This is a genomic window from Streptomyces sp. LS1784 (genome assembly GCF_020103755.1).
In the GTDB taxonomy this organism is placed as follows: Bacteria; Actinomycetota; Actinomycetes; order Streptomycetales; family Streptomycetaceae; genus Kitasatospora.
This window is the reverse complement of record NZ_JAHSQD010000005.1, coordinates 1-55,527: the sequence shown is the minus strand read 5'-3', so window position 1 is coordinate 55,527 and position 55,527 is coordinate 1. Positions and strand designations below refer to the sequence as shown.

The window sequence follows — 55,527 nt, the reverse complement described above, 5'->3', positions numbered from 1 at the left end:
CCACCAGCAGCCCGGGCTTGTAGGTGCCGAAGCAGACCGTGACGTCCGCGCGCAGGGCCGCACCCGGCACCTCGCCGGTGTCGGCGTCCACCCCGCTCGGCAGGTCCACCGCCACCACGATCCCGGACCGCCGGGCCTGCGCGTACGGCCGGGCCTCCGGGCGCAGCCCGCCCCGGCCGCCGATGCCGACGATGCCGTCCAGCACCAGGTCCGCACGCGAGAAGTCGGCCAGGCCGACTTCCTGCTCCACCGCCACCCGCCCACGGGCGGCCCGCAGCGCGGCCAGCCCGCCCGGGTGCGCCTTCTCCGGCGTCAGCAGCACCGCCGTCACCCGCGCCCCGCGCCGGGCCAGCGCGGCCCCGGCGTACAGGGCGTCACCCCCGTTGTCCCCGCTGCCCGCGAGCACCGTCACCCGGCTGCCGTACACCCTCCCCCGGCGCCGGGTCAGCAGCCGGGCGCAGGTCGCCGCCAGTCCGGCGGCCGCCCGCTGCATCAACGTTCCCTCCGGCAGCCGTGCCATCAGCTCGCCCTCGGCGGCCCGGACGGCTTCCACCCGGTGTGCATGACGCATGGCAGGGGCTCCTTCAGCAGTCGACGTACCGCCGACGCTAACCCGCGCCCCCGCCCCACGGGAGCCGGGCCTGCGGCACACTTTCGAGTGACAACCACTTCGATCCCCCACCGGCTTGAGTCCGTGCACCTACCTTGTGGCTCGGTACGAACCAGCAGGAGGGAGAAGGGCCATGGTCGCCATGCCGGCAGTCGAGCACCCGCTGGGCGAGGACAGCCTCCTCCAGGCGTTTCTGGAGCTGGACACCCCGCTGGGAAGCAAGGCCGAATTCATCGAAGGGGAGATCGTCGTGACACCGCCACCGGATGGACAACACGAGGGCGCGGTCTCGAAACTCGCCAAGCAGTTCTTTCGGAACGCCGCGATCGATTTGGACATCGCAGGGGTCAAGGGCCTGATCACCCCCAGAGGCCGGTTCATCCCCGACGGCACCGTCGTTCCGGCCGACCACTTCGACCATCTGGATTCCTGGGCCCCGGCGGACGACGTCCTCCTCGTCTTCGAGGTCACCTCGACCAATCCACACAAGGACCGCGAGCCCAAGCGAAGGGGATACGCCGCCGCCGGCATCCCGTGCTACCTACTGATCGACCGCAGCGACGGCACGGTCACGCTGTTCACCAACCCTGAGGACGGGGACTACATCACCCAGAGCAAGGTCGAGTTCGGCAAGACGATCGACCTGCCCACTCCGTTCTCCTTCACGCTCGACACGGCGCCCCTGCGGTAGGACGCAGCCACCGCAGGGGCGCCGTTGCCGACGAGCGCGGACTACTCGACGGTGACCGACTTCGCCAGGTTGCGCGGCTGGTCGACCTCGTGGCCCTTGGCCGTGGCCAGCTCGCAGGCGAAGACCTGGAGCGGGACGGTGGAGACCAGCGGCTGGAGCAGCACCGGGGTGACCGGGATGCGGATCAGGTGGTCGGCGTACGGCACGACCGCCTCGTCGCCCTCCTCGGCGATCACGATCGTGCGGGCGCCGCGGGCCCGGATCTCCTGGATGTTGGAGACGATCTTGTCGTGCAGGATCGACCGCCCGCGCGGCGAGGGCACGACCACCACGACCGGCAGCCCCTCCTCGATCAGCGCGATCGGGCCGTGCTTGAGCTCGCCCGCCGCGAAGCCCTCGGCGTGCATGTACGCCAGCTCCTTGAGCTTGAGCGCGCCCTCCAGGGCCACCGGGAAGCCGACGTGGCGGCCGAGGAACAGCACCGAGCGGGCGTCGGCCAGCGAGCGGGCCAGCTCGCGCACCGGCTCCATGGTCTCCAGGACCTGCTCGACCTGCTTCGGCGCGTCGCCGAGCTCCTTGATGACGGCGAAGATCTCGTCGCCCCACTTGGTGCCGCGCACCTGGCCCAGGTACAGGGCGACCAGGTAGCAGGCGACCAGCTGGGTCAGGAACGCCTTGGTGGAGGCGACCGCGACCTCCGGGCCGGCGTGGGTGTACAGCACCGCGTCCGACTCGCGCGGGATGGTGGAGCCGTTGGTGTTGCAGATCGCCAGCACCTTGGCACCCTGCTCACGGGCGTGCCGCAGGGCCATCAGGGTGTCCATGGTCTCGCCGGACTGCGAGATCGCGATGACCAGCGTGCCCGGGCCCATGATCGGGTCGCGGTAGCGGAACTCGGAGGCGACCTCGACCTCGCAGGGGATGCGGGTCCAGTGCTCGATCGCGTACTTGGCGATCATGCCGGCGTGGAAGGCCGTGCCGCAGGCCACGATGACGACCTTGTCGACCGAGCGCAGGTCGGCGTCGGAGATCCGCAGCTCGTCCAGGGTCAGCCGGCCGTCGGTGCCGATCCGGCCGAGCAGGGTGTCGGCGACCGCCTTCGGCTGCTCGGCGATCTCCTTGAGCATGAAGTAGTCGTAGCCGCCCTTCTCGGCGGCGGAGGCGTCCCAGTCGACGTGGTACTCGCGCACGTCGGCGGGGGTGCCGTCGAAGTTGGTGACGGTCACGCCCTCCCGGCGCAGCTCGACCACCTGGTCCTGGCCCAGCTCGATCGCCTCACGGGTGTGGGCGATGAAGGCGGCGACGTCCGAGGCGAGGAAGTTCTCGCCCTCGCCGCGGCCGACCACCAGCGGCGAGTTGCGGCGGGCACCGACCACCACGTCCGGCGCGTCCGCGTGCACGGCGACGAGGGTGAAGGCGCCCTCCAGCCGACGGCAGACCACCCGCATGGCCTCGGCGAGGTCGCCCGTGTAGGCCTCGCCCAGCAGGTGGGCGACGACCTCGGTGTCGGTCTCGGACCGGAGGGTGTGGCCGCGCTCGGCGATCTCGGCGCGCAGCTGGGCGAAGTTCTCGATGATGCCGTTGTGCACCACGGCCACCCGCTGGTGGTCGTCCAGGTGGGGGTGGGCGTTGGCGTCCGTCGGGCCGCCGTGGGTGGCCCAGCGGGTGTGGCCGATGCCGGTGGTGCCGCCGGGCAGAGGGGTCTCGGCGAGCGACTTCTCCAGGTTGGCGAGCTTGCCCGCCCGCTTGTCGGTGGCCAGGGTCCACTGCCCCTCGGAGTCCTGGACCTGCACTGCGACGCCGGCCGAGTCGTAACCCCGGTACTCCAGGCGCTGCAGGCCGGCGATTACTACGTCGAGGGCTGACTGAGCGCCCACATATCCAACAATTCCGCACATGCGTGCCAGCATAAGGGCGGTTCCGCGACCGCATTCCCGCCGCGCGGGAACGCTGCGTGACCGACACCACAGCCACCGTGAACGCCGCCACGGCTCACAATGGAGCATGTGCTGACCGAACTCTGTACGCGGGGCGCCGCCACGCCCGGCCCGTCACCGTCCCCCTACGTGGACCTCAGCCGGGCCGAGTGGAGCGCGCTGCGCGAGCGTACGCCGCTGCCGCTGAGCGCCGAGGAGGTGGAACGGCTGCGCGGCCTCGGTACCGCCCTCGACCTGGACGAGGTCCGCGACGTCTACCTGCCACTGTCGCGCCTGCTGAACCTGTACATCCACGCCACGCACGAGCTGCGCGGCACGCTGGGCACCTTCCTGGACACCCCGGACACCGAGCGCACCCGCACCCCGTTCATCATCGGCGTGGCCGGCTCCGTCGCCGTCGGCAAGTCCACCACCGCCCGCCTGCTCCAGGCGCTGCTCGCCCGCTGGCCCGAGCACCCGCGGGTCGAACTGGTCACCACCGACGGCTTCCTGCTGCCCAACGCGGAACTGCGCCGCCGCGGCCTGATGGCCCGCAAGGGCTTCCCCGAGTCGTACGACCGCCGGGCGCTGATGCGCTTCGTCGCGGACGTGAAGGCGGGCAAGGAGCGGGTCAGCGCGCCGGTCTACTCGCACCTGGTGTACGACATCGTGCCGGACGAGCGGCTGACCGTGGAGCGCCCGGACATCCTGATCGTCGAGGGCCTGAACGTGCTCCAGCCGGCCCTGCCCGGCACCGACGGCCGCACCCGCCTCGCGGTGGCCGACTACTTCGACTTCTCGATCTACGTCGACGCCCGGACCGACGACATCGAGCACTGGTACCTGGACCGCTTCCGCAAGCTGCGGCAGACCGCCTTCCAGGACCCGAACTCCTACTTCCGCCGCTTCACCGAGGTGCCGGAGGAGGAGGCGATGGAGTACGGCCGGCAGGTCTGGCGCACCATCAACAAGCCCAACCTGCTGGAGAACGTGCTGCCGACCCGCGGCCGGGCCACCCTGGTCCTCCAGAAGGGCCCGGACCACAAGGTCCGCCGGGCGCTGCTGCGCAAGCTCTGAGCGCACGTCGAAGGGCCCCCGCGGCGCGGGGGCCCTTCGACGTGTCCGGGGCTCAGCCCAGGTGGGTGCGCACCGCCTCGGCCAGCCGCTGGGCGACCGTCTCGGCCTGCGCCGGGTCGGCGGCCTCGACCATCACCCGGACCAGCGGCTCGGTGCCCGACGGGCGCAGCAGCACCCGGCCGGTGGAGCCCAGCTCGGCCTCGGCCGCGGCGACCGCGGCGGCCAGCTCGGTGCTGGTCCTCACCCGGGACTTGTCGACGCCCTTGACGTTGATCAGCACCTGCGGCAGCCGGGTCATCACGGCGGCCAGGTCGGCCAGCGGCTGCTTGGTGGCGGCCAGCCGGGCGCCCAGCATCAGGCCGGTCAGGGTGCCGTCACCGGTGGTGGCGTGGTCCAGCAGGATCACGTGGCCGGACTGCTCGCCGCCCAGCGCGAAGCCGTGCTCCTTCATCGCCTCCAGCACGTAGCGGTCGCCGACGGCGGTCTCCACCAGCTCGACGCCCTCGCGCTCCATCGCCAGCTTGAAGCCGAGGTTGGACATCACGGTGGCCACCACGGTGTTGCGGCGCAGGGTGCCGGCCTCCTTCATGGCGACCGCGAGGATGGCGATGATCTGGTCGCCGTCCACCTCGTTGCCCTCGGCGTCGGCGGCCAGGCAGCGGTCGGCGTCGCCGTCCAGGGCGATGCCCAGGTCCGCCCGGTGCTCCTTCATCGCGGCGCGCAGCCGGTCCAGGTGGGTGGAGCCGACGCCGTCGTTGATGTTGAGGCCGGTGGGCTCGGCCCCCAGGGTGTGGACCACCTCGGCGCCGGCCCGGGCGAAGGCCTCGGGGGCGACGTAGGCGGCCGCGCCGTGGGCGCCGTCGATGACGACCTTGATGCCGTCCAGGCGGTTGGGCAGCACGCCGATCAGGTGGGCGACGTACCTGTCGAAGCCCTCGGTGTACTCGCGCACCCGGCCGACGGCCGCGCCGGTCGGACGGTTCCAGTCCTCGTCGCCGAGCGTGTGCTTGCGGTAGTGGGCCTCGATCGCGTCCTCGATCCGGTCGTCCAGCTTGTGGCCGCCGCGGGCGAGGAACTTGATGCCGTTGTCCGGCATGGCGTTGTGGCTGGCGGACAGCATCACGCCGAAGTCGGCGCCGAGCGCGCCGGTGAGGTACGCCACGGCCGGGGTGGGCAGGACGCCGACCCGCAGGACGTCGACGCCGGCGCTCGCCAGACCGGCGATGACGGCGGCCTCCAGGAACTCGCCCGAGGCACGCGGGTCACGGCCGACCACCGCGACCGGCCGGTGGCCGTCGAAGGCTCCGGCCTCGCCGAGCACATGGGCCGCCGCGACCGACAGGCCGAGCGCCAGCTCCGCCGTCAGGCCCTCGTTGGCCACCCCGCGTACGCCGTCCGTACCGAAGAGTCGTCCCACTGTCCCGTCCTCCATCACCACTGCTCGGAACCCAACCGATGATCCCGGCCGCCGCACCATAGCCGGGGAACACGTCGCCCCGGAGTACACGGGGTACTCCGGGGCGACGGTTTCGCGCAACCAGGGGGTGCGCCGCCAGGGCGGACCGCACCCCCGGGGAGGCGATTAGCGCTTGCTGTACTGCGGCGCCTTGCGGGCCTTCTTCAGACCGGCCTTCTTGCGCTCGACGGCGCGGGCGTCACGGGTCAGGAAGCCGGCCTTCTTCAGCGCGCCGCGGTTGTTGTCCACGTCGGCCTCGTTCAGGGCACGGGCAACGCCGAGGCGCAGCGCGTAGGCCTGGCCGGAGACGCCGCCACCGCTGATGCGGGCGACGACGTCGTAACGGCCGTCCAGCTCCAGGAGCTTGAAGGGCTCGTTCACGGTCTGCTGGTGCACCTTGTTGGGGAAGTAGCCCTCAAGGGTGCGACCGTTGATCTTCCACTGGCCGGTGCCGGGGACGATGCGCACGCGGGCGATCGCCTCCTTGCGGCGGCCAAGGCCAGCGCCCGGGACGGCCTCGCCGAAGCGGCCGGCCAGGGACTCGGAGGTGTAGCTCTCCTCGGAGGTGTACTCGCCCTCGACGACGGTCTCGTCGAAGTCGACCTCAAGGGTTTCAGTGGTCTCGGCCACGGTGTTCCTCAGCTCTTTTCAGTGTTGGGGGGCTTGGTGGCCGAATTACTGCGCGACCTGGGTGATCTCGAACGGCACCGGCTGCTGGGCAGCGTGCGGGTGCTGGTCGCCCGAGTAGACCTTCAGCTTCGAGAGCATCTGGCGGCCCAGGCTGTTCTTGGGGATCATGCCCTTGATGGCCTTCTCGACGGCCTTCTCCGGGTTCTTGTCCAGGAGGTCGTCGTAGCGCACCGAGCGCAGACCGCCCGGGAAGCCCGAGTGGCGGTAGGCCAGCTTCTGGGTCTTCTTGTTACCGGACAGGTGCACCTTGTCGGCGTTGATGATGATGACGAAGTCACCAGTGTCAACGTGCGGCGCGTAGATCGCCTTGTGCTTGCCCCGGAGGAGGTTGGCGGCCTGGGAAGCCAGGCGGCCGAGCACGACGTCGGTCGCGTCGATGACGTGCCACTGACGCTGGACGTCGCCGGGCTTGGGGCTGTACGTACGCACGGTCGTAGCCTTCGCTTTTCAGTGAGTGAGTCCTGACAGGAGCACCCGGACGGAAGAGCAGCCTGGCCATCCTTGGACGCAATTCAAGGGGGACCGCTGGTCGACGACCTGATGTCTCCGGCGTACCGACCTCTCACGTGAGATAGAGCGAGCCAATACGCACATCAAGCGTCCAGGTTACCGGCACGGCCGGGACGGGTCAAAACTCGCCCGGACCCCTCCCCGCCGGAGGCGCGGCCGTCACTCAGCGTTCGCGCTCCACCCGGGTCACGTCCCAGACCGGCTCCGACGACTCGTACACCCGGCCGTCCGCGCCGAACACCAGGAAGCGGTCGAAGGTCTTGGCGAACCAGCGGTCGTGGGTGACGCACAGCACGGTGCCGTCGAAGGCCTCCAGGCCGGCCTGCAGGGCCTCGGCGCTCTCCAGGTCCAGGTTGTCGGTCGGCTCGTCGAGCAACAGGGCCGTCACGCCGGAGAGTTCGAGCTTGAGGATCATCAGCCGGGCCTGCTGCCCGCCGGACAGCGACTCGAACTTCTGCTCCTCCTGGCGGTCCAGCTCGTACCGGCGCAGCGCCCCCATCGCGGCGCCGCGGCTGAGCGCGTGCTCCTCCTCGACGATCGACCGCACCGTGCGGCCGAACAGCTCCGGGTGGGCGTGGGTCTGCCGGAAGTGGCCGGGGACGACCCGGGCGCCGAGCTTCCACTCGCCGGTGTGCGCGACCGTCCCGTCACCGGCCAGCAGCCGCAGGAGGTGCGACTTGCCGGCGCCGTTGGCACCCAGCACCGCGACCCGCTCGCCGTAGAAGACCTCCAGGTCGAAGGGCTGCATCAGTCCGGTGAGCTCCAGCTGCTCCATGGTGAAGGCGCGCACGCCGGTGCGCCCGCCCTTGAGCCGCATGGTGATGGACTGCTCGCGCGGCGGCGCCTCCGGCGGGCCAGCGTCCTCGAACTTCTTCAGCCGGGTCTGCGCGGCGGAGTAGCGGGAGGCCATGTCGTGGCTGACGGAGGCGGCCTGACGCAGGGTGACGACCAGCTTCTTGAGCTTGGCGTGCTCCTCGTCCCAGCGGCGGCGCAGCTCCTCGAAGCGCTCGAAGCGGGCCTTGCGGGCCTCGTGGAAGGTCTCGAAGCCGCCGCCGTGCACCCAGACGCTGCTGCCGGCCGCTCCGGACTCGACACTGATGATCTTGTCGGCGGTCCTGGAGAGCAGCTCGCGGTCGTGCGAGATGAACAGGACCGTCTTCTGGGTGGCCTTGATGGCCTCCTCCAACCAGCGCTTCGCCGGGACGTCCAGGTAGTTGTCGGGCTCGTCGAGCAGGAGCACCTCCTCCGGGCCGCGCAGCAGCGCCTCCAGGACGAGCCGCTTCTGCTCGCCGCCGGAGAGGGTGTTCAGGCCGCGCCACTGGGCCTTGTCGAAGGGCATGCCGAGGGCCGCCATGGTGCAGACGTCCCAGTCGGTCTCGTAGTCGTAACCGCCGACGTCGGCCCAGTCGGAGAGCGCCTGGGCATAGGCCATCTGCGTCTTCTCGTCGTCCTGGGCGATCATCGCCAGCTCTGCGGCGTCCACCGCGCGGGCCGCCTTGGCGATCCGCTCCGGGGCGACCGACACCAGCAGGTCGCGCACCGAGGCGTCGGCCGGCAGGGCGCCAGGGGTGGACTGCTGGTCCTCACGGCCGGTGGTGCCGACGAACTGGCGCATCACGCCGAGCCCGCCGCTGATCGTCACCGAGCCGCCGTGCGGCTGGATGTCCCCCGCGATCATCCGCAGCAGGGTGGTCTTGCCGGCCCCGTTGGCACCGACCAGGGCGACCGCGGCGCCCTCGCCGACCCGGAAGGACGCGTCGTCGAACAGCACCCGCCCGTCCGGCAGGTAGTACTCCAGGTGCGAAATCTCGACGTGTCCCATGCGGACGATTCTCGCAAGCGGACGCCTCCGGCCAAAACGGATTATGCGGGAGCGGCCTGCCCGGGCAGGGTGCGCATCCGCCGGGCCAGCCGGTTGCGCTCGGCCAGCTGGTCGTCCGGCGGGTAGCCGACCTCCTCCAGCGTGAGCCCGTACGGCCGGATCACGTTGACGGCGGAGTTGCGCACCCCGCCGGCCAGCACCTCGCCGGGGAACTCCACCGGCCGGTGCCCGTCACCGACCAGCAGCATCGCGCCGACCAGCGCCCGGACCATGTTGTGGCAGAAGGCGTCGGCCCGGATGGTGGCGACCGCGAGCGAGCCCTCCTGGGCGGCGTAGGAGTCCACCGGGACACGGTCCCAGTGCAGCTCCAGCAGGGTGCGGATGGTGGTGGCGCCCTCGCGCTTCTTGCAGTACGCGGCGAAGTCGTGCTCGCCGAGCAGCAGTTGCGCGGCCGCGTTCATCCTGTCGATGTCCAGCGGCCGGTCGTGCCAGAGCACGTGGCCGCGCAGCAGCGGGTCCACCCCGCCGGGGTGGTCGGCGACCCGGTAGGCGTACCGGCGCCAGATCGCCGAGAAGCGGGCGTCGAACCCGGGCGGCGCCTCGCCGACCCGGTAGATCCGGACGTCCCCGGGGAGCCGGCCGGCCAGCCGACGCAGCAGCTTCTCCCGGTGCGCCGCCCACAGCTCGGCCGGCAGGTCGACGTGGGCGACCTGGCCGCGGGCGTGCACCCCGGCGTCGGTGCGGCCGGCCACGGTCAGCGGGAACAGCTCCGGGCTGCGGGTGACGATCTGGAGCGCGCTCTCGATCTCCTCCTGGACCGTCCGGCGGCCGCCCTTCTGGCGGGCCCAGCCGGAGAACTCGGCGCCCTGGTAGGCGAGGTCGAGCCGAACCCGGACGTACCCGTCGGCCGGGCCGTCCTTCACCGGCGGCTGCTCGGCGCAATCGTTGACCACTGCTTCTCAACTCCCGGACTGCTCTGATCGGCCAATGGACGGGAACGGGCCCGCTCCCCCATCGCTGGGGAAGCGGGCCCGCGAACACCTGGAGGTGTCAGGCCTGCTCGGCCTCGGCAGCCTCGTCGGCCTTGGTCTCCTCGACCTTGGCCTCCTCGGCCTCCTTGACGGCGCGCTTGGTGGCGGCCTCGGCCTCGCCGACGGCGGTCTGCGCGACGGTCAGCGCCTCGACCAGCTCGATCACGGCCATCGGGGCGTTGTCGCCACGACGGGGACCGATCTTGGTGATGCGGGTGTAGCCACCCGGGCGGTTCTCGTAGCGCGGCGCGATCTCGGTGAAGAGGGTGTGCAGCACGGCGATGTCGGTGATCGTCTTGCGCACCAGGCGACGGTTGTGGATGTCGCCCTTCTTCGCCTTGGTGATCAGCTTCTCCGCCAGCGGGCGCAGGCGGCGGGCCTTGGCCTCGGTGGTGGTGATGCGACCGTACTGGAACAGCTCACGGGCCAGACCGGCGAGCAGCAGCGGCTCGTGGTGCGGGCCACCGCCCAGGCGGGCACCCTTGGTGGGACGCGGCATGGAATTACTCCTTGAATCTCCGACTGCGGCCGTACCAGGTACCGCAGCGGGCGTACGGGCACTGTGCCCGTACGGCTTTCATGACGACGGGGGCGGCTCCGTGGAACCGCCCCCGCGGCCAAATCTCTTAGTACTGCTCGGTCTCGGCGAAGTGCGAGTCGTCGAGGTCGTCGGCGCCGAAGGCGTCGGCGGCAGCGGTCGGGTCGAACCCGGGCGGGCTGTCCTTGAGGGCCAGGCCCATGCCGGCCAGCTTCGCCTTGACCTCGTCGATCGACTTCGCACCGAAGTTGCGGATGTCGAGCAGGTCGGCCTCGGAGCGGGCGACGAGCTCACCCACGGTGTGGATGCCCTCGCGCTTGAGGCAGTTGTAGGAGCGGACGGTGAGCTCCAGCTCCTCGATCGGCAGCGCCAGGTCGGCGGCCAGGGCGGCGTCCGTCGGGGACGGGCCCATGTCGATGCCCTCGGCGTCGATGTTCAGCTCGCGGGCGAGGCCGAACAGCTCCACCAGGGTCTTGCCGGCCGAGGCCATGGCGTCGCGCGGACGCATGGCGGGCTTGGTCTCGACGTCGACGATCAGCTTGTCGAAGTCGGTCCGCTGCTCGACACGGGTGGCCTCGACCTTGTAGGTGACCTTCAGCACCGGGCTGTAGATCGAGTCGACCGGGATGCGGCCGATCTCCTGGCCGGAGGCCTTGTTCTGGACGGCGGAGACGTAGCCGCGACCGCGCTCGACGGTCAGCTCCATCTCCAGCTTGCCCTTGCCGTTCAGGGTGGCGAGGACCAGCTCGGGGTTGTGCACCTCGACACCCGCCGGCGGGGCGATGTCGGCGGCGGTGACGACACCCGGGCCCTGCTTGCGCAGGTACATCACGACCGGCTCGTCGTGCTCCGAGGAGACGACCAGCTGCTTGATGTTGAGGATGAGGTCGGTCACGTCCTCCTTGACGCCCGGCACGGTGGTGAACTCGTGCAGGACGCCGTCGATGCGGATGCTGGTGACAGCGGCACCCGGGATCGACGACAGGAGCGTGCGGCGCAGGGAGTTGCCGAGGGTGTAGCCGAAGCCCGGCTCCAGCGGCTCGATCACGAACCGCGAGCGGAACTCGTCGACGACCTCTTCGGTCAGCGAGGGACGCTGAGCGATGAGCATGTTTTGATCCTCCAGTCTTCGGCGCCCACTATTTGACGCCGAACGAATGGCCGTGAGGCGGTGGCCTCACGCCAAGCGTACGGGCTCCCGAGGACAGTTTCTCAATCAACTGTGTGGGAGCCCGTACGAGGTTTAAAGCAGAACCCAGCGTGCCCGAAGGCGCTGCGTCAGACGCGGCGGCGCTTCGGCGGACGGCAGCCGTTGTGCGGGGTGGGGGTGACGTCCTGGATCGAGCCGACCTCCAGGCCGGTGGCCTGGAGCGAACGGATCGCGGTCTCGCGGCCGGAGCCCGGACCCTTCACGAAGACGTCAACCTTGCGCATGCCGTGCTCCTGCGCGCGACGGGCAGCGGCCTCGGCGGCCATCTGCGCGGCGAACGGGGTGGACTTGCGCGAGCCCTTGAAGCCGACGTGGCCGGCGGAGGCCCAGGAGATCACGTTGCCGGACGGGTCCGTGATCGAGACGATGGTGTTGTTGAACGTGCTCTTGATGTGCGCGTGGCCGTGAGCGACGTTCTTCTTTTCCTTGCGGCGGATCTTCTTCGCGCCGGCAGCCTGACGACCCTTGGGGGGCATAAGTCTGTTCTCCTACTGAGGTGGTCGGTCCGCTGACCCGCGGGCCGGAGGGATGTCCGGTTACGGGACGGACTACTTCTTGCCCGGCTTCTTCTTGCCGGCGATCGCGCGACGCGGGCCCTTGCGGGTACGCGCGTTGGTGTGGGTGCGCTGACCGCGGACCGGCAGGCCACGGCGGTGACGCAGACCCTCGTAGCAGCCGATCTCGACCTTGCGGCGGATGTCGGCGGCCACCTCACGGCGGAGGTCACCCTCGACCGTGTAGTTGGCGTCGATGTACTGGCTCAGCTTGACCAGGTCCTCCTCGGAGATGTCGCGAACGCGGACATCCGGGTTGACACCGGTCTCGGCGAGGGTCTGCTGGGCGCGGGTACGGCCGATGCCGTACACGTAGGTGAGGGCGATCTCGATCCGCTTCTCACGGGGGAGATCAACGCCGGCGAGGCGTGCCATTCAAGGCTCCTGTGGTTCTTCAGAGGTCTTGCGTGCTACCTACTCCGACACCTCACGGTGAGGGAGCCCCGGCCTCTGACCGGGGGCGGCAGTCCGTTCCTCGCGGATCGGATCGGGTAGCCCGCTCATGACGTTTTCGCGTCGCGCGAAGTACTACGAGAAATGCTGGGGAGAGATCAGCCCTGGCGCTGCTTGTGGCGCAGGTTGTCGCAGATCACCATGACCCGGCCGTGGCGGCGGATCACCTTGCACTTGTCGCAGATCTTCTTGACGCTCGGCTTGACCTTCATGTTTCAGGTTCTCCGGGTCTAGATCTGACGTTCTTACTTGTAGCGGTAGACGATCCGCCCGCGCGTGAGGTCGTAGGGGCTGAGCTCCACGACGACCCGGTCGTCCGGCAGGATGCGGATGTAGTGCATGCGCATCTTGCCACTGATGTGCGCGAGGACCTTGTGACCGTTCTGCAGCTCGACCTTGAACATCGCGTTCGGAAGAGACTCGATCACGGTGCCCTCGATCTCAATGGCGCCTTGCTTCTTAGCCATGAACTGCGAGATCCACCTTCCGGGACCGGCTACCGTATGCGGAACGCTCGTGCGAACCTGGGTTCACCCCGCCCCCGAGGGGAAGAGGGCGTGCTGGAGCACGCTACGAGTGAGCCGACGGTCCATCCTACGCCAGCGCGTGCGATGGACCAAAACGGGGGCCCCTGAAAGCGGTCGCCGTCACACCCGCTACGTCAGACGCCGGTGGCGGTCGCCATCGGCTCGACGTGCGCGGTGCAGGCCGAGCAGCGGCGGGCGGCCTGGGGGATCTCGGTCAGGCACTCGGGGCAGGGGCGCTTCGGCGCCTTCGGCTTCTTCGGCATGTAGCGCGCGGTCGCCTTGGTGATCGGCAGCACCACGCAGAAGTACAGCACCGCGGCGGTCATGAAGAACGCGATCAGCACGTTGAGGAACTGCCCGTACGGGAAGGTCACTCCGGCGATGTGCGCCTTGTACGAGCTGAAGTCGCCGGCCGCGCCGACCACCACACCCACCAGCGGGGTGAGGAAGGCGGACACGAAACCGGTCACCACCGCGGTGAACGCGGCACCGATGACCACACCGACCGCCATGTCGACGACGTTGCCGCGCATCATGAAGTCGCGGAATCCCTTGAGCACGTGCTCTCTCCTGCATCGCTCGTAAACCAGTCAGGCCGCAGCGGACCACTGCCAGCGGATAAAAATAGGACAAAAGCCCTGGAGGTCCAAACCTCCAGGGCTTTGATCCCTTGTCAGCAGCGGCAGTCGGATGCCGCCACGACTACGCGAGGGGGTCCGGAGCTGCGGTGATGCCCAGCTTGGCCAGTTCCGCCTTGCCGCCGTCGAAGGCCGTCAGCACCAGCGGGCCCTGCTCGGTGACGGCCACCGAGTGCTCCCAGTGCGAGGCCCAGGTGCCGTCGTTGGTGACGACCGTCCACTCGTCGTCCAGCACGGTGGTGTGCGGGGTGCCGAGCGAGACCATCGGCTCGATCGCCAGCACGGTGCCGGGGACCAGCTTCGGGCCCTTGCCGCGGCCGCGCTCGACGTAGTTCAGCACGTGCGGCTCCATGTGCATCGCGGTGCCGATGCCGTGGCCGCCGTAGCCCTCGGTGATGCCCCACTTGCCCTTCGGCGGCAGCGGCTGGCGGCGGATGTAGCCCTCGATCGCCTTGGAGACGTCCACCAGGCGGTTGTTCTTCTTCATCTGGGCGATGCCGGCCCACATCGAGCCCTCGGTGACGCGGCTCAGCATCTCGACCTCCGGGCGGACCTCGCCGACCGCCACCGTGATGGCCGAGTCGCCGTGCCAGCCGTCCAGGATGGCGCCGCAGTCGATCGAGATGACGTCGCCCTCCTGGAGCACCCGCTCGCCCGGGATGCCGTGCACGACCTCGTTGTTCACCGACGCGCAGATCACGCCCGGGAACCAGAGCCCGCCGTGGTGGGCGCGGAAGTTCGAGGTGGCGCCGTGGCCGGTGATGACCTTGTCCGCGATGTCGTTGAGCTCCTGGGTGGTCACCCCGGGGACGACCGCCTCGCGGCAGGCCTTCAGGGCCTCGGCGACGACCAGCCCGGCCGCTCGCATCTTCGCGATCTGCTCGGGGGTCTTGATCTCCACCATCTGGTCACGCCTTCCAAGTCCGGATTACCACTGGTACCACCGTACGACGCCGAAACGGCCGGGCCTCCCGCGCTGGGCGGGCGACCCGGCCGTACCGTCGTACGTTCGCCGAGAGACTCAGCTGTCCTGCTTCAGCGCCTCGATCGAGCGGGCGGTGACCTCGTCCACCTTGCCGAGGGCCGAGATGGTCGCCACCAGGCCCTGCTGGACGTAGTAGTCGATGATCGGCTCGGTCTCCGTGTGGTAGACCTCCAGGCGCGTGCGCACCTTGTCCTCGGTGTCGTCCGAGCGCTGGTACAGCTCGCCGCCGCACTCGTCGCAGACGCCCTCGGCCTTCGGCGGGTTGTAGTCCACGTGGAAGACGTGGCCACCGTCGTTGCGGCACAGGCGGCGGCCGGCGATCCGGCGGACGACCTCGTCCTCGGGGACCTCCAGGTCCAGCACGCCGTCCAGCTTGATGCCCTGCTCGGCGAGGAACTCGTCCAGCGCCTTGGCCTGCCCGAGGTTGCGGGGGAAGCCGTCGAGCAGGAAGCCGTTGGCGGCGTCCTCCTGGAGCATCCGGTCCTTGGCCATCCCGATGGTGACCTCGTCCGGCACCAGGTGTCCCGCGTCCATGTAGCTCTTGGCCTCGAGCCCCAACGGGGTGCCCTGGCTGATGTTCGCACGGAACAGGTCGCCGGTGGAGATGTGGGGAATGGACAGGGTCTTGGCGAGCAGGTGCGCCTGAGTACCCTTCCCGGCCCCGGGAGGACCAACGAGGACGATACGCATCAGCGGAGGAACCCTTCGTAATTGCGCTGCTGGAGCTGGCTCTCGATCTGCTTCACAGTTTCGAGTCCGACGCCGACGACGATGAGCACGCTGGTGCCGCCGAACGGGAAGTTGGTCTGCTGTCCGAAGGCGACCAGGGCGATCATCGGGATCAACGCGATCAGGCCCAGGTAGAGCGAACCCGGCCACGTGATTCGGGTCAGCACGTAGTTCAGGTACTCGGCCGTCGGTCGGCCGGCCCGGATACCCGGGATGAACCCACCATACTTCTTCATGTTGTCGGCAACTTCTTCGGGGTTGAAGGAGATGGCGACGTAGAAGAAGGCGAAGAAGACGATCAGCAGGAAGTAGGTGGCCATGTAGATCGGGTGGTCACCCTTGACGAAGTTCGTCCGGATCCACGTGGCCCAGCCCGCTTGGCTGTTGGTCAGCTGGACCACCAGGGCGGGGATGTACAGCAGCGAGGAGGCGAAGATGACCGGGATGACACCGGCCTGGTTCACCTTGAGCGGGATGTAGGTCGAGGTCCCCCCGAACGCCCGGCGGCCGATCATCCGCTTCGCGTACTGGACCGGGATCCTGCGCTGGGCCTGCTCGACGAAGATGACCAGCATCACGACGATGATGCCGACCGCGACCACCGAGAGGAACTCGACCCAGCCGCCGCCGATCGTGCCGGTGGTCTTGATGTTCCACATGGAGGACGGGAACTGGGCCGCGATCGAGGTGAAGATCAGCAGCGACATGCCGTTGCCGATGCCGCGGTCGGTGATCAGCTCACCGAGCCACATGATGACCGTGGTGCCGGCGGTCATGGTGAGCACCATGACGGCGATCCGGAACACGCTGGTGTCCGGGACGATCTCGTTGGCCAGCGGGCAGCCGGAGAACAGCGCGCCGCTGGAGGCCGTCGCCACGATGCCGGTGCCCTGGAGTACCGCGAGCGCGATGGTCAGGTAACGGGTGTACTGGGTGATCTTCGCCTGGCCGGCCTGCCCCTCCTTCTTCAGCATCTCCAGTCGCGGGATCACGACGGTGAGGAGCTGGAGGATGATGCTCGCCGTGATGTACGGCATGATGCCGAGGGCGAAGATCGTCAGCTGGAGGAGCGCGCCACCGCTGAACAGGTTGACGAGTCCGAAGAGGCCGCTGTTCTTGGTGTCCTTCACGCACTCGTTCACGGCCGTGAAGCTCACGCCCGGCATCGGAATGTGCGAGCCCAGGCGGAACAGCACCATGATGCCCAGCGTGAACAGCAGCTTCTTGCGCAGGTCGGGCGTCTGGAACGCCCGCGCGAACGCACTGAGCACGGTGCCTCCTGCGCCTCCCGCGCGTCGTCGGCGGGAGGGTCGGTCCTGAATGGGGAGTTTGCGGTTCGGGCTCCCGTACAGACGGCACAGGCGAGCCTACGCGCAGCCTACAAGGGAACTCCACGGACTCTAACAGTGCGCGGCCACTCGGAAGAAGCGCGTACGGCCGCTCCCCCACTCACGGGGTACGGGATGCCCGGTTTTGCCACACAAAAGAACGAGCGCCGTCCGGCCGGATCTCCCCGGGAACGGCGCGAGCCCCGCACCTCCCGAAGGAGGTGCGGGGCTCGTACGACGGAGTCAGCGGGCTCAGACGAGCTCGGTGACCGTACCGCCGGCGGCCTTGATCTTCTCGGCGGCCGAACCGGAGACGGCGTCCACCGTCACCTGGAGGGCGACCGAGACCTCGCCGGTGCCGAGCACCTTGACGAGCGAGTTCTTGCGAACCGCGCCCTTGGCGACCAGGTCCTCGACCGTGACCTCGCCACCCTGCGGGTAGAGCTCGGCCAGCTTGTCGAGGTTGACAACCTGGAAGGTGATCTTGAACGGGTTCTTGAAACCCTTCAGCTTCGGCAGGCGCATGTGGAGCGGCATCTGGCCACCCTCGAAGCGCTGCGGAACCTGGTAGCGGGCCTTGGTGCCCTTGGTACCACGACCGGCAGTCTTACCCTTGGAGCCCTCACCACGACCCACGCGGATCTTGTCGGTCTTGGCACCCGGGGCGGGACGCAGGTTGTGGATCTTGATCGGGTTGTCGCCCATGATCAGTCCACCTCCTCAACCGTCACCAGGTGACGGACCGTGTGGGCCATCCCGCGGATCTCGGGACGGTCCTCCTTCACCACGACGTCGTGCATGCGCTTGAGACCAAGCGAACGCAGGGTGTCACGGTGGTTCTGCTTGCTGCCGATGTACGACTTGGTCTGCGTGATCTTCAGGCGAGCCATCAGGCGCTCACCCCGGCAGCACGCGCCCGCAGCAGAGCGGCGGGGGCCACGTCCTCCAGCGGCAGGCCACGGCGGGCGGCGATCTCCTCGGGGCGCACGAGGCCCTTCAGAGCAGCCACGGTGGCGTGCACGATGTTGATCGCGTTGTCCGAGCCGAGCGACTTCGACAGGATGTCGTGGATGCCGGCGCACTCCAGGACGGCGCGCACCGGGCCACCGGCGATAACACCGGTACCGGGGGCGGCGGGCTTCAGCAGCACGACGCCGGCGGCCTTCTCACCCTGGATGGGGTGCGGGATGGTGCCCTGGATACGGGGGACCTTGAAGAAGTTCTTCTTGGCCTCCTCAACACCCTTGGCGATGGCGGCCGGAACCTCCTTCGCCTTGCCGTAACCGACACCCACGGTGCCGTCACCGTCGCCCACCACGACCAGCGCGGTGAAGCTGAAGCGACGACCACCCTTGACAACCTTGGCGACACGGTTGATCGCGACGACACGCTCGACGTAAGCGGTCTTCTCGACGGCGGGGGCGTTGCCCCGGTCGTCACGCTTACGGTCGCGCCGCTCGCCACCGGTGCCGCCACCGGCGCCGCTACCGCGGCGCTGGGGTCCAGCCATTGGAATTACCTCTCTCGTTTACGTCCGCCGACAGAGTCGACGAGCGGCTTAGAAGTCGAGCCCGGCCTCGCGAGCCGCGTCCGCCAGGGCGGCGATGCGGCCGGCGTACCGGTTGCCCGCGCGGTCGAAGACGACCGACTCGATGCCGGCGGCCTTGGCGCGCTCGGCGACCAGGCTCCCGACCTTCTTGGCCAGCTCGGTCTTGTCGCCCTCGGCGCCCTTGATGGACACATCGAGGGTGGACGCCGACGCCAGGGTGTGACCCTTGGCGTCGTCGATGACCTGGGCGACCATGTGACGGTTCGAGCGCGTCACGACGAGACGCGGACGCACCTCGGTGCCGACGACGCGCTTGCGAACGCGGATCGCGCGGCGCTTGCGAGCGGCGCTCTTGTAGGCGTTGCCCTTGCCGATCTTGACAGAGACGCTCATCGCTTACTTACCACTCTTTCCGACCTTGCGGCGGATGACCTCGCCCGCGTACTTGACGCCCTTGGCCTTGTACGGGTCGGGCTTGCGCAGCTTGCGGATGTTCGCGGCGACCTCGCCGACCTTCTGCTTGTCGATGCCGTCCACGTGGAACTTGGTGGGCGACTCGACGACGAAGGAGATGCCCTCCGGCGCGGTGATCAGGATCGGGTGGCTGTAGCCCAGCGCGAACTCCATGTCGGAGCCCTTCGCCGTGACTCGGTAACCAACACCGCTGATCTCCAGCGACTTGCGGTAGCCCGCGGTCACGCCGGTGATCATGTTCGCCACCAGCGTGCGGGTCAGGCCGTGCAGGGCCTTCGAGCGACGCTCGTCGTTCGGGCGGGAGACGAGCACGGTGCCGTCCTCGCCCTTGCCGATCTCGATCGGCTCGGCGACGACGTGGGTGAGCGAGCCCTTGGGGCCCTTCACCGAGACCGCCTGGCCATCGATGGTGACGTCCACGCCAGCGGGGACCTGGATGGGCAGCCGTCCAATGCGCGACATTGCTGTACCTCCGTTTCCCGAATTACCAGACGTAGGCGAGAACTTCTCCGCCTACGCCCTTCTTGGCGGCCTGCTTGTCGGTCAGGAGGCCGGACGACGTGGAGATGATCGCCACGCCCAGGCCGCCGAGAACCTTCGGCAGGTTGGTGGACTTTGCGTAAACGCGCAGACCCGGCTTGCTGATGCGCTTGATGCCGGCGATGGAGCGCTCACGGTTGGGGCCGAACTTGAGCTCGATGGTCAGCTTCTTGCCGACCTCGCCCTCAACGGGCTCCTCAACCTTGTAGGAGGAGATGTACCCCTCCTGCTGCAGGATCTGGGCGACGTGCGCCTTGATCTTGCTGGCCGGCATCGCCACGGTGTCGTGGTACGCCGAGTTCGCGTTACGCAGACGCGTGAGCATGTCTGCGATGGGGTCGGTCATGGTCATGATGGCCTCAGGCCTCTCTCGCCGTGGTTTCTCCGCACCAGGTCCCCCTTCCGCACTCTTCCGAGTCCGTCAGGGGCACAAGCGCAGGGGACCTACGACGTAGTAAGACTGGGTGCGAGCCCTCCCAGAAGAGGACCACGGACATCCATGGGGAAGCCGCGGCAGGGGGCCCGACCCCACTACCTTACGGGAACCCGTACGGCAGGCCCAAAACGGGCCGGTGTGGGATCGGGCACCTCTGCGTCGCTGTGTGCCTAAAGCGCCCGGATTACCAGGAGCTCTTGGTCACGCCCGGCAGCTCGCCGCGGTGCGCCATCTCACGGAGGCAGACACGGCACAGGCCGAACTTGCGGTACACCGAGTGCGGACGGCCGCAGCGCTGGCACCGGGTGTAGGCCCGGACGCCGAACTTCGGCTTGCGCTCGGACTTCGCGATGAGGGACTTCTTCGCCATTGGCTCACGCCTCCTTGAACGGGAAGCCCAGAGCGCGCAGGAGCGCCCGGCCCTCGTCGTCGGTCTGAGCGGTGGTCACGACGGTGATGTCCATACCGCGCTGACGGTCGACCTTGTCCTGGTCGATCTCGTGGAACATAACCTGCTCGGTCAGACCGAAGGTGTAGTTGCCACGGCCGTCGAACTGCTTCGGGGAGAGACCACGGAAGTCGCGGATACGCGGCAGAGCCAGCGACACCAGACGGTCCAGGAACTCCCACATGCGGTCACCACGGAGGGTGACGTGCGTGCCGATCGGCTGGCCCTCGCGCAGCTTGAACTGCGCGATGGACTTGCGAGCCTTGGTCACGGCCGGCTTCTGACCGGTGATGGCGGTCAGGTCGCGGATCGCGCCCTCGATCAGCTTGCTGTCACGGGCAGCCTCGCCGACACCCATGTTGACCACGACCTTGACCAGGCCGGGGATCAGCATGACGTTCTCGTACTTGAACTGCTCGTTCAGCTGGCCCTTGATCTCGGAGTTGTAACGCTCCTTGAGGCGGGGGGCCACCTTCTCAACAGTCGTCTCAGACATCAGATGTCCTCACCGGTTCGCTTGGCAACGCGGATCTTGTTGCCCTGGTCGTCGAAGCGGTAGCCGACGCGGGTGACGACCTTCTTGCCGTCCTTCTCCACGACCAGCTGGACGTTGGAGACGTGCACCGGGGCCTCGACGGTCACGATGCCACCCTGGGTACCCGGACCCGGCTTGGTGTGCTTCTTGACCCGGTTGACACCCTCGACGAGGACCTTGTTCTCAGCCGGCATGGCCTGGATGACCTTGCCCTGCTTGCCCTTGTCCTTGCCGGTGATGACCTGGACCAGGTCACCCTTCTTGATCTTCATGCTGTTCGCCATGGGTTAGAGCACCTCCGGCGCCAGCGAGATGATCTTCATGAACTTCTTGTCGCGCAGCTCGCGGCCGACCGGGCCGAAGATGCGGGTGCCACGGGGGTCACCCTCAGTGTTCTTGAGCACGACAGCGGCGTTCTCGTCGAAGCGGATGTACGAGCCATCCGGACGACGACGCTCCTTGACGGTACGGACGACGACGCACTTGACGACGTCACCCTTCTTCACCGAGCCACCGGGGATCGCGTCCTTGACGGTCGCGACGATGACGTCCCCGATTCCGGCGTAGCGGCGACCGGAGCCACCGAGAACACGGATGCAAAGGATCTCCTTGGCACCAGTGTTGTCGGCAACACGCAGTCGCGACTCCTGCTGGATCACAGCTTTCTCCTGATCGTCAACGAGAGTCGACGGGCCGGCCGCTGCTCACACCGGCGTCCCGCAGGGACCCGCTGCACATACGGCCGTACCACATCGGCTTCGTTACTTGGCCTTCTCGAGGATCTCGACGACGCGCCAGCGCTTCGTCGCGGACAGCGGGCGGGTCTCCGCCAGGAGGACCCGGTCGCCCACGCCGCACGCGTTCTGCTCGTCGTGCGCCTTCAGCTTGTTCGTACGGCGGATGACCTTGCCGTACAGAGCGTGCTTGACGCGGTCCTCGACGGCGACGACGACGGTCTTGTCCATCTTGTCGCTGACGACGAGACCCTCACGGGTCTTGCGGAAACCGCGCGTCTCGTTGGTGTTCTCAGTCATCAGGCGTTCTCCACCGTCTCGATGCCCAGCTCGCGCTCGCGCATCAGGGTGTAGATCCGCGCGATGTCCTTACGGACGAGCTTCAGCCGTCCGTGGTTGTCGAGCTGCCCGGTCGCCGCCTGGAAGCGGAGGTTGAACAGCTCCTCCTTGGCCTCGCGAAGCTTGGCAACGAGGGCCTCGTTGTCCAGCTGACGAAGCTCAGCAGCCTTGGTAGCGGCCGACATCAGCTTTCACCGTCCTCGCGCCGGACGATCCGGCACTTCATCGGAAGCTTGTGCGCGGCACGGGTGAGCGCCTCGCGCGCAATCTTCTCGTTCGGGTACGACAGCTCGAACATGACCCGACCCGGGTGCACGTTCGCGATCCACCACTCCGGCGAACCCTTACCGGAACCCATGCGGGTCTCGGCCGGCTTCTTGGTGAGCGGGCGGTCCGGGTAGATGTTGATCCAGACCTTGCCGCCACGGCGGATGTGACGGGTGATCGCGATACGAGCCGACTCGATCTGACGGTTCGTCACGTAGGCCGGGGTGACGGCCTGGATGCCGAACTGGCCGAACGCCAGCTCGGTGCCACCCTTGGCAGCGCCACGACGCTTCGGGTGGTGCTGCTTGCGGTGCTTGACCCTACGGGGGATCAGCATTGGGGTCAGGCCTCCGTTCCGGTGTTCTCGGCAGCCGGAGCCTCGACGGCCGGGGCCGCGGGGGCCTCGGCAGCGGCGGGACGACGGCCACGGCCACCGCGCTCGCCACCACGACGCTCGCCACCGCGGGCGGGACGACCACCCTCGGGACGGGCCGGGCGGTTGCCCGAGCGGGCAGCGGCGTTCTCAGCGCGGACCTCGGCGATGTTCTTGACGTCGCCCTTGTAGATCCAGACCTTCACGCCGATGCGGCCGAAGGTGGTCTTGGCCTCGAAGAAGCCGTAGTCGACGTTCGCACGCAGGGTGTGCAGCGGCACGCGACCCTCGCGGTAGAACTCCGAACGGCTCATCTCGGCGCCGCCGAGACGACCGGAGCACTGAACCTTGATGCCCTTGGCGCCGGACTTCATGGTGCCCTGCATCGACTTGCGCATGGCACGGCGGAAGGAGACGCGGGAGGACAGCTGCTCCGCGACGCCCTGAGCCACGAGCTGGGCGTCCAGCTCGGGGTTCTTGACCTCGAGGATGTTCAGCTGGACCTGCTTGCCGGTCAGCTTCTCGAGGTCGCCGCGGATGCGGTCGGCCTCGGTGCCACGGCGACCGATGACGATGCCGGGGCGGGCGGTGTGGATGTCGACGCGGACGCGGTCGCGGGTGCGCTCGATCTCGACCTTGGAGATGCCGGCGCGCTCCATGCCCTTCGTCATCATGCGACGAATGGCAACGTCTTCCTTGACGTAGTCCTTGTACAGCTTGTCGGCGTACCAGCGGGACTTGAAGTCCGTGCTGATGCCGAGGCGGAACCCGTGCGGGTTAACCTTCTGGCCCATTACCGGGTCCCTTCCTTGCTGCTGACGACCACGGTGATGTGGCTGGTCCGCTTGCGGATCCGGTAGGCGCGGCCCTGGGCACGCGGACGGAACCGCTTCAGGGTCGGGCCCTCGTCAACGTACGCCTCGGAGATGTAGAGGTCGTCCACGTTGGAGTGGTTGTAGTTGTGCGCGGCGTTGGCAATGGCGCTGTCGAGCACCTTGCCGACCGGCACGGTGGCGGCCTGCGGAGCGAAACGCAGGACGGCCTGGGCCTCCGTGGCATTCATGCCACGGATGAGGTCCACCACGCGGCGGGCCTTCATGGGCGTCACGCGGATGTACCGCGCCTGTGCCCTGGCTTCCATGGTTGTCCCCTTAATGGAGTAAGTCATTGAGTCTTTTTGGCGCGCAAGCTCAGGCTTAGCGACGCTTCGACTTCCGGTCTTCCTTCACGTGGCCACGGAAGGTGCGGGTCGGAGCGAACTCGCCGAGCTTGTGGCCGACCATCGACTCGGTGACGAACACCGGGACGTGCTTACGGCCATCGTGAACCGCGATCGTGTGACCGAGCATGCTCGGCGAGATCACGGAACGACGGGACCAGGTCTTGATGACGTTCTGGGTACCCGCCTCGTTCTGAACGTCCACCTTCTTGATGAGGTGGCCGTCGATGAAGGGGCCCTTCTTGAGACTGCGCGGCATCTGACCTGCTCCTAGCGCTTCTTGTTGGTCTTGCGGCGGCGCACGATGAGCTTGTCCGACGCCTTGTTCGGGCGACGGGTACGGCCCTCGGGCTTACCCCACGGCGAGACCGGGTGGCGACCACCGGAGGTCTTACCCTCACCACCACCGTGCGGGTGGTCGATCGGGTTCATGGCCACACCACGCACGGTCGGGCGGACGCCCTTCCAGCGCATACGGCCGGCCTTGCCCCAGTTGATGTTCGACTGCTCGGCGTTGCCGACCTCGCCGACGGTGGCGCGGCAGCGCGCGTCGACCAGGCGGATCTCACCGGAGGGCATGCGCAGGTGCGCCATCTTGCCCTCACGCGCCAGCAGCTGGATGCCGGAGCCGGCCGAGCGGGCCAGCTTGGCACCGCCACCGGGACGCAGCTCCACCGCGTGGATGGTGGTACCGACCGGGATGTTGCGCAGCGGCAGGTTGTTGCCCGGCTTGATGTCGGCGCCAGCGCCGTTCTCGATCCGGTCACCCTGCGCGATGCCGCGCGGCGCGATGATGTAGCGCTTCTCGCCGTCCGCGTAGTGCAGGAGCGCGATGCGCGCGGTGCGGTTCGGGTCGTACTCGATGTGCGCGACCTTGGCCGGCACGCCGTCCTTGTCGTGACGACGGAAGTCGATCACGCGGTAGGCGCGCTTGTGACCGCCACCCTGGTGGCGAGCGGTGACACGACCGGCGTTGTTGCGGCCGCCCTTGCTGTGCAGGGGGCGAACCAGCGACTTCTCCGGGGTGGACCGCGTGATTTCTACGAAGTCGGCCACGCTGGAGCCACGACGGCCCGGCGTAGTCGGCTTGTACTTGCGGATGCCCATTTGGCTCTCTCGTCCTCGTCCTAATCGACGATCACGATCTCCTGATTCAGGAGACCGGACCACCGAAGATGTCGATGCGGTTGCCCTCGGCCAGCGTCACGATGGCGCGCTTGGTGTCCTTGCGCTTGCCAAAGCCCGTCTTGGAGCGCTTGCGCTTGCCCTGACGGTTGATCGTGTTGACAGCCTCGACCTTGACCGAGAAGACCGCCTCGACGGCCTGCTTGATCTGGGTCTTGTTGGCGCCCGGCGACACGATGAACGTGTACTTGTTCTCGTCGAGGAGCGAGTAGCTCTTCTCCGAGATGACCGGCTTCACCAGGACGTCACGGGGGTCCGTGAACGTCTTGCTCGTAACGTCGCTCATCAGGCGGCGCTCCCTTCGAGCTCGCCCTCAGCGGCAACGGCCTTGGCGGACGCGGCCGGACCGGCCACGAAACGCTCGAAGGCGGCCTGGGTGAAGACCACATCGTCGGAGACGAGCACGTCGTAGGTGTTCAGCTGACCGGCGTCCAGGATGTGCACGTTCGGCAGGTTGCGAGCGGACTTCAGGCCCAGCTCGTCCTCGCGCTCGACGACCAGGAGGACGTTCTTGCGGTCGGTGATCTTGCCGAACAGGCCCTTGGCGGCCTTGGTCGACGGCGCCTCGGTCGCGGTCACGCCGGTGACGACGTGAATGCGGTTGTGGCGGGCCCGGTCGGTGAGCGCACCGCGCAGGGCGGCGGCGATCATCTTCTTCGGGGTCCGCTGCGAGTAGTCGCGCGGCACGGGACCGTGCACGACGCCACCGCCGGCGAACTGCGGCGCACGGGTCGAGCCCTGACGGGCGCGGCCGGTGCCCTTCTGGCGGTACGGCTTCTTGCCGCCGCCACGAACCTCGCCGCGAGTCTTGGTCTTGTGGGTGCCCTGACGGGCCGCAGCGAGCTGCGCCACAACGACCTGGTGCATCAGCGGAACGCTGACCTTCGCGTCGAAGATCTCGGCCGGCAGCTCGACGCTGCCGGTCTTGTCGCCAGCCGGCGACAGGATGTCAATGGTGCTCATATCCTTCACAGCCCCTTCGCCGCGGTGCGGACGAGGACGAGGCCGCCGTTCGGGCCCGGGACGGCGCCCTTGATGAGCAGCAGACCCTTCTCCGCGTCGACCGCGTGCACGGTCAGGTTCTGGGTGGTCACACGCTCGTGGCCCATCCGACCAGCCATGCGCAGGCCCTTGAACACACGGCCCGGGGTGGCGCAGCCACCGATGGAACCGGGCGAGCGGTGCTTGCGCTGGGTGCCGTGACCGGCGCCGAGACCCTTGAAGTTGTGACGCTTCATGACACCGGCGAAGCCCTTGCCCTTGGAGGTGCCGGTCACGTCGACCTTGACACCCGCCTCGAACAGCTCGGCGGTGATCTCCTGGCCCAGGGTGTACTCGGACGCGTCCGAGGTACGGATCTCGACCAGGTGGCGGCGCGGGGTGACACCGGCCTTGGCGAAGTGGCCCGCGAGGGGCTTGTTCACCTTGCGGGGGTCGATCTCGCCGAAGCCGAGCTGGACGGCGCTGTAGCCGGCCGCGCTGTCGGCGGTGTGGACCTGGGTCACGACATTCGGCCCGGCCTTGACGACGGTCACCGGGACGACCCGGTTGTTCTCGTCCCAGACCTGGGTCATGCCGAGCTTCTCGCCCAGGATGCCCTTAATCTGCTTAGCCATCTTCGGTGCGCCTCTCAGAGCTTGATCTCGATGTCGACGCCCGCCGGCAGGTCGAGACGCATGAGCGAGTCAACCGTCTTCGGCGTGGGGTCGAGGATGTCGATCAGACGCTTGTGAGTACGCATCTCGAAGTGCTCGCGCGAGTCCTTGTACTTGTGCGGCGAGCGGATGACGCAGTACACGTTCTTCTCAGTGGGCAGCGGCACCGGGCCCGCGACCTGCGCACCAGTACGGATCACCGTCTCGACGATCTTCTTCGCCGAGGAGTCGATGACCTCGTGGTCGTAGGCCTTGAGCCGGATGCGGATCTTCTGTCCCGCCATGGCTACTCAGTAGTCCTTTGTCCTTAGTCACTGCACGACTCCCCCTCCGACCCCCGCGCTCGGGCGTGTCGCACTCGCGCTTGCAAAAAACCGGCGAAGCACTTCGTCGGTTTCGAACTTTCGGGGTGGGGGGCGCCGGGCCGAGGCCCCGCATACGCTTCCCGGAAGATTCCCGTACTTTCGCCCCGCAGCTGCCGTGGCGTAGAACTCACGCTTGACGGCCATCACGGGAACGACGAGTACATGGGACTCGCTTCCGGTCCTCCCGGCGGGAGGCGCGCAGCATCGGCACTCAACCGAGCAACTTGGACATACTGCCACATGGAGCAGCCCGGATGCCAATCGGGGCCGGTGAGGCGTTCCTCACCGGCCCCGATGGGGTGACGACCCCGGTCAGTCCTTGCGCCAGAGCACCCAGTTGCGGTCCTTGTTGTACTTCGCGATGTGCCAGCCGGGCCTCGGGTCCGGCCAGCTGTCCTGCGGCAGGGCACCCTTGTACCAGCCGGCCAGGTACGCGGTGGCCTTCTCCGGCGGGTTGGAGCCGTCCTTCAGGTCGTCCGACCAGACCCGGCCCCAGTAGACCTCGTAGGCCATCGCCATCCGGGCGTCCCAGTCGAGGTCCATGTCCAGGACGACGTTGTCGCCCTTGCGCAGGCCCGCCTCCTTGGCCACTCCGACCGCCTGGTACTTGCGCTCCTTGGCATGCGGTCCGGAGACGTTGTCGGTGACGGCGATCGTCGCGTAGGCGGCGAACAGCGCCACGCAGGCCACCAGCGCGGCGACCACCCGGCGCCCGCCGGCCACCCGCAGCAGCAGGCAGGCGGCCAGCACCGCCAGCGCGCCGAAGCTCGTACGGACCATGTGCAGGCCCTCCCAGCTCGAAGCCAGGAACATGGCGTCCGGCACCGTCCACGGACTGACCCAGAGCTTGAGCTCGGCACCCGCGTACGACCCGACCGACACCTGGATGACGCCGATCACCACCGTGCCGACCAGCGCCATCCACAGCAGCGCACGGACCCCGGCCCGGAACAGCGCGGCCAGGCCGACCACCAGGAACAGCGGCACCAGCACCGCGCAGTACCGGGCGTACACCCAGTTGTCGGTCCGGTTGTTGTCCGCCAGGCCGGCCGCGGAGGCCAGCGCGGTGCCGAACAGCATGGCCACCATGGTGAAGGCCACCACCCGCTCGGCCACCGGGTACCGGCGCCGGAACACGACCACCACGCACAGCACCAGGGCGATCGCCCCGAAGCCGTACGTGGAGGTCATGAAGTACCACAGCTGCCCGAAGGTGCGGGCGATGATCGTGCCGATGTACTTGCTGTCCTCAAGGTTCTCGAAGACCTTGTTGCCGACGTCGCTCGGCGGCACGTCCTTGAACTGGCTCTCGACGAAGCCGGCCAGCAGCTTCGCGCCCAGGTACGACGCCCCGAGCGCACCGACGCCGGCCAGCGAGGCGAGCCGCGGCGCCCAGCCGAGGACCAGCACCACGACCAGGACCAGCGCGGTCAGCACCACGACCACGCCGCCGCGGTCGTGGGTGGCCAACGTGTAGCCCGCCGCCAGGCCCGTCCCCGCCGCGTACAGCGCGCGGCGGCGCGTCGAACCGGGCGAGAGCCAGCCGTGCATCGCGATCAGCCAGGCCAGCAGGAGCACCGGGAGCACGGTGTCCGACATGGCGAACTGGGAGTAGAAGATCACCGGCGGCACCAGGGCCACGGCGGTGCCCACCAGGTACGCCTGCGGCCGGGAGAGGCCCACCCGGCGCGCCGCCGCCACGGCGAGCGGGAACACCAGCGCGTTGAGCACCGCGTTGATGACCATGACCAGGTGGTACGCGGTGGCCGGGTTGTCGGCGATCCGCAGCGCCGGCGAGATCAGCAGCGGGTACCCGCCGGGGATCACCACCCCGACCGGCATCTCGGTCGTCGGCCGGCCGGCCAGCACCCGCGCTATCACCAGGTAGGAGTCCTCGTCGGCGTGCACCGACGGGAAGTAGTTGTGGATCGACAGCACCAGGCGGAACGCCACCTGTCCGCCGTACCCGAGCAGCAGGGCCACCGGCCAGAACCAGCGGTGGGCGGCCAGCGCCCGCAGCCGGGCCGGCACGGCCGGGGTGCCGGGCGCGTTCGTGCCGCCGTCCTCACCCCGGTCCGGCCCGTCGGACGTGCGGGCAGAGTCGATCAGCGGCTGCACCGAGACACTTCCCTACTTGTGTGAGTTGACGATCTCGTCATGACCGGCTCCGGGCGGCGCCACGGTTTCCGCCACCACGCGTCGAAGCGCATCGGCAGTGTGCCACGCGGCGATCGGCCGGAGCCAACGCGCTCCTCCCCCACGGACGACAACGGCCCGCTCGGGAACGGCGGTTCGGCCCTTGCTGGATTCCCCTCGGCCGGGTGACAGCCCGCACCGGGAACGCGAACGGCACTGGGCCGGCAGTCCGGAGTCCGGACTGCCGGCCCAGTGCCGCATCAGGGCTTGCGAGGCGTCAGTGCCGATCTCCGCCGGTCAGCGCGTGGCGGACCAGGACCTTGGCGCCGGCCCGGTGGCCACGCTTCAGCGCGCCCGGCAGCATGGTCAGCGCGTGCAGGCGGGAGGCGCTGCGGAACCGGGCCGCACGGGCGGCCTTCGGCCAGCCGCGGGCGTCCATCCGCTCGGCCACCGCGTTGAAGTACCGCTCCGCCTCGGTGAACCGGGTGCCGGAGAAGGCCTGCACCGAGGACTCGCTGACGGCGTGCCGACGGTACTGGAAGACGACGGTGGTGTTGTCCACCAGCATCTGCTCGCCGAGCTCCAGCAGGTCCACGACCAGGGCCAGGTCCTGGATCACCGAGTACTCGTCACGGAAGTTGACCGCGCGCAGCGCCTCGCCGCGCCAGCAGATCGACGGGAAGTAGAGCCAGTTGCCGCGCAGCACGCTGGCGGCCAGCTCCTCGCCGCCCATCAGTCGCCGGCCCTTGACGGTCGGCGCGTAGATCTTCTCCTTGACGTTGTCCGCCAGGCCCGAACGGCTGACCTCGCCGTTGCCGTCGATGACCTCGACGCCCGGCTGCACCATGCCGAGGTCCGGGTTGTCCTTGACTATCGCCCGGACGGTCTCCAGGTAGTGCGGGTGCAGCAGGTCGTCGCAGCCCATGATGACCACGTGGTCGGCCGTGGACAGCTCCACGCACTTCTGGAAGTTCTTGGTGATGCCGAGGTTCTGCTCGTTGCGCAGGTAGCTCACCCGGTCGTCGCCGAGCGAGGCGAACCAGCCCGGGACGTCCGGCTCCTTGCCGTCGTCGATGACGGTCAGCCGGAAGTCCCGGTCGGTCTGCGCGAGGATGCTCCGCACCGCGGCCTGCATCAACGCCACGTCGCCGTAGTACGGCAGCATGAACTCGAAGGTCGCCATGGGATCAGGCCTTGCTGCGGTCGACCGGCGCCGAGACCGGCAGGTCCAGGTCGAAGCGCTCCTCGTTCAGGCGGGCGCCCTCGTTGATCGCCACGGTGCGCGCCAGGTCGGTGAGCTTCTTCTCCAGCGAGCGGAAGCGCAGGAAGGTGTTCAGGGTCAGGAAGCCCATCGCCAGCACCATCACGTACAGCACCAGGTCGGTACCGCGGCCGACGCCGAGCTGGTGGGCCAGCCAGGTCACGTCGGTGGGACGCAGCACCGCGTAGATGTTCACGATCACGAAGACCGAGAACGCGATCCGCTTCCAGGCGCGGGTGTTGGCACGGTCCCAGCGCCGGATGAACATGAAGGCGAGAGCGACCGAGCCGAGAATGAGAACCAGCTGGATCCAGAAGAATTTCATCGGCGGCTACGCTCCCGCAGCGAGATGTCGAAGATGATGTTGACGCCGTTGATCAGGGACTGACCCTTGGCGCGTGAGTACTCGGTGTACAGGATGTCCACCGGGAGCTCGGCGACCCGCAGGTCCGAGCCGGCGAGGAAGCTGACGATCTCCGACGCGTGTGCCATGCCGTTCATGGTGATCCGCAGCCGACCGGCGGCCTCGCGGTTCAGTACGCGCAGGCCGTTGTGGGCGTCGGTCAGCTTGAGCTTGCGCGCGGTCGGGCTGACGGTCGCCGCGGTGCGCAGGACGACCCGCTTGATCCACGGCACCTGCCCGTTCTGCTCGATGAAGCGCGAGCCGAGGACGACGTCCACGTCGCCCTCCCGCAGCAGGGCGACCATCTTCTCGACGTCGGCGGTCTGGTGCTGGCCGTCGGCGTCGAAGGTGGCGAAGTACTTGGCGCCCGGCTGGGCCAGGGCGTAGGCGAGGCCGGTCTGGAGGGCGGCACCCTGGCCGAGGTTGACCGGGTGGCGCACCAGGTGCGCGCCCGTCTGCATGATGTGCTTGGCCGAGTCGTCGCCGCTGCCGTCATCGACCACCACGATGTTCGGGAACGTCTTTCGCGCCCCCTCCACAACGTCGGCGATCACCTGGCCCTCGTTGTAGGCCGGGATCACCAGCCAAACATCGTCGTACTGGGACACGGAGGCTCCATGAATGGGGTCTGGCCCGCGCTGCTGCGCGGCGATCTGAAGATGAGGGGCGGACACGGTCAGTCACCGGCCGTCCGACTGCTCAACACCCCGGCGTTCGGGTCCCCCGACTGCTGGGCGAGACCGGCGGAATTCGTCGCCGAACGGGCGAAACTCTGCCTCAGAACCGCCAGCATACCGAGGACGGTGGCCACGGAACCCGCCGTATACGCAAGGATCACGCGGGTGGACACCTCACCCGGCAGGAAGGTCACCCCGGCGAGGACCGCGGTGCCGACCGCCCAGCAGAGCAGCTGAAGGTTGTGCCGCTTGAATACCATCAACGCCTGTCCGAGCACCATCGCGAACATGTACGCGACGGTTCCGGCGGACAACCAGAAGAAGTCGAGGCAGCCGAGCACCGGCTTGGCGCCGAACAGCACCTGGATCAGCCACGGGCCGAGGGCGACCGCCGGGATACCGCCGAGCAGGCCGAGCGCGCCCACCACGACGCCGATCTTCTTGAGCATCCCGGTGAAGGCGGCCCGGTCCCCGACCGCGATCGCGGCGGAGAGGCCGTTCAGCAGCGAGGCCTGGAGCGAACCGAAGACGAACAGCGGCACCCGGGCCAGCACCAGCGCGTTGAGCAGGGCGGCGATCAGCGCGGAGTCGGAGGGCGCGAGCAGCTTGGTGCTCACCACGGCCGCGTTCACCACGACCTGCGAGAGCAGCGTCGAGCAGATCAACAGGCCGAGCCCGGAGCAGAGTTCGGACCAGCCGACCTGCTCGCCGGGTTTGACCGCGCGCAGCAGCGGGGGCAGCGTGGCGATCGTGGCGAGGATCGGCGCGACGGCCAGGATCAGGCTGAACGCGAGCGCCGAGTGCACCCCGGCCACGCCGCAGGCGAAGGCCAGGCCGATCCGCAGGCCGCCGTCCAGGCCGAGCTGGGTGCCGTACGCGCCGAAGCGTCCGAGGCCGGCCAGCACGCCGCGGGTGAGGTAGCAGACGGCCATGCCGGTGAAGGCGCCGCCGAGGGCCAGCACCAGCGAGCGGTCGCCGTGGAACATCGCCCGGGCGATCGGGCCGGAGGCGGCACCGAGGACGGCCAGGGTCGCCGCGAGGATCCCACCGGTGAGCAGGGTCGCCCGGCGCAGCACCGGCGCGGCGCCGTGGCCGAGCGCCGCCCGCGCCGCGACGATCCGGGTGAGCTCCTGCTCGATCGGGAAGAAGACGCCGATGCCGACGGACATCACGATCGTCCACAGCAGCGAGACGTTCGCCATGTCGTCGACGGACAGGCTGTGGCCCGCCACCCCGAGGTGGATGTAGGAGGCGGCGCCCAGTACGACGGTGCCGCCGGCCACCGCCAGGGTTCCTGGCGGTAGCGCGGCAGCCACCTTCGTCAGCGGGTTCTTCACTGAGGTCTGTCGCTCTCGGTGCTCCGGGCCGTGGCGGCCAGTTCGGCGAAGACGGGCTTGGTCAGGGCCTCGGCCAGCATGGCCCGCCACTCGGGCAGCGGCGCCAGCCCGGCGGCGGCCCAGCGGTCGTGGGCCAGCACGCTGAAGGCCGGGCGGACGGCCGGGCGGACGAAGGCCTCCGAGGTGGTCGGACGGATCCGCTCCGGGTCCAGCCCGCTCAGTGCGTAGGTCTCGCGGGCCAGTCCGCACCAGGTGGTCCGGCCGCTCGCGGTGCCGTGGTAGACCCCGGCCGGGGCCTGCCCGGCGAGCGCGGCCCGGCCGAGCTCGACCAGGCGGCCGGCCAGCGCGTACGACCAGGTCGGCTGGCCGTGCTGGTCGTCCACCACGTCGAGGGTGTCCCGTTGGGCGGCGAGCTTGAGCATGGTGGCCACGAAGTTCGGGCCGTGCTCGCCGTACAGCCAGGCGGTGCGCACCACGTAGCCGTGCTCGGGGAGCAGTTCGGCGACCGCCCGCTCCCCCACCAGCTTGCTGCGGCCGTACGCGTTCACCGGCGCGGTCGGGGCGTCCTCCGGGCAGGGCTCGGTGGCGTCGCCCGGCAGGACGTAGTCGGTGGAGACCTGCAACAGCCGCGCACCGCTCTTGGCGCAGGCCGCGGCCAGGTGGCGCACGCCGGTGCCGTTGACGGCGGTGGCGGCGTCCTCCTCGGTCTCCGCGGCGTCGACGTTCGTCCACGCGGCGCAGTTGACCACGATGTCGTGGCCCTCGACGGCGGCCTGGACGGCCGCCGCGTCGGTGATGTCGAGGTCCGCCCGGCGCAGCGCGGTGATCTCGGCGGTCGCGTCGGCGCCCAGCACCGACAGCAGGTCCTGCCCGAGCATCCCGGCCGCGCCGGTGACCAGCCAGCGCACGGGCGCGGCGGCGTTCGCGGTCACTTGGCCAGGGCCGCCTTCTGCTTCAGCGGCTCCCACCAGGCACGGTTCTCGCGGTACCAGGCGATGGTCGCGGCGAGGCCGTCCTCGAAGCGGACCTGCGGCTCGTAGCCGAGCTCCTCGCGGATCTTGCTGATGTCGATCGAGTAGCGGAGGTCGTGGCCCTTGCGGTCCTCGACGTGCTCGACCATGTCCCAGCCGGCGCCCGCGGCCTCCAGCAGCAGCCCGGTCAGCTCCTTGTTGGTGGCCTCGGTGCCGCCGCCGATGTTGTAGACCTCACCCGCGCGGCCGCCGCGCATGACCAGTTCGATGCCCCGGCAGTGGTCCGAGACGTGCAGCCAGTCGCGGACGTTGCCACCGTCGCCGTACAGCGGCACCTTCTTGCCGTCGATCAGGTTGGTGGTGAACAGCGGGATGACCTTCTCCGGGAACTGGTAGTGCCCGTAGTTGTTGGAGCAGCGGGTCACCACGACGTCCATGCCGTGGGTGCGGTGGTAGGCCAGCGCCAGCAGGTCGGAGGACGCCTTGGAGGCCGAGTACGGGGAGTTCGGCACCAGCGGCCAGGTCTCGGTCCAGGAGCCCTCGCTGATCGAGCCGTAGACCTCGTCGGTGGAGATGTGCACGAAGCGGCCGACGCCGTGCTTCCGGGCGGCGTCGAGCAGGACCTGGGTGCCGACGACGTTGGTCAGCACGAACGGGCCCGCGCCGGCGATCGAGCGGTCCACGTGGGACTCGGCGGCGAAGTGCACCACCACGTCATGGCCCGGCATGACCTGGTCGACGGCGTCCACGTCGCAGATGTCGCCCTGGACGAAGGTGTAGCCCTGGTGGCCGGCCACCGGGGCCAGGTTCTCCAGGACGCCCGAGTAGGTGAGCTTGTCAAAGACCGTGATCCGGGCATTCTCGTCAGCTCCGAGGAGCTGACGGACGAACTCCGAACCGATGAATCCGGCGCCGCCGGTCACGAGGATGCGCATAATGCGCGTAGTCTACCGTCGCCCGAACACCCTCCCGACCCGGCCCCTCCCGCGTCCACCGATCTCGAATAGGGTGCACCCATGCGTGGAATCCTCCTGGCCGGCGGCACCGGCTCGCGGCTGTGGCCCCTGACCCGTGCGGTGTCGAAGCAGCTCCTGCCGGTCTTCGACAAGCCGATGATCTACTACCCCCTCTCGACCCTCGTGATGGCCGGGATGAGCGAAATCCTGATCATCACCACCCCGAACGACCGGGACCAGTTCGAGCGCCTGCTGGGCGACGGTTCGCAGTTCGGCCTGAAGCTCCAGTACGCCGTCCAGGAGAAGCCCGAGGGCATCGCCCAGGCCTTCGTGCTCGGCGCGGACTTCATCGGCGACGAGTCGGTGGCCCTGATCCTCGGCGACAACATCTTCCACGGCAGCGGCCTGGGCACCTCGCTCACCGAGCACTCCGACATCAAGGGCGGCCGGGTCTTCGCCTACCCGGTGGCCGACCCGACCGCGTACGGCGTGGTCGAGTTCGACGAGACCGGCCAGGTCATCTCCATCGAGGAGAAGCCGGCCGAGCCCAAGTCCCGTTACGCCGTCCCCGGGCTGTACTTCTACGACAACCGGGTCGTGGAGATCGCCCGCACCCTGGAGCCGAGCGCCCGCGGCGAGCTGGAGATCACCGCCGTCAACGACGCCTACCTGCGCACCGGCGACCTGCACGTGACGACCCTCGACCGCGGCACCGCCTGGCTGGACACCGGCACCTTCGTGTCGATGGTCCAGGCCTCGGAGTTCGTCCGGGTCATCGAGGAGCGCCAGGGCTTCAAGATCGGCTGCATCGAGGAGGCCGTCTGGCGGGCCGGGCTGATCGACGACGCCCAGCTGCGCGAGCTCGCCGAGCCGCTGCTGAAGAGCGGCTACGGCCAGTACCTGCTGGACCTGCTCGACGAGGCGGCCGCCAAGTGAAGTTCCGTGAGCTCTCCATCGAGGGCGCCTTCGAGATCACCCCGCAGGTGCACGGCGACGCCCGCGGCCACTTCACCGAGTGGTACCGCTTCGACCGCCTCGCCGAGGTCGTCGGCCACCCGCTGAACCTGGCCCAGGCCAACCTGTCGCTCTCCGCCAAGGACGTCGTCCGCGGCATCCACTTCGCCGACGTCCCGCCCGGCCAGGCCAAGTACGTGGCCTGCACCCGCGGCGCGGTGCTGGACGTGATCGTGGACCTGCGCGTCGGCTCGCCCGGCTTCGGCACGTGGGAGTTCGTCCGACTGGACGACACCGAGCGCAAGGCCGTCTACATCCCCGAGGGTCTCGGCCACGGCTTCTGCGCCCTCACCGACGACGCCACGCTGACCTACCTCTGCTCGGCGACGTACAACCCGACCGGCGAGCACGGCGTGCACCCGCTGGACCCGGAGCTCGGCATCGAATGGCCGACCGACGCCCCGCAGCTCTCGGCCCGCGACGCGGTGGCGCCCTCCCTCTCGGAGGCCCTCGCCACCGGCCTGCTGCCGGACTACCAGGCCTGCAAGGCCTACGCGGACTCGCTCAAGCAGCAGTAGCCACGCGAGGCCGGCTGAGGGGACGTGCGCGCAGGCGCACACGTCCCCTCAGTCATACTTCCTGCCACTTCCCAGGCCCCTTCTCAGGCCGCTCCCAGCCGGCCGGATCGGACGGACCATGACCCACCAAGCGGGACCCTCACGCGGCATACGCGAAGGCGCCGACACCCGGCGCCCCGCGTGGCTGAGGGGAGGCAGTCTGTCCGGCCGCCAGAACAGCTTCGGCGCGATCCGGACGGCCCTCGCGGTAGCCGTCGTCTACTCCCACGCCTATCCGCTCGGGTGGGGCCGGCCCGCTCCGCTCTCCCAGTTCAGCGGCGGCCAGATCGACCTCGGCCGGCTCGCGGTGGTCGGCTTCTTCGCGCTCTCCGGGTTCATGATCACCGGCAGTGCGATGCGCAGCACGATCGGTCGGTACTCCTGGCACCGCGCCCTGCGCATCCTGCCCGGGCTCTGGGTCTCGCTCCTGGTCAGCGTCCTGGTGGTGGCGCCCGCGCTGTACTACCGGACCCACCACTCGCTCACCGGTTACTGGTCGCACCCGGCCGGGCCGCTGCACTACCTGGCGGGTGCCTGGAACGCCTCGTTCGCCAACGGGTGGGACATCTCGAACGTGGTCGCCGACGGCGTCGCGGCCGGCACCAACCACGACCCCGGGATCAACGGCTCCCTCTGGTCGCTCGACTACGAGATGCTCTGCTACATCGTGATGGGCCTGCTGGCCGCCGGCGGCGTGCTGCTGCGCGCGAGGAAGGCGGTGCCGCTGCTGACCCTGGTCCTCTGGATCCTGATCGTCGAGGACTGGCGGACGACCCCCGGCTCCGTCAACATCCCCAACAGCATGGGCCACTTCCTCCACGTGCCGGTCTTCGGCCCGATCTACGTGCAGTACCTGGTCTACCTGGGGTTCGTCTTCCTGGTCGGCGCCACGGTGCAGCTGTACAAGGACCGGATCCCGATGAACGCCGGGCTCGCGCTGCTGTCGGCCGCCGTGCTCGTCGCCAGCCTGCACTACGGCGGGCTCTTCGCGTTCGGCTACCCGGCCTTCGCCTACCTGCTCTTCTGGCTGGCGGTCCGGCTGCCCGTGCCGTTCCAGCGGATCGGCGTCAAGCGGGACCTCTCGTACGGCATCTACATCTACGGCTTCACCGTCGAACAGGTCGTCGCCGCACTCGGTTACAACGCACACGGCATGCGGGTCTACCTCCCGCTGTCGCTCGCCGGAACGGTCGTCCTCGCCGCGCTCTCCTGGTACCTGGTCGAGAAGCCCGCGCTGAAGGCGAAGGACTGGACGCCTCGACCGGTACGCGCGCTGGCCGAGCGCCGGGCCCGCCGGGTCGCGGTCCCCGGGGCGGCCGAGCCGGTCGGGGAACCCGCGAGGACCGCGGTCCCCGCACCCTGATCACGCGGCGCCCGGCCCGGCACACGGTGGCCCGGTTCGTCCTCAGTGGGTCCTGAAGACCCACACCTTGAGGAGGACGAACCGGGCCACCGTCGCGAGGCCGTTGGCCACGACCAGGCCGGCGACCTCGACCACCCGCGAAGCGTTCGGCGCGAGCAGGGCGAGCAGGGCGAGCGCGCCGCTGCTCAGGCCCAGACCGATCAGGAAGGCGACGGCGCCCTGCAGCTGGTGGCGCACCGCACCCTCCGAGCCGGTGATGCCGAAGGTGAAGCGCCGGTTGGCGGCGGTGTTGGCGACCGCGCTCACCGCCAGGGCGATCAGGTTGGCCGCCTGCTGGTCGACGACCTGGCGGGCCACCACGTACAGGCCGAGGTAGAAGAGCGTACTGAGCACGCCGATGACCAGGAACGACGGGAGCTGCCGCTTGGCGGTGCCGGCCGGGGAAGCCACCCGGCCGTCGGGTGCCGGTACCGGCGCGTTGTCGGTGGAGACCATGGTTTGCCCACTGCTTCGTTCGTCGGGTCAGGAGAGCTCGTAGACGGCCACCCGGCCGTTGTCGAACACCGGCTTGGCGAGGTTCCTGAGCTGTGGCGACTCGGCGCCCGCCATCCGCTGGACCACCAGGTAGCGGACCTTGTGGTCGTGGTGCAGCCGACGCAGGATGTCCGGCGTCGGCGCGTAGAACGCGGCCTCGTTGAGGTTGAACAGCTCGGTGTCCCAGAACGGCGCCACGGAGGCCGCCGCCCCGTTCGCGGTGGCCATCAGCCTCGGTGCGTACGCCCAGCCCTCGATGAGGACCGAGCGCTCCGAATAGCCGCTGAGCCAGTGCGAACGGTAGTTGTCGCACGCCGCACCGTACACGTAGTTGTTGAACTCCCAGCAGTGGCTGTTCGTCGCCAGGATGTCCGAGGGAGCGCTGTGCGAGCGGATCCAGCGTGCGGCGTTCACCTGGCTCGCCGGCATCACCCAGCTGCCCTCCCACGGGACCTCCTGGGACTGGAGGGCGTCGAGGGCGAGGCTCGGGGTGCCGAGCGTCAGTCCGGCGGTGAGCAGGACGATCCCGCCCCGGCGCCGCAGGCCGCGCGCCGGCCGGGAGAACAGCCACCAGAGCAGCCCCAGGAGGCCCGCCAGCACCGCGAACGCGGCCGCCACGCTCAGCGCCGGCAGCAGTGGCGTGTACGGCTCGGTACCCGTGCCGTCCCCGGTGTGCTCGGCCAGGAAGGTCGCCAGGTCCGCCGAGTACCGGTACGAGAGCCAGATGAACAGCCCGGTCAGGGCCGCCGCGCCGACGGCCAGGGCGGCCTTGCCGGCCCTGGGCAGCGCGGCGCGTTCGAAGGCCTCGCAGTACCCCCAGGCGGACAGCACCACCCCGAAGGGCATCGCGGAGATGGTGAAGTAACTGGCGTTGTAGCCGTTGACCATCAGGTAGGCCGCCGGACCGGCGACCACCGCGCCGAGCAGGAACCACTGCGCCGGTTCCAGTCGGAGCCGACGCCGCCACAGCAGCGGCACGGCGCCCAACAACTTGATCTGGTGGTTCAGGAAGAAGGCGATCAGGACTGCCACGACCACGCCGCTCTGGAGCAGCACGGGCCTGCCGTCCAGAGGTTCGGCCCAGTACTTCTCGACGTTGCCGAAGGGAATGACTTCCAGGCCGTAGCTCTCGAAGTCGAAGATCGCCGCCGTCGCGAAGAGCTGGGCGCCCGCGATGACCGCCCCCAGCCCGACGATCGTCCAGGGGATGCGCCGGGTCCTGATCAGGACCGCCAGGCCGGCGACGGCCAGGCCCGCGAGGGCCACCGGGAGGGTGCTCGCCTTGGCGGCGCTGGAGGCGGTCGCGAACATCGCCGTCAGGACGAAGACGCCCCGCCCGAAGCCCGGCGCCCGCGACCTCCCGTCCGCGTCGCCCGGGCCGCCGACCCGGCGGAGCCCGTCGGCGACCGCGCCGACCAACGCGATCAGCAGCGGCTGGCTGTAGGCCAGCGACATGCTCGACCAGGACATCAGCCGGACGGCCGGCGCACCGAAGGTCCAGCTCACCACGTTGTTCGGGTAGATCGCGGTGAACTCGCCGACCGCGAAGAGCAGCAGCGCGGCCAGCGGGCCGGCCCACGCCCGACCGGTGATCCGGTGGGCCACCACCGCCATGATCAGCACACCGAGCGCGGCGAACGCGGGAACGAGCAGCCTGGTCTCGACCACCGGCAGGTCGATGTGACCGACCATGTCGGTCATCGCCATGTGGGCGAACGTGAACCAGTGGTAGTGGAGCGGTTCCCCCGCCACCTGCGGCACGGTCAGCGGCACGTGCTGCTTGGCGTTGGCCGCCAACGACAGCATGTACGGCATGTCGCCGAACAGCCGCGAGTTCTCGTCGACCGCCAGGACCGGGAACTTCGACAGGAAGACCTGGAAGTAGTACAGGCTGGTCAGGCCCACCACCGCGGCCAGCGACCAGGACCAGGCGAGGGACGGCCGCCGGTAACCGCCGGAGCGCCAGTGCCGGCGCAGGCCGGGGACGAGCGCGAACGGGACCACCACCACGAGCGGCCAGGCGACGGCTACCGACTGGAGGCCCGAACGGACGAGGATCGCCCAGGCCCCCAGTTCCAGCACCAGCCCGGTCACCGCGCCGAAGGCCAGGTCCTCCACCAGGGTGTGCGGACGCCTGCGCAGGGCCCGGAAGACCAGGGTGCCCGGAAGCACCACGCCCCAGGCCACGTAGAAGGTGTACCGGGCGATGTCGCCGACCCTGGTGTCCGCGGCCAGCAGCAACCCCACCAGGAGCAGGTACGCCGAGACCGCGGGCAGGAACCGCCAGAAGGCGTGGGCCCTGGATCCCGCGTCCGCCGCGCCGCCGGACGGCCCGCCGGACGGCGCCGGGACTCCCGGACGTCCTCCGGTGGCCGGCGCCGATCCGGTGGCGGTGCTGTTCGTTTGCATGGTGTCCGTTCTCTCGTCCGAGCTCACAGCTCGCAGCACGGCAGCCTGGCGGAGGCCGGCGGCGGCGGTCCGCCGACCGGCGTCGGAAGGACTCCGGGTCAGCCCGCGTAGGAGGCGCTGCGGCGAGCCGTCGCGGGGTCGGGCCCCTCCGCCGAGTCGTAGCCGACGAAGTAGGCCGGCCGGGCCTGCGCCGCCGAGTAGATGCGGCCGACGTACTCGCCCAACAGACCCATGCAGACCAGCTGGACGGCGCCGAGGAACAGCATGCCCATGAACAGCGAGGACCAGCCGGGGACGGTCTTGCCGAACGCGTACTCGATCACGGTGTAGACACCGAGGGCGAAGCAGAGCACGAAGCTCAGCAGGCCGAGCCAGGTGGCGAGCCGCAGCGGGCTCGCGGAGAAGTTGGTGACGCTGTCGACGGCGAGGCGGAGCATCTTGGACAGCGGGTAGTGGGTCGAACCGGCGACCCGCTCCTCGCGCACGTAGACGACCTCGCCGCTGGGGAAGCCGAGCCACGGCACCAGCAGCCGGTAGACCGGCTGGTGCTCGGGCAGCGCCTTGAGCGCGTCCACCGCGGCACGGCTGAGCAGACGGAAGTCTCCGGCCTGGTTCGGCATCTTCTTGCCGACGAGCCTGCGCATCAGCCAGTAGTAGGCGCCCGCGGTGCGGCGCTTGAAGATCGTGTCGGTGCCGCGGTCGCCGCGCACGCCGTAGACGATGTCGAGGCCCCGCTCCCGCGCGAGCGAGAGCATCTCGGGGATCTTCTCCGGCGGGTCCTGGAGGTCGGCGTCGATGGAGACGACGTAGTCGCCGAAGGCGCGGTGGATGCCGGCGGTGAGCGCGGCCTGGTGCCCGGAGTTGCGGGCGAAGCGGACGATCCGGAACTCCGGCCAGTCCTGGTGGATCTTCTGCATCAGGACCGGGGTGGCATCCGTGCTTCCGTCGTCGATGCCGACCACTTCGTACGTGATCCCCAGCCCGTCGAGGATCGGGCGCAGGCGCTGCACGGTCAGCGGCAGTGCCTCCTGCTCGTTGTAGATCGGCATGACGACCGACAACAGCGGCGCCGGCTCCCCGGCCGACGCAACTCCCTGATCTCCTGCGTTGAGCATCCTTCTTCGCCTGTCCCCATGTGATCCGAAAGCGGTCGGAAGGCATGGACCGCCGGGTAGACCCCACCGGCCGGAATCCTTCTCCCTCCGCACCCGGAGCATCGCGGGCGGCAGCGAGGAAGAGCCAATGAGCGGCAGGATAGCAGTCCGGTCCAGCCCCACTCTCCACGGGCCTGTTACCTGATCGCCGTCGATTCGATATCCCGACACGCCGAAGGGCCCCGCGCACCGGGGTGTGCGGAGCCCTTCGGACTGAGCCTGTACGAGGCAGGCAGGTCAGAGCATCAATTACTTGATGATCTTGGTGACCTGGCCGGCGCCGACGGTGCGGCCACCCTCACGGATGGCGAACTTCAGGCCCTCCTCCATGGCGATCGGCTGGATCAGCGCGACGGTCATGGCGGTGTTGTCGCCCGGCATGACCATCTCGGTGCCCTCGGGGAGGGTCACGACGCCGGTCACGTCCGTGGTACGGAAGTAGAACTGCGGGCGGTAGTTGTTGAAGAACGGGGTGTGGCGGCCACCCTCGTCCTTCGACAGGATGTAGGACTGGGCCTCGAAGTCGGTGTGCGGGGTGACCGAACCCGGCTTGATGATGACCTGGCCGCGCTCGACGTCCTCGCGCTTGATGCCACGGAGGAGCAGACCGACGTTCTCACCGGCCTGGCCCTCGTCGAGCAGCTTGCGGAACATCTCGATGCCGGTGACCGTGGTGGTGGTCTTCTCCGGCTTGATGCCGATGATGTCGACGGTCTCGTTGACCTTCAGGATGCCACGCTCGATACGACCGGTGACGACGGTGCCACGACCGGTGATCGTGAAGACGTCCTCGATCGGCATCAGGAACGGCTGGTCCACGGCGCGGGCCGGGGTGGGGATGTTCTCGTCGACGGCCTTCATCAGGCCGAGGAGCTTCTGGCCCCACTCGGCGTCGCCCTCCAGCGCCTTCAGCGCGGAGACGCGGACGACCGGCAGGTCGTCGCCCGGGAACTCGTACTCGCTGAGGAGCTCACGGACCTCGAGCTCGACGAGCTCCAGGATCTCCTCGTCGTCCACCATGTCGGCCTTGTTCAGGGCGACGACGATGTACGGAACGCCGACCTGGCGGGCCAGGAGCACGTGCTCCTTGGTCTGCGGCATCGGGCCGTCGGTGGCGGCGACCACCAGGATGGCGCCGTCCATCTGGGCGGCACCGGTGATCATGTTCTTGATGTAGTCAGCGTGACCCGGGCAGTCGACGTGCGCGTAGTGACGGTCCTCGGTCTGGTACTCGACGTGCGCGATCGAGATGGTGATACCGCGCTGACGCTCCTCCGGGGCCTTGTCGATCTGGTCGAACGGCGTGAAGGGGTTCAGGTCCGGGTACGCGTCGTGCAGCACCTTGGTGATGGCCGCGGTCAGCGTGGTCTTGCCGTGGTCGATGTGACCGATGGTGCCGATGTTGACGTGGGGCTTCGTCCGCTCGAACTTCGCCTTCGCCACTGAGTCCTCCTGAGGACAGTTCCTGTACGCCGTGGTGACGTCAGTTGGTCTTGATCGGTTTTGGTGCGGGTTGTCCGCAGGACACCCCGTGCCGTCCCGCTGGTAGGGGGGGCCGGAGGCCCCGGGAGAATCCGACCGGATCCTCCCGGGTTGCCTCCTAATAGCCTAAAGGCTTCGCTATCGTCCCGAATATCGGGACGTCACTCGCCCTTGGCCTTGGCGATGATGTCGTCCGCCACGTTCTTCGGAACCTCGGCGTACGAGTCGAACTGCATCGAGTAGCTCGCGCGACCAGAGGTCTTGCTGCGCAGGTCACCGACGTAGCCGAACATCTCGGAGAGGGGCACCAGCGCCGTGACGACGCGGGCACCGTGACGCTCGTCCATGGACCGGATCTGGCCACGGCGAGAGTTGATGTCGCCGATCACGTCGCCCATGTAGTCCTCGGGCGTGGTGACCTCGACGGCCATCATCGGCTCGAGGAGGACCGGCTTGGCCTTCCTCGCGCCTTCCTTGAAGGCCATCGAACCGGCGATCTTGAACGCGAGCTCGGAGGAGTCGACGTCGTGCGACTGGCCGTCCAGCAGGCTCACGCGGACACCCTGGAGCGGGTAGCCGGCGAGGACACCGAACTCCATGGCCTCCTGGCAACCGGCGTCGACCGACGGGATGTACTCGCGCGGGACGCGGCCACCGGTGACCTTGTTGACGAACTCGTAGCCCTCGGCCTGCTCGAGCGGCTCGATCGCGATCTGCACCTTGGCGAACTGACCGGAACCACCGGTCTGCTTCTTGTGGGTGTAGTCGATGCGCTCGACCGCCTGGCGGATGGTCTCGCGGTACGCGACCTGCGGCTTGCCGACGTTGGCCTCGACCTTGAACTCACGGCGCATACGGTCGACGAGCACCTCGAGGTGCAGCTCGCCCATACCCGCGATGATGGTCTGGCCGGTCTCCTCGTCCGTGTTGACCTGGAAGGACGGGTCCTCCTCGGCGAGACGCTGGATGGCGACACCCAGCTTCTCCTGGTCACCCTTGGACTTGGGCTCGATGGCGACGCGGATGACCGGGGCCGGGAAGTCCATGGACTCCAGGATGACCGGGTTCTTCTCGTCGGCCAGCGTCTCACCGGTGGTGGTCTGCTTCAGGCCCATGACGGCGACGATGTCGCCGGCGCCCACCGACTCGATCTCCTCACGCTTGTTCGCGTGCATGCGGTAGATCTTGCCGATGCGCTCCTTCTTGCCCTTCACGGCGTTCAGCACCGAGGTGCCGGACTCCAGGCGGCCGGAGTAGATCCGGACGAAGGTGAGCTTGCCCAGGTGCGGGTCGGACATGATCTTGAACGCCAGCGCGGACAGCGGCTCGTCGTCCGAGGCCTTGCGGGAGATCTTGGTGTCCGGGTCGTTGGGCTTGGTGCCCTCGATGGACTCGATGTCCAGCGGCGACGGCAGGTACTTGACGACCGCGTCAAGCAGGGGCTGAACGCCCTTGTTCTTGAAGGCGGTACCGCAGAAGATCGGGGTGAAGTCCGAGTTCAGGGTGCCCTTGCGGATCGCGTCCTGCAGCAGCTCGACCGGGATCTCCTCGCCCTCGAGGGCGAGTTCCATGACCTCGTCGCTGACGTTCGAGACGGTGTCGATCAGCGCCTCGCGGTACTCCGCGGCCTGCTCCTGCAGCTCGGCCGGGATGTCGACGACGTCGTACATCTCGCCCTTGGCGGCCTCGGCGGACCAGACCAGAGCCTTCATGCGGACCAGGTCGACGACGCCCTGGAAGTCCGACTCGGCACCGATCGGGAGCTGCATGACCAGCGGGGTGGCGCCGAGGCGGTCCACGATGGTCTGCACGCAGAAGAAGAAGTTCGCGCCCGTGCGGTCCAGCTTGTTGATGAAGCAGATGCGCGGGACGCCGTAGCGGTCAGCCTGCCGCCACACGGTCTCGGACTGGGGCTCGACACCAGCGACACCGTCGAACACCGTCACGGCACCGTCGAGGACGCGCAGCGAACGCTCCACCTCGACGGTGAAGTCGACGTGACCCGGGGTGTCGATGATGTTGATGGTGTTGTCGACGCCGTCGACCGTCCAGTGACAGGTCGTCGCGGCCGACGTGATCGTGATGCCGCGCTCCTGCTCCTGCTCCATCCAGTCCATGGTGGCAGCGCCATCGTGGACCTCACCGATCTTGTACGAGACACCGGTGTAGAACAGGATCCGCTCGGTGGTGGTGGTCTTGCCCGCGTCGATGTGCGCCATGATCCCGATGTTGCGGACCCTGGCGAGGTCAAGGGAGGTTGCAGCCATGGTGGCTCGTTCTCTCTCTGTCTAGTGACGGGGTACGGACTACCAGCGGTAGTGCGCGAAGGCCTTGTTGGACTCGGCCATCTTGTGGGTGTCCTCGCGACGCTTCACGGAAGCGCCCAGGCCGTTGCTGGCGTCGAGGATCTCGTTCATCAGGCGCTCGGTCATGGTCTTCTCGCGACGGGCGCGGGAGTAACCGACCATCCAGCGCAGCGCCAGGGTGCTGGCGCGGCCCGGACGGACCTCGACCGGAACCTGGTAGGTCGCGCCACCGACACGGCGGGACTTGACCTCGAGGGCCGGCTTGACGTTCTCCAGCGCGCGCTTCAGCGTGACGACCGGGTCCGAGCCGGTCTTGTCGCGGACGCCCTCGAGGGCGCCGTAGACGATCCGCTCGGCGGTGGAGCGCTTGCCGTGCAGCAGGATCTTGTTGACCAGCTGGGTGACGACCGGGGAGCCGTAAACCGGGTCGATGATGACCGGGCGCTTCGGGGCGGGGCCCTTACGAGGCATTCTTACTTCTCCTTCTTGGCGCCGTAGCGGCTGCGGGCCTGCTTGCGGTTCTTGACACCCTGGGTGTCAAGCGAACCGCGGATGATCTTGTAGCGGACACCAGGAAGGTCCTTCACACGACCACCGCGCACCAGCACGATGGAGTGCTCCTGCAGGTTGTGGCCCTCGCCCGGGATGTAAGCGGTGACCTCGATCCCGCTGGTGAGGCGCACACGGGCGACCTTGCGGAGAGCCGAGTTCGGCTTCTTCGGGGTGGTCGTGTACACACGCGTGCAGACCCCACGGCGCTGCGGGGAGCCCTTCAGCGCGGGAGTCTTGTTCTTCTCGACCTTGTCCTGCCGGCCCTTTCGGACCAGCTGCTGGATCGTAGGCACCGTTTCTCCGTTTTCTGTGTGCCAAGGCTTGGTGGAACTAACCTGCGATGTCTCCCTCGCACACGGCCCCGTGGTCGACCCACGCGGTCGGGTGTGTTGGGCTTGTTACGACACGGAATCCCATGAGCTGATGTACAGCGACGGCGCTCTACGCGCGGCGCGCTGGGAAGCGCTCCGGCTCGGCGCGGCGACCGGTGTGCATGCACGCACAAGGACCCGGGGACACCCCAGGCACAAGGTCAGAGCGTACCTAGCGCATCGGGCGCGGTCAAAACAAATGCAACGCCGCAGGTCGCGGGGCTTGGACTCGAAACGGGACGGGAACCGACGCGGGCGGCGCCCATACCATGGCCGAGAACCCCCCGCACGGCGAAACCTTACGCCTGTGCGTGGACGGCGGCGAGCCGGGTGTCCCCCCCGTCGGCATCGCCCCCGGACGGCTCGGACGAGGACGACGCGTCCTGCTGCCGGTCCGCCCCCTGCCTGTCCGGCACGGCGACGAGCAGCCCCAGCGCCACCACGGCCACCGCGTACAGCGCCACGCAGGGCTGCCAGCCCACCGGCGGCGCCCAGTGGGCCGGGCTGATGAAGAACGACCCACCGTTGCCGACCGTGATGCGGCGCAGCGCCCAGACGAACCCCGCGAAGTCGGCCACGGCGAGCGCGCCGGAACAGAGCATCAGCAGCCGGCGCCAGGCGAAACCGCCCGGCAGCCGCTCGTGGCAGATCACGGCGCACACGATCGGCAGCCCGACGGCGAACGGCAGCAGGTAGCGGCCCTGCCAGATCATGCCGAGCTCCCGCGCCTGCATGGCCTGGGCCACCAGCGGTATGACCACGATCCCGGCAAGGACCCCCAGGACGGCCAGTGCGTCCCGAAGCCGCGCGTAGCAGAGCGCGAGCAGCACCAGGGCGACCACCACGGCGCACCACAGCAGCAGCGTCGCGGCCGGCGGCTCGGCGTCCAGCCAGCCGAAGTAACCGATCATCTGCTTGATGTACGTCAGACCGTTGTCGAAGGTCTTACGAGCCGCGGCCAGCGGGGTGAGACCCCTCGGGGTGTTGATGACCGAGTGGTCCGGGTGGGTCGAGGACCAGAGGAGGGCCAGGACGGTCGTGACCAGGGTCAGACCGCCCCAGACCCAGGTCGCCCGGTGCCGCAGGACCGCGCGCAGCGCGTCCTTGCTTCCGAGCAGCAGGGCGAAGAAGACCGCCCCGGGCAGCCAGATCAGGCCCAACGGCCGGATGCTGATCAGCACCACCGCACCGATGCCGAGCCGGGCGAGGCGGCGGTTCAGGAGTTCGGGGTCCGGGCTCCTCAGCAGCGCCAGGGCAGCGCTCCAGACCAGGATGCTCGCGGCGATCTCCGGGCCGTTCGGGTTGACCACACCGAACATGAACAGTGACATCGGGGTGGTGGCCGCCACCACCCCGAGCATGGTGAAGGAACGCCGACGCCACTCCGCCGCCGAGACCACCGCACTCGCCACCAGGGCGGAGCAGATCGCGGCCGACATCAGGCGCATCAGGTAGAAGGCCGTCTTGCCCGGGAGCAGCAGGCTGGGCCAGCCGACGGCGAAGTAGTACGCCGGGTGGTAGCGGCCCGCCGACGTGGTCACCTCGGCCGTCCCGGAGCTGTGCTTGAGCGCGGGTGCGCAGTCGGCCGACTGCCAGGGCTTGAAGGCGTAGCAGAGATGGGTCTCCGCCAGGTCCTCGTAGATCCGCGGGAGCACGACCCCGCTCTCGGCCCAGTGGCCTTTGATCCCGCCGACCTCGTGCGGGACCATGACCTCGGTGCCGTTGACCTGGCCCCGCGCGACCGCGGCCGCCCGGATGAGGTGCGCGGGTTCGTCCGGCGCGCCGCCGATCGGAGTCGCCAGCGACCAGGACGCACTCAGCGCGAACAGGATCGCGAACGCGACCGCCCACAACCGCCGGGGCGAAGACGCGAGCCGCTCGGCGATGCTCTTGACGGCAGTGATCATCATCTGGAAATGGGCCTTCGGGGTCGGTCCGAACTCGGCGTGCGGCACCCATGGCCGGGGCGTGGTGGGTGCTCGCGTCGACGAGATGCAACAGGCAGCGTCAGCCATGGACGAGAAGACCGTACCGAACGGAGCCCCGAGGGACTAATGGCGCCCTCCCGATGACGGTCCGTGAGTCGGGCGGGTTCAGCGCGCTCCGCCGACGGCGGCGACGGTACCCAGCAGGATCATCAAGGTCCAGAGCGCAGTGCCCGCATAGCCGACGACCAGACCGGCGACGGCCGCCCAGTCACCGTTCATGTCGCGGCGGCGGATCTGTGACCGGGCGATGTGGCCGGTGATCACGGCGGGCAGGGAGAAGCCGAAGACGCCGAGCGCCAGCGACGTGACCGCGAGCACATTGGTGGGGCGGGGCGCAGGCGGAGGAGGCGGGAGGAAGGTCGCGGGGACGGACGGCACGGCGACCGGCGGCACCGCCATCGGCCCGGAGGGCAGGTCGGCCACCAGCGCGGCCAGCTGGCCGTAGGTCTGCGAAGCGGCCACCGCCTCGTGGCGCTGCTCGTACTCCTGGACGGAGAGCCGTCCCTCGGCGAACGCGGCCTTGAGCACGTCGATCGTCCGGTCCCGGTCCGCGTGGCCCGCCCGCATCGCGGCCTGCGACGCCCCCGCGGGCGCGGGCACGGGCTGCCATTGCCCCGCCGGCCGCTTGCCGGGCGGATTGCCGGAACCGGGCTCGCCCCATGGTTGTACGGACATCCGCCACCTCCCGGTAGCGCGGCATCCCCGCGCACGTCACTGCTTCCTCATGGTGCAGGACGAACAGCCGAGCTGAGTAGTTGCCAAATCGGGCCAGTAGCCGCCGGGATGCGGATTCCGGCCCGGCGTGCCTCACCCGTTCGGCGGGCACACTCAGGGGATGCTCAACTCGGGCGACAGCCTGTTCGAGCAGTGACAGGCTGGGCCCCGAGAAACCCTCCACCACGACTTTTCACCACGACGAGAGCAGAGAAGGCCGCCATGCAGGCGTCAGCGCCGCCGTCCTCCGACCTCCCCGGGCCGGGAACCCCGTCCGCCGTCAGCATCCAGGGGCTCTGGAAGCACTTCGGCGCCCAAGCCGCCGTGGCCGGGCTGAGCCTGGAGCTGCCGGCCGGGTCGTTCATCGGCCTGGTCGGGCCGAACGGCGCCGGCAAGACGACCACGCTGTCGATGGTCACCGGGCTGCTCCGGCCCGACCAGGGCACCGTCCTGGTGCACGGCACCGACGTGTGGGCGGATCCGGTCACGGTCAAGGCCCGGATCGGCATCCTGCCCGAGGGCCTGCGGATGTTCGAGCGGCTCAGCGGGCGCGAGCTGCTCCAGTACACCGGGCGGCTGCGCGGCCTGCCCGGCGCCGAGGTGGACCGGCGGGCCGAGGAGCTGCTGGCCGTCCTGGACCTCGGCCGGGACGCCGACAAGCTGGTCGCCGACTACTCCACCGGCATGCGCAAGAAGATCGGTCTGGCCGCCGCGCTGCTGCACAATCCCGACGTGCTGTTCCTGGACGAGCCCTTCGAGGGCGTCGACCCGGTCTCCGCCCAGACCATCCGCGGCGTGCTCAAGCGGTACGCGGCGGCCGGTTCCACGGTGGTCTTCTCCAGTCACGTGATGGAGCTGGTCGAGCAGCTCTGCGACTGGGTAGCGGTGGTCAACGCCGGCCGGGTGATAGCCCAGGGTCCGCTGGACTCCGTACGGGGCGGGCGCAGCCTGCACGAGGCCTTCCTGGGCCTGATCGGCGTGCGCGAGGACGACGGGCAGGCGCTCGGCTGGCTCGGCGGCGGACAGACCGGGGGCGCACGGTGAGTACGGCCTCGGTGCCCGACGGGCGGACGGTCGTCCGCGCCCTGGTGGCGCTCAAGCTGCGGCTGCTGCGCAACGGGCTGCGGCGCAGCCCCGGCCGGACCGCCGTCTACGTGATCGGCGGCATGGTGGGCCTGGCCTTCGCGGCCGGCATCGCCGTCGGCATGACCGCGCTGAACGGGCGGCACGAAGGGTCCGGGGACGCCGGGGTGATGCTGCTCGGCGTGCTGACCCTGGGCTGGGCCGCGCTGCCGCTGTTCCTCTTCTCCAGTGACGAGAGCGCCGACCCGACCCGGCTGACCATGCTGCCGCTGCGGCCCGGCCCGCTGCTGCGCGGCTCGCTGCTGGCCGCGCTGATCGGGCCGGGGCCGCTGATCAGCCTGGTGCTGGTGACCGGCGCGGTGCTGGCCGTCGCGGCCGGCGGCGCCTCGGCCGCGGTCGCGGTGCTCGGCGTGCCGCTCGCGGTGCTCTGTCTGGTCACGCTCTCCCGGGCGGTCGCGGCGGGCAACGCCCGGATGCTCTCCAGCCGGCGCGGCAAGGACTTCGCGATCTTCGGCGGGCTGGCCTTCGCACTGCTGGTGCAGGTCGCCAACGTCGGCTCGCAGAGCATCCTCGGCCGCCGGGGCGGGCCGATCGACCTCAGCCCGCTGAAGCCGATCGCCTCGGTGCTGCGCTGGATCCCGCCGATCAGCGCGGCGGACGCGCCGCGCACCGTCGGCGAGGGCCGGTACGGGGCGGCGCTGCTCCAGCTCGCCGCGGCCGCCGTGCTGCTGGCGCTGCTGCTGCGCTGGTGGCGGCGGAGCCTGCAGGAGCTGATGGTCACCGCCGACTCCTCCACCCTGGAGGTGGCCCGCGGGGTGCAGAAGGCGCGCGGCTGGGGCTTCCTGCCCCAGGGCCGGACCGGCGCGGTGATGCAGCGCCACCTGCGGTACGCCTGGCGCGAACCGCGGGCCAAGGCGGCGCTGTTCACCAGCATCGGGATGACGCTGGTGATCTGCGTGCTGTCGATGGTCCAGGGCTGGGCGAGCGTCTACCTGCTGGCGATGACCGGGGTGTTCCTCGGGCTGCAGATGCTCAACCTGTTCGGCATGGACGGCTCGGCGTTCTGGATGGTCGCCGCCACCCTGCGCACCCCGGCCGACGCCCGGTCCGAGCTGCGCGGCCGGGCGTACGCGGTGCTGTCGTACGCCGTCCCGGTGACGATGGTGCTCGGACTGGTGCTGGCGGCCGTCACCGGCCGGTGGAGCGAGCTGCCGTCCGCGCTCGGCCTGGCGCTGACGATGCTCGGCTGCGGGATCGCGCTGGGCTCGATGTTCAGCGTGCTGGCGCCGTACACCATGCCGGCCGACAGCAACCCGATGCGCAACGCCGCCCCCGGGCAGGGCGGGCTGATCCTGCTCAACCAGTTCGGCTCGATGCTCGGCGTCGCGGTGCTGGCGCTGCCGGTCGGCGGCTACCTCGCCTGGGCGCTGATCTCGGACGGGCCGAGCTGGCCGGTGCTGCTGATCGGCCCGCTGTACGGCGCCCTGGTCGCGACGCTGGGCGTGCGGCTGGCGGCGGGCCGGCTGCTGGAGCGCACGCCGGAGATCCTGGCCAAGGCCATCGAGCGCTGAGCCGAGTCGCCGCCGAGCCGAACGGTTCCCGCCGCGGCTCCGGCATCATGGGCAGGAGGCCGGACCGTCGAGGAGAGCAGGGACACACCGTGGGCAAGCGCGCGCAGCAGACCGGGACCGCCGGGCCGCTGCTGGAGCAGGCGGTGCGGTCGGTGCTGACGGCCCCGGAGGACGCACTGGACCTCGCCCTGGACACCGGGGCCTCGCTGCTGGCCGCCTCGGCCGGGCAGTGGCCGGAGGTCAGCCGGGCGCTGCTCGGCCACGCGGACACCGCCGTCGGCCGCTGCTGGTCCGCCGGATGGCGGCCCGCCGACCTGGCCCGGGTGGTGCGGCGCGAGCTGAAGCCCGCCCACCTGGCCCTCGCGGTGGACCTGATCGCCGCCGAGGGCCGCCGCCACCCCGCGGCCGCCCTGGACCGGCGCTGGCGGGAGCAGCTGCGCGAGCTGGAGACCGAGGTGTGGTGGCCCGGCGACGAGGAGTACCTCGGCGCCTTCGCCCACCGGCACCGGCTGGACCGCTTCGCGCTCGCCACCGCCGTCCTGGAGCTGCTGCGCACCTGGGGCCGGCTGCCGCCGATCGCCCCGGTGGGGCCCGCCCCCGGGCAGACCGTGCGGCCGCAGCGCTCGGCGCCGGTGACCGGCGAGCCGCGGATGCTCGCGCGGATCCGGGCGCTGCTGGCCAAGGCCGAGTCCACCGAGTTCCCGGAGGAGGCCGAGGCGCTGACCGCCAAGGCCCAGCAGCTGATGGCCCAGCACAGCATCGACGAGGCGCTGCTGGCCGCGGCCGGCGCCGACCGCGACACCCCGGCGGCGCTGCGGATCGGGGTGGACAACCCGTACGAGGGCCCCAAGACGATGCTGCTGGACGCGGTCGCGGCGGCCAACCGGTGCCGGGTGGTGTGGGCGAAGGAGTTCGGCTTCTGCACCGTGGTCGGCTTCGACGGCGACCTGGACGGCGTCGACCTGCTGTACACCTCGCTGCTGGTGCAGGCCACCCACGCGCTCAACAAGGCGGGCTCCCGCAAGGACTCGCGCAGCAAGGCGTTCCGGCAGTCCTTCCTGGTCGCGTACGCGGCGCGGATCCGCGAGCGGCTGACCGCCGCGACCGAGCGCGCCACCAGCGCCGCCGCGGCCGGGCGGCACCTGCGCGAGGACGGCACCGAGGAGCAGCTGCTGCCCGACGAGCGGCTGCTGCCCGCGCTCGCCGCCCGCTCCGAGGCGGTGGACGAGGAGGTCGGCCGGCTGTTCCCGAAGCTGGTCTCGCAGCGGGTGCGGGTCAGCGACGGCGTGGGCTGGGCGGCCGGACGCGCCGCCGCCGACCGGGCCGCGCTGCACGGGCGCGCCGGGGCGATCCGCCGGTAGGGCGGGTCCCGGAGCGACCTGATAGAACGTAGTCCGCCACGAACGAAGGGGGATTCGACGTGACGGAACCGGCGGCGGAGTCGGGGTACCGGGACCGGGTGCGCGGAGCGCTGCTCGGCGGAGCGATCGGCGATGCGCTGGGCTGGCCGGTGGAGTTCCAGCAGCTCCACCAGATCCAGGACCGGTACGGACCGCAGGGCGTGACCGGGCTGCCGGCCGGGCCCGGGCCGGTCGAGGTCACCGACGACACCCAGATGACGCTGTTCACCGCCGAGGGCCTGATCCGCGGCTTCGTCCGCGGCTGGACGGGCGGCGGCGGCTCGGTGCCGGAGGCCGTGCACGGCGCCTACCGGCGCTGGCTGCTGACCCAGTACCAGTCCTCGCCGGACGCCGAGCCGCAGCCCCGCCCCTACGACGGCTGGCTGCTGAGCCGGCCCTTCCTGTACGCGCGGCGGGCGCCGGGCAACGCATGCCTGAGCGGGGTGTCCGAGCACCCGGTGTTCGAGGCGCCGTCCGCGATCGGGCTGAACGGGCCGATCAACCCTGGCTCCAAGGGCTGCGGCACGGTGATGCGCTCGGCGCCGTTCGGGCTGGCCCGGCTGGGTGTCGAGCAGTCCTTCGGGCTGGCGGTCCAGTGCGCCCAGCTCACCCACGGCCACCCGACCGGCTACCTCGCGGCGGGCGCCTTCGCGGCACTGGTCGAGCGGCTCGCGGGCGGCACCGAGCCGTGGGCGGCGGTCGGCGAGACGGTGGAGCAGATCCGCGAGCTGCCGAGTTCCAAGGAGACCGTCCAGGCGCTGGCCCGGGCGGTGCGGCTCGCCCAGGAGGCCGAGCCGGCGGCGGAGACGGTGGAGCGGGTCGGGCTCGGCTGGATCGCCGAGGAGTGCCTGGCCATCGCGGTGTACTCACTGCTGGCGGCCACTCTGGACCCCGACCCGGTGCGCACCGCGCTGCTGCTGTCGGTGAACCACTCCGGGGACAGCGACTCGACGGGCGCGGTCTGCGGCAACCTGGTCGGGGCCGCGTACGGCGCCGCCGCGCTGCCCGCCGAGTGGGCCGGAGCGGTCGAGGGCCGGACGGAGCTGCGGCAGGTCGCGGACGACCTGCTGGTGCTGTTCGGCAGCCGCGACCCGCTGCATCCGGGACTCGGCGGGCGCTACCCGGCCTGGTGAGCCGCCCGGCCGGCGAGCCGCCCCTTGCGGTGGGCGGCCCGGGCCACGCGCCTACCGGGCCTGCGGATCGGTGACCTGGCCGAGGAACAGCGGCGCTCCGCCCCGGGCGTCCCGGATCAGGAACAGGAACGGCCGGTCGAGGTGCACCTGGACCGGCCGGTCGGCGTTCGGCGCCGCCGCCGCTTCCAGCCCGGCACCACTGCCGGCCGCCGCGACCGTACCGTCCTCGCCGACCTCGATGGTGGCCTTCTGCACCACCGTGCCGACGACCAGCGGTTCCTTGGCGATGCCGCCGAAGTCGGCCTGGTCGAAGGCCGCCTGCACGCCGAGCGCGCGCAGCGCGGGGGTGAGCTCCTTCGAGGTGCCGAAGTGGAAGCGCGGCAGCTGGAGGTCGACCGGCCGCTCGGCGAGGGCGCCGAGGATCCGGTCGAGCTGGGGCTGGTCCAGGCCCTTGGCGAAGGCGGCGAAGCCGCCCTGCGCGGGGACGATCAGGTCCATCACCAACCCGCCGTCCGCGTACGGCAGTTCGACGGCCTGCCAGGGCTCGCCGACGATCCCGCCGGAGCCGTCGGCGTACTTGAAGTCCCCGGTCTGCGCCATCGTGGGGACGGCCGGTGCGGAGCCGTCGAGCTTGTGGAACGGGCGGTCGGCGGTGTGCGAGGGCTTGAAGGCGGAGGCCCACGCGGCTTTGAGGTAGAGCGCGTCGGTGAGCACCAGCCGGGTGTTCGGGGTGATCGCGTCCCGGCCGAACAGGTCCTTGATCCGGCCGTCGGTGGCCTTCTCCACGGCCGCGTTGACGGTCCTGCGGGCCCCGTCCGGGTCCTTGGCGAAGTCGGCTTGGTGCACGCCGGTGTCGAAGGCGGCGGCGAGGGTGGCCAGGTAGTCCGGTGCGACGGCCAGGCCCTGCTGCGTCCAGACGTCATCGCTGCGGCGCAGGGTGAGCTTGTCGGTGGCCGGGACCGGCCGGTTCAGCGCGCCGGTGGCGAACGCGTACTGCTGGGGGCCGAGCCCGGTGTGCAGGGCCTTGGCCAGTTCGTCGGCGGTGGTGCCGCGGGCGCCGGGCAGCAGCATGGCGAGCAGGGTGGCCAGACCCGACGGGGAGACCACGAGGTTGCTCCCGGCGGCGTCCGGCTGGGTGGTCAGGGCGTGCAGGAGGTCCAGGCCGAAGGCGTCGGTGGCGGTCGCGGTGGCGGCCACCTGGGCCGGGTCGACGGCCGGCCGGCTCGCGGGCCCGGACGCCCGGAGCTCCACGGGCGCGGCGGCTCCGGTGC

64 protein-coding genes (1 of these 64 only partly in view) are annotated in these 55,527 nt (G+C 69.6%); 9 read left to right on the top strand and 55 right to left on the bottom strand.

Translation table 11 applies throughout. The annotated features are described in order from the left end of the window. Positions 1-571: part of an NAD(P)H-hydrate epimerase coding region (locus KS423_RS01585; protein WP_224273950.1), annotated on the bottom strand (this coding region is incomplete at its 3' end). Its footprint begins 268 nt before the window's first position; the window shows 571 of its 839 annotated nt. Between the two features lie 181 nt (positions 572-752). Here KS423_RS01585 and KS423_RS01580 point away from each other — a divergent pair. Continuing rightward, positions 753-1,301: a Uma2 family endonuclease gene (locus KS423_RS01580; protein WP_224273952.1), complete on the top strand. Its 549-nt coding sequence runs from the start codon at positions 753-755 to the stop codon at positions 1,299-1,301. Positions 1,302-1,342: 41 nt separating this feature from the next. Here the strand turns inward: KS423_RS01580 and glmS are convergent, their stop codons facing one another. After that, on the bottom strand, positions 1,343-3,199 hold the full coding sequence (glmS, locus tag KS423_RS01575) for a glutamine--fructose-6-phosphate transaminase (isomerizing) (RefSeq protein ID WP_224273943.1): 1,857 nt from the start codon (positions 3,197-3,199) through the stop codon (positions 1,343-1,345). Between the two features lie 99 nt (positions 3,200-3,298). Between glmS and coaA the strand changes: the two genes are divergently transcribed. Beyond that, a complete protein-coding gene (coaA, locus tag KS423_RS01570; RefSeq protein WP_224273936.1) occupies positions 3,299-4,294 on the top strand; it encodes a type I pantothenate kinase in 996 nt (331 codons plus the stop codon). Positions 4,295-4,346: 52 nt separating this feature from the next. On the opposite strand, the gene glmM is transcribed toward coaA, so the two are convergent. The 43 genes from glmM to rfbB form a co-directional block, all read right to left on the bottom strand. Beyond that, positions 4,347-5,711, bottom strand: coding sequence for a phosphoglucosamine mutase (gene glmM / locus KS423_RS01565; RefSeq protein ID WP_224273934.1), 1,365 nt, complete (start codon positions 5,709-5,711; stop codon positions 4,347-4,349). Between the two features lie 165 nt (positions 5,712-5,876). Continuing rightward, a complete protein-coding gene (gene rpsI / locus KS423_RS01560) occupies positions 5,877-6,380 on the bottom strand; it encodes a 30S ribosomal protein S9 (protein ID WP_224273932.1) in 504 nt (167 codons plus the stop codon). A gap of 45 nt (positions 6,381-6,425) precedes the next feature. Continuing rightward, on the bottom strand, positions 6,426-6,869 hold the full coding sequence (rplM, locus tag KS423_RS01555) for a 50S ribosomal protein L13 (RefSeq protein ID WP_035848207.1): 444 nt from the start codon (positions 6,867-6,869) through the stop codon (positions 6,426-6,428). 244 nt (positions 6,870-7,113) lie between these two features. After that, positions 7,114-8,772 (bottom strand): ABC-F family ATP-binding cassette domain-containing protein, encoded by a 1,659-nt coding sequence (locus KS423_RS01550; protein ID WP_224273930.1) that lies wholly within the window; start codon positions 8,770-8,772, stop codon positions 7,114-7,116. Positions 8,773-8,813: 41 nt separating this feature from the next. Beyond that, the gene (truA, locus tag KS423_RS01545) at positions 8,814-9,725 is read right to left on the bottom strand and encodes a tRNA pseudouridine(38-40) synthase TruA (protein ID WP_224273928.1); all 912 of its coding nucleotides are present in this window, start codon (positions 9,723-9,725) and stop codon (positions 8,814-8,816) included. A gap of 97 nt (positions 9,726-9,822) precedes the next feature. Beyond that, positions 9,823-10,302, bottom strand: a complete 480-nt coding sequence (gene rplQ, locus KS423_RS01540) for a 50S ribosomal protein L17 (RefSeq protein ID WP_224273920.1) — start codon at positions 10,300-10,302, stop codon at positions 9,823-9,825. Positions 10,303-10,429: 127 nt separating this feature from the next. Beyond that, positions 10,430-11,452, bottom strand: coding sequence for a DNA-directed RNA polymerase subunit alpha (locus tag KS423_RS01535; protein ID WP_049649049.1), 1,023 nt, complete (start codon positions 11,450-11,452; stop codon positions 10,430-10,432). Positions 11,453-11,619: 167 nt separating this feature from the next. Then, positions 11,620-12,027, bottom strand: a complete 408-nt coding sequence (gene rpsK, locus KS423_RS01530; RefSeq protein WP_014136257.1) for a 30S ribosomal protein S11 — start codon at positions 12,025-12,027, stop codon at positions 11,620-11,622. Between the two features lie 72 nt (positions 12,028-12,099). After that, positions 12,100-12,480, bottom strand: a complete 381-nt coding sequence (gene rpsM / locus KS423_RS01525; RefSeq protein WP_097237495.1) for a 30S ribosomal protein S13 — start codon at positions 12,478-12,480, stop codon at positions 12,100-12,102. Between the two features lie 176 nt (positions 12,481-12,656). Beyond that, positions 12,657-12,770 carry a 50S ribosomal protein L36 gene (gene rpmJ / locus KS423_RS01520; protein WP_003956441.1) on the bottom strand — a complete coding sequence of 38 codons (114 nt, stop codon included), beginning with the start codon at positions 12,768-12,770 and terminating at the stop codon, positions 12,657-12,659. A 33-nt stretch (positions 12,771-12,803) separates the two neighbouring features. Beyond that, the gene (gene infA / locus KS423_RS01515) at positions 12,804-13,025 is read right to left on the bottom strand and encodes a translation initiation factor IF-1 (protein ID WP_003956442.1); all 222 of its coding nucleotides are present in this window, start codon (positions 13,023-13,025) and stop codon (positions 12,804-12,806) included. Positions 13,026-13,219: 194 nt separating this feature from the next. Next, the gene (gene mscL / locus KS423_RS01510; protein WP_224273918.1) at positions 13,220-13,645 is read right to left on the bottom strand and encodes a large conductance mechanosensitive channel protein MscL; all 426 of its coding nucleotides are present in this window, start codon (positions 13,643-13,645) and stop codon (positions 13,220-13,222) included. A gap of 142 nt (positions 13,646-13,787) precedes the next feature. Continuing rightward, positions 13,788-14,627, bottom strand: coding sequence for a type I methionyl aminopeptidase (gene map / locus KS423_RS01505; protein WP_224273917.1), 840 nt, complete (start codon positions 14,625-14,627; stop codon positions 13,788-13,790). A gap of 117 nt (positions 14,628-14,744) precedes the next feature. Beyond that, complete coding sequence (locus tag KS423_RS01500) at positions 14,745-15,398, bottom strand: adenylate kinase (protein ID WP_224273915.1); 654 nt, start codon at positions 15,396-15,398, stop codon at positions 14,745-14,747. Further along, positions 15,398-16,708, bottom strand: a complete 1,311-nt coding sequence (gene secY, locus KS423_RS01495) for a preprotein translocase subunit SecY (protein ID WP_224273913.1) — start codon at positions 16,706-16,708, stop codon at positions 15,398-15,400. Before secY ends, KS423_RS01500 begins: the two co-directional genes overlap by 1 nt. A 309-nt stretch (positions 16,709-17,017) precedes the next feature. Continuing rightward, positions 17,018-17,470 (bottom strand): 50S ribosomal protein L15, encoded by a 453-nt coding sequence (gene rplO / locus KS423_RS01490; RefSeq protein ID WP_030280790.1) that lies wholly within the window; start codon positions 17,468-17,470, stop codon positions 17,018-17,020. 2 nt (positions 17,471-17,472) lie between these two features. Then, a complete protein-coding gene (rpmD, locus tag KS423_RS01485) occupies positions 17,473-17,655 on the bottom strand; it encodes a 50S ribosomal protein L30 (protein ID WP_030055835.1) in 183 nt (60 codons plus the stop codon). Continuing rightward, positions 17,655-18,275 carry a 30S ribosomal protein S5 gene (gene rpsE, locus KS423_RS01480; protein WP_030393306.1) on the bottom strand — a complete coding sequence of 207 codons (621 nt, stop codon included), beginning with the start codon at positions 18,273-18,275 and terminating at the stop codon, positions 17,655-17,657. Before rpsE ends, rpmD begins: the two co-directional genes overlap by 1 nt. Before the next feature lie 48 nt (positions 18,276-18,323). Continuing rightward, positions 18,324-18,707, bottom strand: a complete 384-nt coding sequence (gene rplR / locus KS423_RS01475) for a 50S ribosomal protein L18 (RefSeq protein ID WP_030280785.1) — start codon at positions 18,705-18,707, stop codon at positions 18,324-18,326. A 3-nt stretch (positions 18,708-18,710) separates the two neighbouring features. Continuing rightward, positions 18,711-19,250, bottom strand: coding sequence for a 50S ribosomal protein L6 (gene rplF / locus KS423_RS01470; protein WP_224273911.1), 540 nt, complete (start codon positions 19,248-19,250; stop codon positions 18,711-18,713). Positions 19,251-19,272: 22 nt separating this feature from the next. Beyond that, positions 19,273-19,680, bottom strand: a complete 408-nt coding sequence (rpsH, locus tag KS423_RS01465; protein WP_030232489.1) for a 30S ribosomal protein S8 — start codon at positions 19,678-19,680, stop codon at positions 19,273-19,275. Positions 19,681-19,948: 268 nt separating this feature from the next. Continuing rightward, the gene (locus KS423_RS01460; protein WP_030055830.1) at positions 19,949-20,134 is read right to left on the bottom strand and encodes a type Z 30S ribosomal protein S14; all 186 of its coding nucleotides are present in this window, start codon (positions 20,132-20,134) and stop codon (positions 19,949-19,951) included. A 4-nt stretch (positions 20,135-20,138) separates the two neighbouring features. Next, the gene (gene rplE / locus KS423_RS01455) at positions 20,139-20,708 is read right to left on the bottom strand and encodes a 50S ribosomal protein L5 (protein ID WP_153460990.1); all 570 of its coding nucleotides are present in this window, start codon (positions 20,706-20,708) and stop codon (positions 20,139-20,141) included. Beyond that, complete coding sequence (gene rplX / locus KS423_RS01450) at positions 20,708-21,019, bottom strand: 50S ribosomal protein L24 (protein ID WP_030263484.1); 312 nt, start codon at positions 21,017-21,019, stop codon at positions 20,708-20,710. The genes rplE and rplX overlap by 1 nt, the downstream gene beginning before the upstream one ends. 15 nt (positions 21,020-21,034) lie before the next feature. Then, on the bottom strand, positions 21,035-21,406 hold the full coding sequence (gene rplN, locus KS423_RS01445) for a 50S ribosomal protein L14 (RefSeq protein WP_030232481.1): 372 nt from the start codon (positions 21,404-21,406) through the stop codon (positions 21,035-21,037). 102 nt (positions 21,407-21,508) lie between these two features. Continuing rightward, positions 21,509-21,781 (bottom strand): 30S ribosomal protein S17, encoded by a 273-nt coding sequence (rpsQ, locus tag KS423_RS01440; RefSeq protein ID WP_030280777.1) that lies wholly within the window; start codon positions 21,779-21,781, stop codon positions 21,509-21,511. Beyond that, the gene (gene rpmC / locus KS423_RS01435) at positions 21,781-22,005 is read right to left on the bottom strand and encodes a 50S ribosomal protein L29 (RefSeq protein WP_031063040.1); all 225 of its coding nucleotides are present in this window, start codon (positions 22,003-22,005) and stop codon (positions 21,781-21,783) included. Before rpmC ends, rpsQ begins: the two co-directional genes overlap by 1 nt. Then, positions 22,005-22,424 (bottom strand): 50S ribosomal protein L16, encoded by a 420-nt coding sequence (gene rplP, locus KS423_RS01430; RefSeq protein WP_030457415.1) that lies wholly within the window; start codon positions 22,422-22,424, stop codon positions 22,005-22,007. The genes rpmC and rplP overlap by 1 nt, the downstream gene beginning before the upstream one ends. Before the next feature lie 5 nt (positions 22,425-22,429). Further along, positions 22,430-23,254 carry a 30S ribosomal protein S3 gene (rpsC, locus tag KS423_RS01425; RefSeq protein ID WP_097237487.1) on the bottom strand — a complete coding sequence of 275 codons (825 nt, stop codon included), beginning with the start codon at positions 23,252-23,254 and terminating at the stop codon, positions 22,430-22,432. After that, complete coding sequence (rplV, locus tag KS423_RS01420; protein ID WP_030280773.1) at positions 23,254-23,601, bottom strand: 50S ribosomal protein L22; 348 nt, start codon at positions 23,599-23,601, stop codon at positions 23,254-23,256. Before rplV ends, rpsC begins: the two co-directional genes overlap by 1 nt. Positions 23,602-23,656: 55 nt before the next feature. Then, positions 23,657-23,938 (bottom strand): 30S ribosomal protein S19, encoded by a 282-nt coding sequence (rpsS, locus tag KS423_RS01415; protein ID WP_224273909.1) that lies wholly within the window; start codon positions 23,936-23,938, stop codon positions 23,657-23,659. A gap of 11 nt (positions 23,939-23,949) precedes the next feature. Then, on the bottom strand, positions 23,950-24,786 hold the full coding sequence (gene rplB / locus KS423_RS01410) for a 50S ribosomal protein L2 (RefSeq protein WP_030232466.1): 837 nt from the start codon (positions 24,784-24,786) through the stop codon (positions 23,950-23,952). 46 nt (positions 24,787-24,832) lie between these two features. After that, positions 24,833-25,150, bottom strand: coding sequence for a 50S ribosomal protein L23 (gene rplW / locus KS423_RS01405; protein WP_030280768.1), 318 nt, complete (start codon positions 25,148-25,150; stop codon positions 24,833-24,835). Continuing rightward, positions 25,150-25,827, bottom strand: coding sequence for a 50S ribosomal protein L4 (rplD, locus tag KS423_RS01400; RefSeq protein ID WP_224273907.1), 678 nt, complete (start codon positions 25,825-25,827; stop codon positions 25,150-25,152). Before rplD ends, rplW begins: the two co-directional genes overlap by 1 nt. Before the next feature lie 5 nt (positions 25,828-25,832). Further along, entirely contained in the window at positions 25,833-26,480 is a 648-nt protein-coding gene (gene rplC, locus KS423_RS01395) for a 50S ribosomal protein L3 (RefSeq protein ID WP_030280762.1), read from the bottom strand. Between the two features lie 14 nt (positions 26,481-26,494). Continuing rightward, entirely contained in the window at positions 26,495-26,803 is a 309-nt protein-coding gene (gene rpsJ, locus KS423_RS01390; protein WP_012785157.1) for a 30S ribosomal protein S10, read from the bottom strand. Between the two features lie 393 nt (positions 26,804-27,196). Next, positions 27,197-29,002: a hypothetical protein gene (locus KS423_RS01385; RefSeq protein ID WP_224273906.1), complete on the bottom strand. Its 1,806-nt coding sequence runs from the start codon at positions 29,000-29,002 to the stop codon at positions 27,197-27,199. Between the two features lie 295 nt (positions 29,003-29,297). Next, positions 29,298-30,203, bottom strand: a complete 906-nt coding sequence (locus KS423_RS01380) for a glycosyltransferase family 2 protein (protein ID WP_224273904.1) — start codon at positions 30,201-30,203, stop codon at positions 29,298-29,300. A gap of 4 nt (positions 30,204-30,207) precedes the next feature. After that, positions 30,208-30,606: a DUF2304 domain-containing protein gene (locus tag KS423_RS01375; protein ID WP_224273902.1), complete on the bottom strand. Its 399-nt coding sequence runs from the start codon at positions 30,604-30,606 to the stop codon at positions 30,208-30,210. Further along, complete coding sequence (locus KS423_RS01370) at positions 30,603-31,292, bottom strand: glycosyltransferase family 2 protein (RefSeq protein ID WP_224273900.1); 690 nt, start codon at positions 31,290-31,292, stop codon at positions 30,603-30,605. Before KS423_RS01370 ends, KS423_RS01375 begins: the two co-directional genes overlap by 4 nt. A 68-nt stretch (positions 31,293-31,360) precedes the next feature. Next, positions 31,361-32,644: a lipopolysaccharide biosynthesis protein gene (locus KS423_RS01365; protein WP_224273892.1), complete on the bottom strand. Its 1,284-nt coding sequence runs from the start codon at positions 32,642-32,644 to the stop codon at positions 31,361-31,363. A 50-nt stretch (positions 32,645-32,694) separates the two neighbouring features. Further along, on the bottom strand, positions 32,695-33,630 hold the full coding sequence (gene rfbD / locus KS423_RS01360; protein ID WP_224273885.1) for a dTDP-4-dehydrorhamnose reductase: 936 nt from the start codon (positions 33,628-33,630) through the stop codon (positions 32,695-32,697). Beyond that, positions 33,627-34,604: a dTDP-glucose 4,6-dehydratase gene (gene rfbB / locus KS423_RS01355; RefSeq protein WP_224273883.1), complete on the bottom strand. Its 978-nt coding sequence runs from the start codon at positions 34,602-34,604 to the stop codon at positions 33,627-33,629. The genes rfbD and rfbB overlap by 4 nt, the downstream gene beginning before the upstream one ends. Before the next feature lie 81 nt (positions 34,605-34,685). Here rfbB and rfbA point away from each other — a divergent pair, with 81 nt between their 5' ends. The 3 genes from rfbA (at position 34,686) to KS423_RS01340 (ending at position 37,559) form a co-directional block, all read left to right on the top strand. Next, positions 34,686-35,561 (top strand): glucose-1-phosphate thymidylyltransferase RfbA, encoded by an 876-nt coding sequence (rfbA, locus tag KS423_RS01350; RefSeq protein WP_224273881.1) that lies wholly within the window; start codon positions 34,686-34,688, stop codon positions 35,559-35,561. After that, entirely contained in the window at positions 35,558-36,157 is a 600-nt protein-coding gene (locus KS423_RS01345; RefSeq protein ID WP_224273879.1) for a dTDP-4-dehydrorhamnose 3,5-epimerase family protein, read from the top strand. Before rfbA ends, KS423_RS01345 begins: the two co-directional genes overlap by 4 nt. A gap of 118 nt (positions 36,158-36,275) precedes the next feature. Next, positions 36,276-37,559 (top strand): acyltransferase, encoded by a 1,284-nt coding sequence (locus KS423_RS01340; RefSeq protein ID WP_224273877.1) that lies wholly within the window; start codon positions 36,276-36,278, stop codon positions 37,557-37,559. A 42-nt stretch (positions 37,560-37,601) separates the two neighbouring features. Here the strand turns inward: KS423_RS01340 and KS423_RS01335 are convergent, their stop codons facing one another. The 9 genes from KS423_RS01335 to KS423_RS01295 all read right to left on the bottom strand — a co-directional run bounded on the left by KS423_RS01335 (position 37,602) and on the right by KS423_RS01295 (position 49,030). Further along, the gene (locus tag KS423_RS01335; protein ID WP_308020118.1) at positions 37,602-38,054 is read right to left on the bottom strand and encodes a GtrA family protein; all 453 of its coding nucleotides are present in this window, start codon (positions 38,052-38,054) and stop codon (positions 37,602-37,604) included. A 27-nt stretch (positions 38,055-38,081) separates the two neighbouring features. Continuing rightward, complete coding sequence (locus KS423_RS01330) at positions 38,082-40,502, bottom strand: hypothetical protein (protein WP_224273875.1); 2,421 nt, start codon at positions 40,500-40,502, stop codon at positions 38,082-38,084. Between the two features lie 98 nt (positions 40,503-40,600). Continuing rightward, positions 40,601-41,551, bottom strand: a complete 951-nt coding sequence (locus KS423_RS01325; RefSeq protein WP_263454352.1) for a glycosyltransferase family 2 protein — start codon at positions 41,549-41,551, stop codon at positions 40,601-40,603. 354 nt (positions 41,552-41,905) lie between these two features. Beyond that, on the bottom strand, positions 41,906-43,099 hold the full coding sequence (tuf, locus tag KS423_RS01320) for an elongation factor Tu (protein ID WP_224273871.1): 1,194 nt from the start codon (positions 43,097-43,099) through the stop codon (positions 41,906-41,908). 200 nt (positions 43,100-43,299) lie between these two features. Next, positions 43,300-45,405, bottom strand: coding sequence for an elongation factor G (fusA, locus tag KS423_RS01315; RefSeq protein ID WP_224273869.1), 2,106 nt, complete (start codon positions 45,403-45,405; stop codon positions 43,300-43,302). A gap of 39 nt (positions 45,406-45,444) precedes the next feature. Further along, a complete protein-coding gene (gene rpsG / locus KS423_RS01310) occupies positions 45,445-45,915 on the bottom strand; it encodes a 30S ribosomal protein S7 (protein ID WP_030232420.1) in 471 nt (156 codons plus the stop codon). Between the two features lie 2 nt (positions 45,916-45,917). Then, complete coding sequence (gene rpsL, locus KS423_RS01305) at positions 45,918-46,289, bottom strand: 30S ribosomal protein S12 (RefSeq protein ID WP_014144289.1); 372 nt, start codon at positions 46,287-46,289, stop codon at positions 45,918-45,920. Positions 46,290-46,666: 377 nt separating this feature from the next. Next, positions 46,667-48,277 carry a DUF2142 domain-containing protein gene (locus KS423_RS01300; RefSeq protein ID WP_224273867.1) on the bottom strand — a complete coding sequence of 537 codons (1,611 nt, stop codon included), beginning with the start codon at positions 48,275-48,277 and terminating at the stop codon, positions 46,667-46,669. A gap of 183 nt (positions 48,278-48,460) precedes the next feature. Beyond that, positions 48,461-49,030, bottom strand: a complete 570-nt coding sequence (locus tag KS423_RS01295) for a DUF1707 and DUF4190 domain-containing protein (protein ID WP_224273866.1) — start codon at positions 49,028-49,030, stop codon at positions 48,461-48,463. Positions 49,031-49,291: 261 nt separating this feature from the next. On the opposite strand from KS423_RS01295, the gene KS423_RS01290 reads away from it, so the two are divergent. From KS423_RS01290 to KS423_RS01275, 4 genes are all read left to right on the top strand, one after another. Next, entirely contained in the window at positions 49,292-50,113 is an 822-nt protein-coding gene (locus KS423_RS01290) for an ABC transporter ATP-binding protein (RefSeq protein ID WP_224273859.1), read from the top strand. Further along, a complete protein-coding gene (locus KS423_RS01285; RefSeq protein WP_224273857.1) occupies positions 50,110-51,723 on the top strand; it encodes a transporter in 1,614 nt (537 codons plus the stop codon). Before KS423_RS01290 ends, KS423_RS01285 begins: the two co-directional genes overlap by 4 nt. A gap of 89 nt (positions 51,724-51,812) precedes the next feature. Then, a complete protein-coding gene (locus KS423_RS01280) occupies positions 51,813-53,084 on the top strand; it encodes a DUF2786 domain-containing protein (protein ID WP_224273855.1) in 1,272 nt (423 codons plus the stop codon). 59 nt (positions 53,085-53,143) lie between these two features. Then, positions 53,144-54,256 carry an ADP-ribosylglycohydrolase family protein gene (locus tag KS423_RS01275; protein WP_224273853.1) on the top strand — a complete coding sequence of 371 codons (1,113 nt, stop codon included), beginning with the start codon at positions 53,144-53,146 and terminating at the stop codon, positions 54,254-54,256. A 51-nt stretch (positions 54,257-54,307) separates the two neighbouring features. Here KS423_RS01275 and KS423_RS01270 read toward each other — a convergent pair. Continuing rightward, positions 54,308-55,527, bottom strand: a 1,220-nt coding sequence (locus KS423_RS01270; RefSeq protein ID WP_224273851.1) for a serpin family protein, incomplete at its 5' end; no start/stop codon positions are given.

Coding starts and splice junctions, on each gene's coding strand:
- map (WP_224273917.1), bottom strand. CDS start 14,627: ATGGTGGAGATCAAGACCCCCGAGCAGATCGCGAAGATGCGAGCGGCC.
- rpsC (WP_097237487.1), bottom strand. CDS start 23,254: ATGGGCCAGAAGGTTAACCCGCACGGGTTCCGCCTCGGCATCAGCACG.
- rplD (WP_224273907.1), bottom strand. CDS start 25,827: ATGAGCACCATTGACATCCTGTCGCCGGCTGGCGACAAGACCGGCAGC.
- fusA (WP_224273869.1), bottom strand. CDS start 45,405: ATGGCTGCAACCTCCCTTGACCTCGCCAGGGTCCGCAACATCGGGATC.
- KS423_RS01460 (WP_030055830.1), bottom strand. CDS start 20,134: ATGGCGAAGAAGTCCCTCATCGCGAAGTCCGAGCGCAAGCCGAAGTTC.
- rpsE (WP_030393306.1), bottom strand. CDS start 18,275: ATGGCTGGACCCCAGCGCCGCGGTAGCGGCGCCGGTGGCGGCACCGGT.
- KS423_RS01290 (WP_224273859.1), top strand. CDS start 49,292: ATGCAGGCGTCAGCGCCGCCGTCCTCCGACCTCCCCGGGCCGGGAACC.
- KS423_RS01535 (WP_049649049.1), bottom strand. CDS start 11,452: ATGCTCATCGCTCAGCGTCCCTCGCTGACCGAAGAGGTCGTCGACGAG.
- glmS (WP_224273943.1), bottom strand. CDS start 3,199: ATGTGCGGAATTGTTGGATATGTGGGCGCTCAGTCAGCCCTCGACGTA.
- rfbB (WP_224273883.1), bottom strand. CDS start 34,604: ATGCGCATCCTCGTGACCGGCGGCGCCGGATTCATCGGTTCGGAGTTC.
- rpmC (WP_031063040.1), bottom strand. CDS start 22,005: ATGTCGGCCGCTACCAAGGCTGCTGAGCTTCGTCAGCTGGACAACGAG.
- rplV (WP_030280773.1), bottom strand. CDS start 23,601: ATGGAAGCCAGGGCACAGGCGCGGTACATCCGCGTGACGCCCATGAAG.
- rpsH (WP_030232489.1), bottom strand. CDS start 19,680: ATGACCATGACCGACCCCATCGCAGACATGCTCACGCGTCTGCGTAAC.
- rfbA (WP_224273881.1), top strand. CDS start 34,686: ATGCGTGGAATCCTCCTGGCCGGCGGCACCGGCTCGCGGCTGTGGCCC.
- infA (WP_003956442.1), bottom strand. CDS start 13,025: ATGGCTAAGAAGCAAGGCGCCATTGAGATCGAGGGCACCGTGATCGAG.
- rplX (WP_030263484.1), bottom strand. CDS start 21,019: ATGAAGATCAAGAAGGGTGACCTGGTCCAGGTCATCACCGGCAAGGAC.
- KS423_RS01330 (WP_224273875.1), bottom strand. CDS start 40,502: ATGCAAACGAACAGCACCGCCACCGGATCGGCGCCGGCCACCGGAGGA.
- rpsQ (WP_030280777.1), bottom strand. CDS start 21,781: ATGACTGAGAACACCAACGAGACGCGCGGTTTCCGCAAGACCCGTGAG.
- KS423_RS01550 (WP_224273930.1), bottom strand. CDS start 8,772: ATGGGACACGTCGAGATTTCGCACCTGGAGTACTACCTGCCGGACGGG.
- rpsG (WP_030232420.1), bottom strand. CDS start 45,915: ATGCCTCGTAAGGGCCCCGCCCCGAAGCGCCCGGTCATCATCGACCCG.
- KS423_RS01340 (WP_224273877.1), top strand. CDS start 36,276: ATGACCCACCAAGCGGGACCCTCACGCGGCATACGCGAAGGCGCCGAC.
- rpmD (WP_030055835.1), bottom strand. CDS start 17,655: ATGGCTCGCCTGAAGATCACGCAGACCAAGTCGTACATCGGCAGCAAG.
- rpmJ (WP_003956441.1), bottom strand. CDS start 12,770: ATGAAGGTCAAGCCGAGCGTCAAGAAGATCTGCGACAAGTGCAAGGTG.
- rpsM (WP_097237495.1), bottom strand. CDS start 12,480: ATGGCACGCCTCGCCGGCGTTGATCTCCCCCGTGAGAAGCGGATCGAG.
- rpsJ (WP_012785157.1), bottom strand. CDS start 26,803: ATGGCGGGACAGAAGATCCGCATCCGGCTCAAGGCCTACGACCACGAG.
- KS423_RS01335 (WP_308020118.1), bottom strand. CDS start 38,054: ATGGTCTCCACCGACAACGCGCCGGTACCGGCACCCGACGGCCGGGTG.
- rplP (WP_030457415.1), bottom strand. CDS start 22,424: ATGCTGATCCCCCGTAGGGTCAAGCACCGCAAGCAGCACCACCCGAAG.
- rpsK (WP_014136257.1), bottom strand. CDS start 12,027: ATGCCCCCCAAGGGTCGTCAGGCTGCCGGCGCGAAGAAGATCCGCCGC.
- rplO (WP_030280790.1), bottom strand. CDS start 17,470: ATGGGCGACAACCCGATCAAGATCCACAACCTGCGTCCCGCCCCGGGT.
- rplC (WP_030280762.1), bottom strand. CDS start 26,480: ATGGCTAAGCAGATTAAGGGCATCCTGGGCGAGAAGCTCGGCATGACC.
- KS423_RS01500 (WP_224273915.1), bottom strand. CDS start 15,398: ATGCGTATCGTCCTCGTTGGTCCTCCCGGGGCCGGGAAGGGTACTCAG.
- KS423_RS01295 (WP_224273866.1), bottom strand. CDS start 49,030: ATGTCCGTACAACCATGGGGCGAGCCCGGTTCCGGCAATCCGCCCGGC.
- rplQ (WP_224273920.1), bottom strand. CDS start 10,302: ATGCCGCGTCCCACCAAGGGTGCCCGCCTGGGCGGTGGCCCGCACCAC.
- rpsS (WP_224273909.1), bottom strand. CDS start 23,938: ATGCCGCGCAGTCTCAAGAAGGGCCCCTTCATCGACGGCCACCTCATC.
- KS423_RS01375 (WP_224273902.1), bottom strand. CDS start 30,606: ATGAAATTCTTCTGGATCCAGCTGGTTCTCATTCTCGGCTCGGTCGCT.
- KS423_RS01380 (WP_224273904.1), bottom strand. CDS start 30,203: ATGGCGACCTTCGAGTTCATGCTGCCGTACTACGGCGACGTGGCGTTG.
- KS423_RS01325 (WP_263454352.1), bottom strand. CDS start 41,551: ATGCCGATCTACAACGAGCAGGAGGCACTGCCGCTGACCGTGCAGCGC.
- coaA (WP_224273936.1), top strand. CDS start 3,299: ATGGAGCATGTGCTGACCGAACTCTGTACGCGGGGCGCCGCCACGCCC.
- KS423_RS01580 (WP_224273952.1), top strand. CDS start 753: ATGCCGGCAGTCGAGCACCCGCTGGGCGAGGACAGCCTCCTCCAGGCG.
- rplE (WP_153460990.1), bottom strand. CDS start 20,708: ATGTCTGAGACGACTGTTGAGAAGGTGGCCCCCCGCCTCAAGGAGCGT.
- rplB (WP_030232466.1), bottom strand. CDS start 24,786: ATGGGCATCCGCAAGTACAAGCCGACTACGCCGGGCCGTCGTGGCTCC.
- rplF (WP_224273911.1), bottom strand. CDS start 19,250: ATGTCGCGCATTGGACGGCTGCCCATCCAGGTCCCCGCTGGCGTGGAC.
- rplW (WP_030280768.1), bottom strand. CDS start 25,150: ATGAGCGACGTTACGAGCAAGACGTTCACGGACCCCCGTGACGTCCTG.
- rplR (WP_030280785.1), bottom strand. CDS start 18,707: ATGAGCGTCTCTGTCAAGATCGGCAAGGGCAACGCCTACAAGAGCGCC.
- KS423_RS01300 (WP_224273867.1), bottom strand. CDS start 48,277: ATGATGATCACTGCCGTCAAGAGCATCGCCGAGCGGCTCGCGTCTTCG.